Origin of the sequence: Streptomyces sp. NPDC088254, from assembly GCF_044740925.1 — a bacterium.
Lineage (GTDB): Bacteria > Actinomycetota > Actinomycetes > Streptomycetales > Streptomycetaceae > Streptomyces.
In genome coordinates this window covers 169,996-226,173 of the sequence record NZ_JBIURQ010000016.1, presented here as the reverse complement: position 1 = coordinate 226,173, position 56,178 = coordinate 169,996, and the positions used below count along the sequence as shown (strand labels likewise).

Annotated in this window: 50 protein-coding genes, 3 pseudogenes and 1 riboswitch (2 of these 54 cut by a window edge); of the genes and pseudogenes, 21 read left to right on the top strand and 32 right to left on the bottom strand. The window is 72.5% G+C overall.

Translation table 11 applies throughout. The annotated features are described in order from the left end of the window. Positions 1–760, top strand: the 3' portion of a protein-coding gene (locus ACIOC0_RS37710; protein WP_402161104.1) for an FAD-binding oxidoreductase. Its footprint begins 758 nt before the window's first position; the window shows 760 of its 1,518 coding nt (coding positions 759–1,518); its start codon lies off the left edge, out of view; the stop codon is at positions 758–760. 163 nt (positions 761–923) lie between these two features. On the opposite strand, the gene ACIOC0_RS37705 is transcribed toward ACIOC0_RS37710, so the two are convergent. Beyond that, the gene (locus ACIOC0_RS37705) at positions 924–1,535 is read right to left on the bottom strand and encodes a TIGR03086 family metal-binding protein (RefSeq protein WP_402161101.1); all 612 of its coding nucleotides are present in this window, start codon (positions 1,533–1,535) and stop codon (positions 924–926) included. A 65-nt stretch (positions 1,536–1,600) separates the two neighbouring features. On the opposite strand from ACIOC0_RS37705, the gene ACIOC0_RS37700 reads away from it, so the two are divergent. From ACIOC0_RS37700 to ACIOC0_RS37685, 4 genes are all read left to right on the top strand, one after another. Then, positions 1,601–2,566 carry a helix-turn-helix transcriptional regulator gene (locus ACIOC0_RS37700; protein ID WP_402161099.1) on the top strand — a complete coding sequence of 322 codons (966 nt, stop codon included), beginning with the start codon at positions 1,601–1,603 and terminating at the stop codon, positions 2,564–2,566. Positions 2,567–2,663: 97 nt separating this feature from the next. After that, complete coding sequence (locus ACIOC0_RS37695; RefSeq protein ID WP_402161097.1) at positions 2,664–3,509, top strand: SDR family oxidoreductase; 846 nt, start codon at positions 2,664–2,666, stop codon at positions 3,507–3,509. A 229-nt stretch (positions 3,510–3,738) separates the two neighbouring features. Then, positions 3,739–4,506, top strand: coding sequence for a hypothetical protein (locus ACIOC0_RS37690; protein WP_402161095.1), 768 nt, complete (start codon positions 3,739–3,741; stop codon positions 4,504–4,506). 99 nt (positions 4,507–4,605) lie between these two features. Beyond that, positions 4,606–5,142 (top strand): ATP-binding protein, encoded by a 537-nt coding sequence (locus ACIOC0_RS37685; RefSeq protein ID WP_402161092.1) that lies wholly within the window; start codon positions 4,606–4,608, stop codon positions 5,140–5,142. 31 nt (positions 5,143–5,173) lie between these two features. Here ACIOC0_RS37685 and ACIOC0_RS37680 read toward each other — a convergent pair whose 3' ends face one another. After that, positions 5,174–6,022, bottom strand: a complete 849-nt coding sequence (locus ACIOC0_RS37680) for a LysR family transcriptional regulator (RefSeq protein WP_402161090.1) — start codon at positions 6,020–6,022, stop codon at positions 5,174–5,176. A 104-nt stretch (positions 6,023–6,126) separates the two neighbouring features. Between ACIOC0_RS37680 and ACIOC0_RS37675 the strand changes: the two genes are divergently transcribed. From ACIOC0_RS37675 to ACIOC0_RS37665, 3 genes and pseudogenes are all read left to right on the top strand, one after another. After that, positions 6,127–6,870 carry an SDR family oxidoreductase gene (locus tag ACIOC0_RS37675; RefSeq protein WP_402161088.1) on the top strand — a complete coding sequence of 248 codons (744 nt, stop codon included), beginning with the start codon at positions 6,127–6,129 and terminating at the stop codon, positions 6,868–6,870. Between the two features lie 194 nt (positions 6,871–7,064). Continuing rightward, positions 7,065–7,268, top strand: a pseudogene (locus tag ACIOC0_RS37670) (hypothetical protein); the annotation flags it as partial. Positions 7,269–7,367: 99 nt separating this feature from the next. Beyond that, a complete protein-coding gene (locus ACIOC0_RS37665) occupies positions 7,368–7,655 on the top strand; it encodes a hypothetical protein (RefSeq protein WP_402161085.1) in 288 nt (95 codons plus the stop codon). 92 nt (positions 7,656–7,747) lie between these two features. Here the strand turns inward: ACIOC0_RS37665 and ACIOC0_RS37660 are convergent. After that, a pseudogene (locus ACIOC0_RS37660) lies at positions 7,748–7,939 on the bottom strand (GNAT family N-acetyltransferase); the annotation flags it as partial. Positions 7,940–8,048: 109 nt separating this feature from the next. On the opposite strand from ACIOC0_RS37660, the gene ACIOC0_RS37655 reads away from it, so the two are divergent. The 3 genes from ACIOC0_RS37655 to ACIOC0_RS37645 all read left to right on the top strand — a co-directional run bounded on the left by ACIOC0_RS37655 (position 8,049) and on the right by ACIOC0_RS37645 (position 10,109). Continuing rightward, a complete protein-coding gene (locus tag ACIOC0_RS37655) occupies positions 8,049–8,357 on the top strand; it encodes a YciI family protein (protein ID WP_402161082.1) in 309 nt (102 codons plus the stop codon). A gap of 316 nt (positions 8,358–8,673) precedes the next feature. Continuing rightward, positions 8,674–9,465, top strand: coding sequence for a hypothetical protein (locus ACIOC0_RS37650; RefSeq protein ID WP_402161079.1), 792 nt, complete (start codon positions 8,674–8,676; stop codon positions 9,463–9,465). Positions 9,466–9,833: 368 nt separating this feature from the next. Continuing rightward, positions 9,834–10,109 carry a TerD family protein gene (locus tag ACIOC0_RS37645; protein WP_402161076.1) on the top strand — a complete coding sequence of 92 codons (276 nt, stop codon included), beginning with the start codon at positions 9,834–9,836 and terminating at the stop codon, positions 10,107–10,109. A gap of 255 nt (positions 10,110–10,364) precedes the next feature. Here the strand turns inward: ACIOC0_RS37645 and ACIOC0_RS37640 are convergent, their stop codons facing one another. Together ACIOC0_RS37640 and ACIOC0_RS37635 are read right to left on the bottom strand one after the other, a co-directional pair. Beyond that, positions 10,365–11,918 (bottom strand): alpha/beta hydrolase, encoded by a 1,554-nt coding sequence (locus ACIOC0_RS37640; RefSeq protein ID WP_402161075.1) that lies wholly within the window; start codon positions 11,916–11,918, stop codon positions 10,365–10,367. A gap of 254 nt (positions 11,919–12,172) precedes the next feature. Further along, positions 12,173–13,366 (bottom strand): MBL fold metallo-hydrolase, encoded by a 1,194-nt coding sequence (locus ACIOC0_RS37635; protein ID WP_402161073.1) that lies wholly within the window; start codon positions 13,364–13,366, stop codon positions 12,173–12,175. Positions 13,367–13,576: 210 nt separating this feature from the next. Here ACIOC0_RS37635 and ACIOC0_RS37630 point away from each other — a divergent pair, with 210 nt between their 5' ends. Both ACIOC0_RS37630 and ACIOC0_RS37625 read left to right on the top strand, forming a co-directional pair. After that, positions 13,577–14,755 carry a Glu/Leu/Phe/Val dehydrogenase dimerization domain-containing protein gene (locus ACIOC0_RS37630; RefSeq protein WP_402161071.1) on the top strand — a complete coding sequence of 393 codons (1,179 nt, stop codon included), beginning with the start codon at positions 13,577–13,579 and terminating at the stop codon, positions 14,753–14,755. Positions 14,756–14,845: 90 nt separating this feature from the next. Beyond that, positions 14,846–15,448, top strand: a complete 603-nt coding sequence (locus ACIOC0_RS37625; protein WP_402161069.1) for a TetR/AcrR family transcriptional regulator — start codon at positions 14,846–14,848, stop codon at positions 15,446–15,448. A gap of 94 nt (positions 15,449–15,542) precedes the next feature. Here ACIOC0_RS37625 and ACIOC0_RS37620 read toward each other — a convergent pair whose 3' ends face one another. From ACIOC0_RS37620 to ACIOC0_RS37605, 4 genes and pseudogenes are all read right to left on the bottom strand, one after another. Further along, entirely contained in the window at positions 15,543–16,328 is a 786-nt protein-coding gene (locus ACIOC0_RS37620) for an SGNH/GDSL hydrolase family protein (RefSeq protein WP_351097232.1), read from the bottom strand. 126 nt (positions 16,329–16,454) lie between these two features. Beyond that, positions 16,455–16,730, bottom strand: a pseudogene (locus tag ACIOC0_RS37615) (DUF6250 domain-containing protein); the annotation flags it as partial. Between the two features lie 183 nt (positions 16,731–16,913). Next, entirely contained in the window at positions 16,914–17,918 is a 1,005-nt protein-coding gene (locus tag ACIOC0_RS37610; RefSeq protein WP_402161066.1) for a peptidoglycan DD-metalloendopeptidase family protein, read from the bottom strand. 4 nt (positions 17,919–17,922) lie between these two features. After that, a riboswitch (cyclic di-AMP (ydaO/yuaA leader) is annotated at positions 17,923–18,081 on the bottom strand. A gap of 305 nt (positions 18,082–18,386) precedes the next feature. After that, positions 18,387–20,480, bottom strand: coding sequence for an alpha-galactosidase (locus ACIOC0_RS37605; RefSeq protein WP_402161063.1), 2,094 nt, complete (start codon positions 20,478–20,480; stop codon positions 18,387–18,389). 904 nt (positions 20,481–21,384) lie between these two features. On the opposite strand from ACIOC0_RS37605, the gene ACIOC0_RS37600 reads away from it, so the two are divergent. Further along, the gene (locus ACIOC0_RS37600; RefSeq protein WP_402161061.1) at positions 21,385–22,182 is read left to right on the top strand and encodes a tyrosine-protein phosphatase; all 798 of its coding nucleotides are present in this window, start codon (positions 21,385–21,387) and stop codon (positions 22,180–22,182) included. Between the two features lie 33 nt (positions 22,183–22,215). Here the strand turns inward: ACIOC0_RS37600 and ACIOC0_RS37595 are convergent, their stop codons facing one another. The 19 genes from ACIOC0_RS37595 to ACIOC0_RS37505 form a co-directional block, all read right to left on the bottom strand. Then, positions 22,216–22,335, bottom strand: a complete 120-nt coding sequence (locus ACIOC0_RS37595; RefSeq protein ID WP_402161058.1) for a DUF6126 family protein — start codon at positions 22,333–22,335, stop codon at positions 22,216–22,218. Then, a complete protein-coding gene (locus ACIOC0_RS37590; RefSeq protein WP_402161056.1) occupies positions 22,332–22,955 on the bottom strand; it encodes a helix-turn-helix domain-containing protein in 624 nt (207 codons plus the stop codon). The genes ACIOC0_RS37595 and ACIOC0_RS37590 overlap by 4 nt, the downstream gene beginning before the upstream one ends. 59 nt (positions 22,956–23,014) lie before the next feature. Beyond that, entirely contained in the window at positions 23,015–24,400 is a 1,386-nt protein-coding gene (locus ACIOC0_RS37585; RefSeq protein ID WP_402161053.1) for an aspartate aminotransferase family protein, read from the bottom strand. Further along, positions 24,397–26,295 carry a 1-deoxy-D-xylulose-5-phosphate synthase gene (gene dxs / locus ACIOC0_RS37580; RefSeq protein WP_402161051.1) on the bottom strand — a complete coding sequence of 633 codons (1,899 nt, stop codon included), beginning with the start codon at positions 26,293–26,295 and terminating at the stop codon, positions 24,397–24,399. Before dxs ends, ACIOC0_RS37585 begins: the two co-directional genes overlap by 4 nt. A gap of 56 nt (positions 26,296–26,351) precedes the next feature. Further along, on the bottom strand, positions 26,352–27,374 hold the full coding sequence (gene hpnH, locus ACIOC0_RS37575; RefSeq protein ID WP_402161048.1) for an adenosyl-hopene transferase HpnH: 1,023 nt from the start codon (positions 27,372–27,374) through the stop codon (positions 26,352–26,354). Between the two features lie 5 nt (positions 27,375–27,379). Further along, positions 27,380–28,021, bottom strand: a complete 642-nt coding sequence (locus ACIOC0_RS37570) for a 1-hydroxy-2-methyl-2-butenyl 4-diphosphate reductase (protein WP_402161046.1) — start codon at positions 28,019–28,021, stop codon at positions 27,380–27,382. Then, complete coding sequence (gene shc, locus ACIOC0_RS37565; protein WP_402161043.1) at positions 28,021–30,063, bottom strand: squalene--hopene cyclase; 2,043 nt, start codon at positions 30,061–30,063, stop codon at positions 28,021–28,023. Before shc ends, ACIOC0_RS37570 begins: the two co-directional genes overlap by 1 nt. A 119-nt stretch (positions 30,064–30,182) precedes the next feature. Continuing rightward, on the bottom strand, positions 30,183–31,247 hold the full coding sequence (locus ACIOC0_RS37560; protein WP_402161172.1) for a polyprenyl synthetase family protein: 1,065 nt from the start codon (positions 31,245–31,247) through the stop codon (positions 30,183–30,185). An 80-nt stretch (positions 31,248–31,327) separates the two neighbouring features. After that, the gene (gene hpnE / locus ACIOC0_RS37555; RefSeq protein WP_402161040.1) at positions 31,328–32,740 is read right to left on the bottom strand and encodes a hydroxysqualene dehydroxylase HpnE; all 1,413 of its coding nucleotides are present in this window, start codon (positions 32,738–32,740) and stop codon (positions 31,328–31,330) included. After that, a complete protein-coding gene (locus ACIOC0_RS37550) occupies positions 32,737–32,880 on the bottom strand; it encodes a DUF6380 family protein (RefSeq protein WP_402161037.1) in 144 nt (47 codons plus the stop codon). The genes hpnE and ACIOC0_RS37550 overlap by 4 nt, the downstream gene beginning before the upstream one ends. Then, entirely contained in the window at positions 32,877–33,827 is a 951-nt protein-coding gene (gene hpnD, locus ACIOC0_RS37545; RefSeq protein WP_402161034.1) for a presqualene diphosphate synthase HpnD, read from the bottom strand. Before hpnD ends, ACIOC0_RS37550 begins: the two co-directional genes overlap by 4 nt. Further along, complete coding sequence (gene hpnC, locus ACIOC0_RS37540; protein WP_402161031.1) at positions 33,824–34,711, bottom strand: squalene synthase HpnC; 888 nt, start codon at positions 34,709–34,711, stop codon at positions 33,824–33,826. The genes hpnD and hpnC overlap by 4 nt, the downstream gene beginning before the upstream one ends. A 541-nt stretch (positions 34,712–35,252) precedes the next feature. After that, on the bottom strand, positions 35,253–36,038 hold the full coding sequence (locus ACIOC0_RS37535) for an ABC transporter ATP-binding protein (RefSeq protein WP_388483091.1): 786 nt from the start codon (positions 36,036–36,038) through the stop codon (positions 35,253–35,255). Beyond that, positions 36,025–36,954 carry an ABC transporter permease gene (locus ACIOC0_RS37530; RefSeq protein ID WP_130437613.1) on the bottom strand — a complete coding sequence of 310 codons (930 nt, stop codon included), beginning with the start codon at positions 36,952–36,954 and terminating at the stop codon, positions 36,025–36,027. Before ACIOC0_RS37530 ends, ACIOC0_RS37535 begins: the two co-directional genes overlap by 14 nt. 196 nt (positions 36,955–37,150) lie before the next feature. Next, entirely contained in the window at positions 37,151–38,035 is an 885-nt protein-coding gene (locus ACIOC0_RS37525; RefSeq protein ID WP_130437614.1) for a glycosyltransferase family 2 protein, read from the bottom strand. Continuing rightward, positions 38,032–38,811 (bottom strand): CDP-alcohol phosphatidyltransferase family protein, encoded by a 780-nt coding sequence (locus tag ACIOC0_RS37520; RefSeq protein WP_402161028.1) that lies wholly within the window; start codon positions 38,809–38,811, stop codon positions 38,032–38,034. The genes ACIOC0_RS37525 and ACIOC0_RS37520 overlap by 4 nt, the downstream gene beginning before the upstream one ends. Next, positions 38,789–39,850, bottom strand: a complete 1,062-nt coding sequence (locus tag ACIOC0_RS37515) for an iron-containing alcohol dehydrogenase family protein (protein ID WP_402161025.1) — start codon at positions 39,848–39,850, stop codon at positions 38,789–38,791. Before ACIOC0_RS37515 ends, ACIOC0_RS37520 begins: the two co-directional genes overlap by 23 nt. Further along, the gene (locus ACIOC0_RS37510; RefSeq protein ID WP_130437617.1) at positions 39,838–40,590 is read right to left on the bottom strand and encodes a sugar phosphate nucleotidyltransferase; all 753 of its coding nucleotides are present in this window, start codon (positions 40,588–40,590) and stop codon (positions 39,838–39,840) included. Before ACIOC0_RS37510 ends, ACIOC0_RS37515 begins: the two co-directional genes overlap by 13 nt. Then, entirely contained in the window at positions 40,587–42,452 is a 1,866-nt protein-coding gene (locus tag ACIOC0_RS37505) for a DUF5941 domain-containing protein (RefSeq protein WP_402161023.1), read from the bottom strand. Before ACIOC0_RS37505 ends, ACIOC0_RS37510 begins: the two co-directional genes overlap by 4 nt. 374 nt (positions 42,453–42,826) lie before the next feature. On the opposite strand from ACIOC0_RS37505, the gene galE reads away from it, so the two are divergent. From galE to idi, 3 genes are all read left to right on the top strand, one after another. Further along, positions 42,827–43,804, top strand: coding sequence for a UDP-glucose 4-epimerase GalE (gene galE, locus ACIOC0_RS37500; RefSeq protein ID WP_402161021.1), 978 nt, complete (start codon positions 42,827–42,829; stop codon positions 43,802–43,804). Positions 43,805–43,984: 180 nt separating this feature from the next. Beyond that, positions 43,985–44,920, top strand: coding sequence for a cation diffusion facilitator family transporter (locus ACIOC0_RS37495; protein WP_402161018.1), 936 nt, complete (start codon positions 43,985–43,987; stop codon positions 44,918–44,920). Positions 44,921–45,122: 202 nt separating this feature from the next. After that, complete coding sequence (gene idi, locus ACIOC0_RS37490; RefSeq protein WP_402161016.1) at positions 45,123–45,716, top strand: isopentenyl-diphosphate Delta-isomerase; 594 nt, start codon at positions 45,123–45,125, stop codon at positions 45,714–45,716. Positions 45,717–45,740: 24 nt separating this feature from the next. Here the strand turns inward: idi and ACIOC0_RS37485 are convergent, their stop codons facing one another. Continuing rightward, complete coding sequence (locus ACIOC0_RS37485) at positions 45,741–46,259, bottom strand: ATP-binding protein (RefSeq protein WP_402161169.1); 519 nt, start codon at positions 46,257–46,259, stop codon at positions 45,741–45,743. A gap of 230 nt (positions 46,260–46,489) precedes the next feature. Between ACIOC0_RS37485 and ACIOC0_RS37480 the strand changes: the two genes are divergently transcribed. From ACIOC0_RS37480 to ACIOC0_RS37470, 3 genes are all read left to right on the top strand, one after another. Then, positions 46,490–47,239 carry an enoyl-CoA hydratase/isomerase family protein gene (locus ACIOC0_RS37480; protein ID WP_402161014.1) on the top strand — a complete coding sequence of 250 codons (750 nt, stop codon included), beginning with the start codon at positions 46,490–46,492 and terminating at the stop codon, positions 47,237–47,239. Positions 47,240–47,330: 91 nt separating this feature from the next. Next, positions 47,331–47,462 carry an LPFR motif small protein gene (locus ACIOC0_RS37475; RefSeq protein ID WP_278044736.1) on the top strand — a complete coding sequence of 44 codons (132 nt, stop codon included), beginning with the start codon at positions 47,331–47,333 and terminating at the stop codon, positions 47,460–47,462. 93 nt (positions 47,463–47,555) lie between these two features. Next, positions 47,556–49,916 (top strand): Tex family protein, encoded by a 2,361-nt coding sequence (locus ACIOC0_RS37470; RefSeq protein WP_402161012.1) that lies wholly within the window; start codon positions 47,556–47,558, stop codon positions 49,914–49,916. A 76-nt stretch (positions 49,917–49,992) separates the two neighbouring features. Here the strand turns inward: ACIOC0_RS37470 and ACIOC0_RS37465 are convergent, their stop codons facing one another. Further along, positions 49,993–51,633 (bottom strand): ABC-F family ATP-binding cassette domain-containing protein, encoded by a 1,641-nt coding sequence (locus tag ACIOC0_RS37465; protein ID WP_402161010.1) that lies wholly within the window; start codon positions 51,631–51,633, stop codon positions 49,993–49,995. Between the two features lie 48 nt (positions 51,634–51,681). Continuing rightward, the gene (locus tag ACIOC0_RS37460; RefSeq protein WP_402161007.1) at positions 51,682–53,649 is read right to left on the bottom strand and encodes a Xaa-Pro dipeptidyl-peptidase; all 1,968 of its coding nucleotides are present in this window, start codon (positions 53,647–53,649) and stop codon (positions 51,682–51,684) included. Between the two features lie 200 nt (positions 53,650–53,849). Between ACIOC0_RS37460 and ACIOC0_RS37455 the strand changes: the two genes are divergently transcribed. Beyond that, a complete protein-coding gene (locus ACIOC0_RS37455; protein ID WP_402161004.1) occupies positions 53,850–55,361 on the top strand; it encodes a M1 family metallopeptidase in 1,512 nt (503 codons plus the stop codon). Between the two features lie 16 nt (positions 55,362–55,377). On the opposite strand, the gene ACIOC0_RS37450 is transcribed toward ACIOC0_RS37455, so the two are convergent. Then, a protein-coding gene (locus ACIOC0_RS37450) for a PfkB family carbohydrate kinase (RefSeq protein WP_402161167.1) crosses the window boundary here: on the bottom strand, positions 55,378–56,178 show its 3' portion. The gene runs 117 nt beyond the window's last position; 801 of the gene's 918 nt are visible here — the last part of the coding sequence; its start codon lies off the right edge, out of view; the stop codon is at positions 55,378–55,380.

Below are 56,178 nucleotides of genomic sequence, written 5' to 3'. Positions count from 1 at the left end.
CGGTGTGGCCCGGTGGCTGGTGGACGCCCCGCGCACGATCGGCGGCGGCGCCTACGTGGTGCAGCCCGACGCCGCGCCCGGCTCGGTGCCGCAGGCCAACGTCTTCCTCGCCTCCCGCGGCACACCCACCGAACTCGCCGGTGAGACGGCCCGGTTGCTCGCGCTGACCGGCGCCCCGCTGCAGCGTCAGGACGGTGTCATGACGTACCAGCAGCTGATGATGATGATCTTCGGCTGTGCCACTCTCACCGAGGCCCAGTGCCAGCGCTCCGGGAAGACCCCCGAGGGCACCCTCTCCCGCCCGGCCTACGGCCTGGAGCGCACCCGCATGGGCAGCGAGCCCTACTCCGCCGCCGGCTGGGCGGACGTGATGACCGCCTTCGACGCCAACCGCAGGGCGGGCCAGGCGCGTTACCTGGACTTCCACTTCTTCGGCGGCGCCGCCAACGACATCTCGCGCACCGCGACGGCGTACGTGCACCGGGACTCGCTCTTCTCGGTCAACTACCGGGTCCTGATCAACGACCCGGCCCAGGTGACCGACGAGGCCAAGGCGGTGGCGAACTCCTGGATCGACAACGGCTTCGCCACGATCGACCCGCTGTCGAACGGCGAGACCTACCAGAACTGGATGGACCCGTCGCTGACCGACTGGAAGACGTCGTACTACGCCGAGAACTACGCGCGGCTGACCCGCGTCAAGGCCAAGTACGACCCGAACCGGTTCTTCCGCTTCCCGCAGTCCATCGGCACCGCCTGACGGCCCTCGTCCGACGATGCCGCACCGACCGCCCGCCCGATCCCGGGCGCCCCTCCCCCAGGCCTCCGCGAGAACGGGCGGGCACACGCGCGAGGCCGCCGGACAACGGGGTCCGGCGGCCTCGCGGGGCGTCCCTCCCGCGGGAGGGACGGAGGCGACGGGCTCAGGGCTTCCGGCCGTACCAGCCGACCAGGCGGTCGATGGCCGGGGCGTCCTCCGGAACGTCCACGACGGGGCCGAACGGCACCTGGCCGCCGCGTGGTTCGCGGGGCACGGCACGGTGCATCGCGGCCAGCGGGCCGGCCAGGACGCTCTCGTCCCACTCCGGGCTCTGGCCGGTCGCCTTGGCCAGGTCCCAGGTGTGCAGCACGAACTCGTTGGTGTAGATGACCGCGGCGACGGCGCCGGGGACGGGGCCCCACGGCAGGCCGATCTCCCGGCCCAGGATCGCCGGGTCGCTCCAGACGGACGTCAGCTCCTTCGCACCGGCCGCCCAGGCCTCGTCCCAGGCGCCGTCGGCGACGTCCTCGGCGAAGTGCGGGACGCTGAAGAACTGCCCGCCGGCGCCGATGACGGCGACCCTGCGGAGCACCGAGACAAGGTGGTTGGAGAGCTGGCGCACCGAGTAGTCCGGACAGGGCGTGGCGTTGTCGTAGTGCTCCGGCCGCACGGCGGCGAGCACCTCACCCGCCAGGTCGACGGCCTTCAGCAGACCGGTGCGGGGGTCAGCGGGGGCCGGCGTGGCAGGGGTGTCCATCGGGTTCGGGTTCGTCATGCCATCGAGTCTTCCGACCAAACAGGCCATCCCCCGGCCACTTTCCACGAAAGGCTGCATCACTGATGCGAGCTGACCGGTTGGTGGCGGCTCTGTTGTTCCTCCAGGCGCGCGGCCTGGTGACCGCCGCGGAGCTCGCCGCGGAGCTGGAGGTCTCCGAGCGCACCGCACGACGCGACCTGGAGGCGCTGACCGCCTCCGGCGTCCCGGTCTACGCGCAGCGCGGCCGGGGCGGCGGCTGGCGGCTGGTCGGCGGAGCGCGCACGGACCTGACCGGACTCACCTCACCGGAGGTGCAGGCACTGTTCCTGGCCGCGGGCTCGTCGGGGGCCTCCCCTGAACTGCGTGCCGCCTTGCGGAAGTTACTGCGCGCGGTGCCGGAACCGCTGCGCCCGCAGGCCGAGGCGGCGTCCCGGGCGCGGATCGTCGACGAGCTGGACTGGTCGGGCACCGCCATGACAGCGGTCGGCCCGCACCGCACGGTCCTGGAGCGCGCGGTGCTGGACGGCGTACGGGTCCGGCTCGGCTACGCCCGCCCCGGCGACGAGCCGCACGAGCGCGTCGTGGACCCGCTCGGGCTGGTCCTCAAGGCGGGCCACTGGCACATGGTGGCGGGCACCGCGGACGGCCTGCGCTCCTTCCGGCTGGGCCGGGTGACCTCCGCCGAGCCGACGGACGAGCCGGTCCGCCGCCCCGCCGACTTCGACCTGGCCGCCGCCTGGCGCTCGCTCGCCGCCCGCCCGGAGGACCGCCTGCTCGCGGCGACGGTCACGGCACACGCCGACCAGGACACCCTGCCCGTGCTCCAGCGGCTGTTCGGCGGGCGGCTGAGCATCGGCCGGCTGCTGGCGGACGGCAGGCGGGAGATCGAGGCCGCGGGGCCGTCGCTGGAAGTGCTGGCCGCACAGCTGGCGGGTCTCGGGACCCAGGTCGAGGTGGTGGGCCCGCCCCGGGCACGGGCGCACCTGGCCCGCCTCGGTCAGGCACTCATGGCGAACTACGGAGCGGCCCATGAGGCGGTGATCCGGTAGTCACTTTCCTCTAGGTACCTACTATACGGAAGATGCTAACGTCGCAGACACAGCACCGGGCCCAACCACCCCTCTTCTCAACACCTTTGGAGTTGTCATGATCGTTGTCACCGGAGCCTCCGGAAACGTCGGCCGTCCGCTCGTCGAGGCGCTCACCGCGGCGGGCGAGAAGGTCACCGCCGTGTCCCGCAGCCCCCTCTCCTACGACCTTCCGGAGGGAGCGCGGCACGTCCGCGCCGACCTCGCCGATCCCGTCACCCTGGCCCCCGCCCTGGACGGCGCGGACGCCCTGTTCATCCTGCTGGCCGGCGAACTGCTCGGCGGCGGCGCACCCGCCGTCGAGGTCCTGGCCGCGGCGGCGCAGGCCGGCGTGCGGCGCGTGGTGCTGCTCTCCTCGCAGATCAACGGCACCCGCCCGGACGCCCTCTCGCACGGCCGGCTCCGGGAGTTCGAGGAGGCCGTACGCTCCTCGGGCCTGGACTGGACGATCCTGCGCCCGGGCGGCTTCGCCTCCAACGCCTACGCCTGGATCGAGACCGTCCGCACCCAGCGCGCGGTGGTCGCCCCGTTCGCCGACGTGGCCCTGCCGGTCGTGGACCCGGCGGACATCTCCGCGGTCGCCGCCGTGGTCCTGCGCGACGAGGGCCACTCCGGACAGACGTACGAGCTGACCGGCCCGGCCGCCGTGACCCCGCGCGAGCAGGCTGCGGCGCTCGCCGAGGCCCTCGGCGAGCAGGTGGGCTTCGTGGAGCTGACCCGCGAGCAGGCCCGCGAGCACATGGCGCAGTTCATGCCCGAGCCGGTGATCGACGGCACCCTCGACATCCTCGGCGCGCCGCTCCCCGCCGAGCAGCGGGTCAGCCCCGACGTCGAGCGGATCCTCGGCCGCCCGGCCGGCTCCTTCGCCGGATGGGCCGAGCGCAACGTCCACGCCTTCAAGTGACGACGACGCCCTGACCGGCGCCGACGCCTTCGGGCAGCGCCGGCGGGCCCCAGCACCGCCCCGGATCCGCACGTCCCCCGCACGGATCCGGGGCGGACCATCCGTACGGACGCAGGTGCCGCACGGTGCGAGGGCATGCGGGAGGTGGCTGATTCCGCGGGAAGAGAGCGGGGCTGCGTGATGAGGTGTGGGCCTCCGATCACTCCGACAGCAGGGAGCGCTTCCTCCGATGACCGCACAGCCCGCACGCCCTGAGCGCACCGGTCCCGAGACCGCCTCGGCCATGGATGTCGCGCCGTTCGCACCTTCTCTCGTCAAAGCGGTGTTCAGGGACGTGACCCCGATGCACGTCTCCCGGTCGGCCGCGTGGGCCGCCGCGTCGGTGACGCGGACAGTGCTGACGGAGATGATCGCCGGCGCGAGGAGAGCGGCGGCGGAGGAGGCCCGGAAGAAGCTGATCCCCGGGGACCTTCTCTCGGCGATCGGCCGGAACGTCGAGATCGATGTGGCGGACACGTGGTACGGCCACAGCCCGACGTTCAAGGACGGGACCGGTGCCCTGTACGACGCCGAAGGTGTCATCGTGCCTTCTCCCGAGCGAAGCAGGTCCCGCAAACCGAGTGCGGTGGTCGGCGCCCACAGGTTCGAGGCGGGGATCAAGAGGTTGCTGCGGAGCCAGGGGGCGACGGCTGTCCCGGTGATGCTCCGCGACCTGGACGGAATCGCGAGCGTGTTCCTGACGCACCTCGCCCGGGACGCGGCCATGGTCGTCCGCGAGGGCGGGATCAAGCGTTTCGGTACGGTCACCCTGGGGACGCCGGGCGAACCTCCGTCTTTCGCGAGTCCCGTCCAGGACCCGCCCCTCCGCAGCGGGGACAGGCGGACCATCGGCAGGGACGACGTCCTGGCCGCCACCACGATCCAGCTGTTCGGCGACATCAGGCAGCGAGCCCTCACCGAAGCACGCGAGGCGACACGGAACACACCGGCCGGCTGAGCGGGTGGCCGCGCCCTTCCGGACGGAGCCGATACGGCTCAAGCCATCCGTCAGGCGAACACCCGACATCGCCCGATCCAGTTGCGTAGCGTGAAGCCCGTGATCGTATGGCTCAACGGCACCCACGGCGCGGGCAAGACGACGACCAGTGCACTCGTGCAGCAACTGATCCCGGACTCAAGGGTGTTCGACGCCGAGAAAGTCGGCGAGACACTCATGGACATCACACCGGGCCTGCCCACGACGGACAACTTCCAGCACTGGCCGCCGTGGCGGCCACTCGTGGTGGAGACCGCCCGGCGCGTCCTCGAGTACACCGGAGGCACCCTGATCATGCCCATGACGGTCCTGGTCGAGCAGTACTGGCGCGAGATCAGCTCGGGCCTCGCCCGACATGCCGTAGATGTTCGGCACTTCGTCCTCCACGCCGACCAGGACACCCTTCGCGGGCGCATCGCGGGCGACACCGTAGTCGGCCCCGACTCCCCGTTCCGCCTCCAGTACCTCAAGCCCTACGCCGAGGCGGCCCGCACGTGGCTGCACGCCGAGGCCGAAGTCGTCGACACCACACACCTCACCCCCGTCCAGGCCGCCCGGCAGATCGCAGCGGCCGTGAAGAGCGGACGTCACGACTGACGCACGGTTTCCCGGCGTTCACCGCCGTCGGTCACAGGGCAGTGGCGGCGCGGACCAGTCCCGCGACCGCCGTCGAGCGGCTGTGCGGGGGCCAGGCGATGACCGTGGTGACGTGCGGGGCGTCGGGGACCGGTACGGCGGTGAGGTCCTCGCGCAGTCCGGTGCGGCCCGACTCCGGCACGACCGCGCAGGCGCGTCCGAGGGCGATGAGCTGGGTGAGTTGCGTGTGGTCGCGCACCTGCGGTCCGGGGCCGTCCGGGAAGGTGCCGTCGGAGCGGGGCCAGCGGGGCAGGGGCAGGTCGGGGATGTCCGTGATCTCGGCAAGCTGCACATGGGGGCGGGCGCTGAGAGGGTGGCCCGCAGGGAGGATCGCGACCTGCCCCTCGGAGTGCAGGTCCTCGGTGTCGAAACCGGCCGTGTCGTCGAACGGCCGATGCAGCAGGGCCACGTCGGCCCGGCCGTCGTGCAGCAGCCGTGCCTGCTCGCCCGGCCCGCACAGCACGACGTCCACGGCGACGGCGCCGGGCTCGGCGGCGTAGGCGTCGAGGAGTTTCGCCAGCAGTTCGCTGGAGGCGCCCGCTTTCGCGGCCAGGACCACGGCGGGGCGGCCGGTCGCCGCGAGGGCGGCCCGGCGGGTGCGCCGTTCGGCGGCCTCGACGGCGTCCAGCGCCGCCCGCGCCTCCCGCAGCAGCACCGCCCCTGCCCCGGTCAGGGCGACACCCCGGCTGCCGCGCTCCAACAGGAGGGTGCCCAGGCGCCGTTCGAGCCCGCCGATCGCCCGCGACAGCGGGGGCTGGGCGATCCCGAGCCGCTGCGCGGCCCGGCCGAAGTGCAGCTCCTCGGCGACGGCGACGAAGTACCGCAGCTCACGTGTCTCCACCCCGCCAGCCTAACCGGGCCGGCCAGGAGCGATACCCGGGCGGTATCGCCGCACACCCGGTCGGTCTTGGACGCCCTGCCCGGCGAGGGAGAAGTATCGATGTCATGAGTGAGACGAACACTGTGAACCACCACACGGTCGCGCTGGTGACCGGGGCCAACAAGGGCATCGGGTACGAGATCGCCGCCGGGCTCGGCGCCCTCGGCTGGTCCGTCGGAATCGGCGCGCGGAACGAGGAGCGGCGCGAGGCCGCTGTGGAAAAGCTGCGTGCGGCCGGAGCCGACGCGTTCGGCGTGCCGCTGGACGTGACCGACGACGACAGCGTGACAGCGGCGGCTCGGCTGATGGAGGAGCGAGTCGGGCGGCTCGACGCGCTCGTCAACAACGCGGGGATCACCGGCGGCGGACCGCAGGAGCCCACCACGGTCGACGTGAACCGGGTACGGGCGGCCGTGGAGACCAACGTGATCGGCGTCATCCGCGTCACCAACGCCCTGCTCCCCCTGCTGCGCCGCTCGCCGTCGCCGCGGATCGTGAACGTCTCCAGCAGCGTCGGCTCCCTCACGCTCCAGACCACGCCCGGCGCCGAGGTGGGCCCCATCTCGGTCGCCTACGCTCCCTCGAAGACGTTCCTCAACGCCGTCACGGTGCAGTACGCCAAGGAGCTGGCCGACACCCCCATCCTGATCAACGCCGTCTGCCCCGGCTACACGGCGACCGACCTCAACGCCTTCCAGGGAGTGCGCACCCCCCAGCAGGGCGCAGCCGCCGCGATCCGCCTGGCCACCGCACCGACCGACGGACCGACGGGCCGCTTCTTCGACGACGAGGGAGAGGTGCCGTGGTGACGCGGTTCCGCTAGCGGGTGCGCGCGGCGGTGTCTGCCGGAGTCGTCCGGTGTGTCACCGACCACCGCGCACGGCCGGTTCACCGCCTGGGCCCCGGCTGGGCGGCCTGAGATGTCCCGCAATGGCCTGCCCGCTGCCTGGCATGATCGACGCGTGACCACTGAACCTGGGCGGCCGGGCCGCAGCCTGGTTTCGAGGACGCCCCGTCCGGAGTGCGGTCCGGGCTGCGGGCCGGGAGGACGGTGTGGGGTGTGAACGCCACCGTCGCGGTGGAGGGCGTGCATCGCCACTTCGTCAGCCTTCGCGAGGCGGTCCCTCACATCCGGGCCCTCGCATCCGGCGCCACGCCTCTGCCGCAGCCTGAGCCAGTACGCCGGCGCCGGGCATCACTGGGATGATTTCCCCCACCGGTGCCCGGCATCGCCCGTCTGCTCAAATCGCCTGCTGCATAAGCCGGTTGCGACCGCCTGCGTCGACCCGCGTGAAATCATCCGTCCATGAGCAGCGATCTGGAAGTAAGTGCTCTGGCGATCAATGTCGTGATCCCGCAGGCGCTCCGCTGGACGGACACTCGACGCGGTGAAGCGTTCACGCTGACCACACTCAACGTCCGGCTCCTCCCCGACGGCCACCTCGCCGTGAAGGCCTATGGCAGGCCAGTCGGGGGTGGTCGGGGTGCATACGTCTCGTTCCCTGTCCCCGACAAACCCGAACTGGCGGCCCTGGTCTCCGACGCAGCCAGCCATGCCGGGGCGCTGTGGGCCGCCCATCGTGGACTCGGCTGATCTTGGGGCGCATATCACTCCCCTACATCACTTGACGGAACAAGCACCCCCCGACGAACGCACGGGTCTCGGTCCTGGCGGTCGGCCGTCGGCGTGGCCGTCGGGTGCCACTCGCGGCGCAGGAGGCCGGAGACCCAGGAGTCGGAGACGTCGCCGTTGACGACGCAGTCCTCGCGGAGAGTGCCTTCGCGGACGAAGCCGAGCTCCTCCAGGACGCGGGCGGACGCCACGTGGCGGGTGTCGGTCTCGGCCTGGACGCGGTTCAGGTCCAGGGTGTCGAACGCCGACGACTCCTTGGCCGGTCGCAGCGGCCACGGTGCCAGGCCCGCCGGTCAGCGCGGGTGCCATGATGCCACCGCGCGAACCACGCCCGACGACACGAGGGAGGACACCATGCTGCACCTGCTCCAACTCCACTACACCGCGGCCGAACAGGACGCCGGCCCCTTCATCCCCGCTCACGTCGCCTACCTGGAGCGCCATCACGCAACCGGAACGTTCCTGGTCTCCGGCCAGAGCGTCCCCACGGAGGATGGCGGCGCGATCGTCGCGCACGGCGTCGACCGTGCCACGATCGAGCAGATCGCCGCCCAGGACCCGTTCGTCACGAACGGCGTCGCGAAGTACACCGTCACCACCATCACCCCGGGCAGGGTCCACCCCGCCCTCGCGGACGTCCTGACAGAAGGTCACGACCGCTGACCCGTTCGACGGGTCGATGCGGACATCGGCGAAGAAGGCGGCAGTCAGCGGAGGAAGGCCGCGCAGGTGACGGCCTTCTCATCCGGGTGCTCCAGCAGTGGGCCGGGCGGGAGTGGTCGACGACGGAGCAGACGACATCGACACATGCCGTCCGGGAACGGCATGGTCGTCCTGCAGGCGGACTCAGGCCGAAGCACAGAGAGCCGCACGATGTTCACCCCGTCATCACAATTCAGTCACTTCCCTCTCATGGTCGCCCTGTCGACACCTCGCACCCCTTATGTTCATCTTGCAACAATCGCTTCATGGGGGACGCATGTCGTACAACCAGACGCCGCCTGCAGGGCCGAAGTTCGTCGGGCCACCGTTCGGGCCGCCGCCCGTACAGCCCGGCGGCAAGCCGAAGTGGGCGCGAAAGCGCATCGCGATTCCGGTCAAGCTTCTCGTCTTCTTCTTCGGGGTCGGCGTCGGGTCCTCCGGCAACGCCGAGGCCGAAAAGACGAGCGTCAGCAGTAAGGGCGAGCCACAGCCCACCGTCACCGTGACAAAGACCGCTCCTGCCGAGCCCGCACAGAGCGGAGCTGCCAAGACCGCCGGCGACAGCAAGCCGGCTGCGGACAAGCCCAAGAAGGCGATCGTCCCCGACTTCGTGGGTATGGGCCTGCAGTCGGCGCAGGACAAGGCGCAGGAAGCCGGTTTCCACGGGCTCACTTCGCACGACGCACTGGGCCGGGAACGTATGCAGGCGTTCGACCGCAACTGGAAGGTATGCAGTCAGAACGTGGCGGCCGGCACCTCCAGGACGACCGACACCGACCTCGACTTCGGGGCGGTGAAGCTTGCGGAGGACTGCCCGGCGAAGGACGAGAAGCCTCCGACCGTCGAAGGCGGCAAGATGCCGAACTTCGCCGGCAAGTCGGTGAAGGCCGCGCGTTCCGCCCTGGACTCCGGTGTCTCCCTCACGGTGGAGGATGCCCTGCCGGACGACCGTTGGGTGCTGGTCGAATCGAATTGGCAGGTGTGTACGCAGGAGCCGGCCGCCGGCGCATCGCTCAACGGGCAGCCGGTCAAGCTCAAGGCGGTCAAGTTCGATGAGTCCTGTCCCTGACCGTCAGTCGCACTGCGGCAGGAACACCGGGCCGCGTACGCCACCGGGTTGATCGGGCAACCACGCGATGAGTCTCGTCCCTGCCGGCCCGGACATGCCGACCGTCGGTGACTACGCCCACGACTGGGCGCTGATCGACGTGGAAACCTCAGGACTCATACCCCGGCGGGACCGAGTGCTGTCCGTCGCAGTGGTTGCGCCCTGGCCCTCAATGGCCAGGTCGACCCCCCGACCGACGACCTGAAGCTCGGCACGCCCGCCGCCCATTACGGCGTTCCCCGACAGCGTGCTCACGACGCACTGGACGGCACCCCTGTACTGGCCGGAATCCTGCGGGCTTCCTTGCGCCGTCCGGAGCACCCTTCCCCGTGTGGCACATCACCGCCGGCTGGACCCCACAATCCCGCTTCGACGTCGACGTCGTCGCCTTCCTCGTCGACGAGGACGAACAGGTCGACTTCGACGAGGACTTCATCTTCTACGGGGCCCCGGAAAGCCCCGCCGGAACAGTACGTCTGCTCACCGGTGGCCCAGCCGAGCAGACGATCACCCTCGATCTGGCCTCACTGCCCCCCACAACCCGCAAAGTCGTCGTAGCGCCGCCACCACCGAACGCACGATGCTCCTCGCGGAGATCTACCTAAGGGGCCCGGTCTGGCGCCTATGGGCAGTCGGCCAGAGCTACCCAGCCGACGCTCTGGAGGCGTGGCTGCGCGGGCATCCGGGCGGCGAGGTCGTCTGTCGTGACGGCTCCGCGACCTGCGCCGAGGCCATCCGCCGCACCGTGCCCGACGCGGTGCAGGTCGCGACGCCTACGGCGTCGGGTGGCACGCGGCGGCAGCGTCAGTTCGCCTGCCCGTCAGAGCCAGTCGCGGCCACCCGGCGGGTCCGCTCGGGTCTCAGGACATGCTGCCTCGGCACACCTTCCCCGGGGCCGGGGTGCGGCCTGTGCGGAGGTATCGGTCGACCGTTTCCGTGACGCAGCGGTTGTGCGGGTATGTGCCGTGGCCCTCCTCCTCGGCCGTCAGGAGGACGCCGACTCCGTCGCCCAGGGCGTGGGCCATGCGGCGGGCGCCGGGGTACGGGGTGATCGGGTCGCCTGTGCCGCCGACGACCAGCACGGGGGCCGCGCCGTCGGCGCTCACCTGGGGTGTGGGGCGCTCGCCGTCGAACGGCCAGCCGTAACAGAGGTAGACGCCGGTGGACCAGGCCGCGCCGAAGACGGGTGAGGCGGCTTCGACGCGGGCCTCGTCCCTGTCGAGGCGTTCGAAGTCGGGGCGCAGGCTGGAGTCCGCGCAGGTGATCGCGGTCCGGGCGGCGCGGCTGCTGCCGTGCGGGGTCTCCGCGCGGTCGGCGGAGCCGACGTCCTCCACGCCCTCGCTCAGCGGACGGCCGTCGTTGTGGTCGATCAGCGCGGAGAGGGCCTTGGCCAGCGGCGACCAGCCGTCCGTGCCGAGGACGAGATGATCGCTGACGGTGTTCGCGAGGTCGTCGGCGTCCAGGTTTCTTCCGTCGCCGGCCGGGGCGGGCTTCTTCTTCAGGCGGTCGGCGAGGCGCGCCATGCGTCGCGCGGCCTCCTCGGGCCCGTCGCCGGTGGGGCAGTTGCGGATGCGGGCCGCGCAGTGCGCGGCGAACCGGTCGAACGCCGCCTGGACCGCCTTGACCTGCGACACCTGCCCCTCGTTGAGGTTCTCGGTCGGATCGACGGGCGCTTCGAGGACGAGCCGTCCGACGTGCGACGGATGCAGGTGGGCGTAGACCGCGCCGAGCGTCGTTCCGTACGAGACGCCGAAGTAGTGCAGCCGCTCGTCGCCGAGGAGGTAGCGCATCAGGTCGAGGTCGCGCGCGGTGTGCGAGGTGCCGATGTACGGGAGGAGCGCCCCGGAGTGCTCGGCGCAGGCGTCGGCCCCGTCGTAGCCGGTGTCGTCCGCGGTTTTGCCGCAGCGCACGGGGATGGTCGCGCCGACGCCGCGCGGGTCGAAGGAGACCAGGTCGTAGCGGTCGAGGAGCGGCGCGTACTGGTCGAGGTGTTCGGGCAGTCCGCTCACGCCGGAGACGCCGGGGCCGCCGAAGTTGAGGACGAGTGAGCCGATGCGCCGGCTGTTCGGGCCCGTGGCCTTGCGGCGGATCAGGGCGACGTCGATCGTCCTGCCGTCCGGTTTCCGGTAGTCGAGGGGGGCCTTCATGGCGGCGCAGTCGTAGCCCGTGCGCGCGGACGGCGGCGAGGTGCAGCGGGACCAGTTGAGGTGCTGGCCGGTGGTGAGCGCGGGGGGCAGACCGGCGGGCGGGTTGTTCGCGGTGAACTCCGTACGCGGTTCCGCATTCCGGCCGGGAGCGTCGTGCTGGAACCAGGCGCCGATGGCCCCGATCACGGCGAGGACGACCCCGGCGATGATGAGCGCACCCGCCGGGAGGCCCGGTCTGCGGCTTCGTAACGGATGTGCGTCACGCATCGGAATCCCCCCGCTCCCGCCCCTGGCCGCCCAGACCCCGTGCCCGCATGCCCGTCCCCGTGATCGTCCGGTCGTCGAATGAGTGCAGGGTACTAGCCGCCTCCGACAGCTCGGCTCGCGGGAAGGCCCGGGCCTTTCGACCACCCCGCGCTCACGCGACTCCCCCTGCGGTCCGGGCCGCCGCGTGGGCTGGACGCCGGCCTGCTGGGTGAGCCAAGGGGCGCGAGGCCGTCACCGGGGCGAGCTGTGGCCGTTCACCGCTCACCCGCGAGGTCAAGATCACCGCTGCCTGTTTCGGCCGCGTCCTCGGTGCGTCGGGGGTGGCGCCATGGGCGGGTGATCGGGCCGGACACCGTCTGCCACCATGCCTCCGCGGGCACCTTGCCCGCCGGTTCGAACGGCTCGCCCGGGCGGGGGAGCGCCACCGCCTGGCCGGCCTCCTCGGCCGCGTCCTTCGTCCACTCCCCCGGCTCCGCCCAGGCGTGCATCGCCAGGTTGAAGGTGGCCCAGTGGATCGGCAGGAGTACGCCCGTCGGCTCGCCGCCCTGGAGGTCGAGGTGGGCGCGGAGGCCCTCCTCGGGGGTCATGTGGATGTCGGGCCAGAATTCGGAGTACGCGCCGATCTGGATCATCGTGGCGTCGAACGGGCCGTGCTCCGCGCCGATCTCGCGGAAGCCGTCGAAGTAGCCCGTGTCGCCGCTGTGGTAGATGCGGTGCTCCTCGCCCGTGACGACCCAGGAGGCCCACAGGGTGTGCTGCGTGTTGCGCAGGCCCCGGCCGCAGAAGTGGCGGGCCGGGGTGGCGGTGAGGGTGAGTCCGCCGACCTTCGTCGCCTCGTGCCAGTCCAGCTCGCGCACCCGGTCCGCCGAGACGCCCCAGTGTTCGAGGTGGGCGCCCACTCCGAGCGGCGCCGCGAACAGGGTGTCGGTGCCGGCCAGGGCCTTGATCGTGGGCAGGTCCAGGTGGTCGTAGTGGTCGTGCGAGATGACGACGACGTCGACCGGGCCCAGGGCCGCGAGCGGCAGCGGGGCGGGGTGGAGCCGCTTCGGGCCCGCGAAGGGGAAGGGGGAGCAGCGCTCGCCCCACACCGGGTCGAAGAGCACCCGGTGTCCGTCGATCTCCGCCAGCACGCTGGAGTGGCCGAGCCAGGTCAGCCGCAGGCCCGTCGCGGCCGGCTTGGCCAGGTCGGCGACGGTGGTGGCGTGCACGGGGAGCGTGCCGGCCGGGGCGCGGCGGGTGCGGGTGTCCTTGTCGAGGAACGCCTTGGCCAGGTCGAGTGCGGAGCCCGAGGGGCGGGTGCGCGCCGGGCCGCCGGGGTTCTGGAAGACGCCGTCGGCGAAGTGGGGCGATCTGCGGATGCGCGCCAGGCGCTCGCCGCTCGGATCCGCGCCGAAGGCCTCGGGCCGGAGCGCGCGAAGCCCTGAGCGCGGGGAACGGGAACCGGCCACGGTACCTCCAGGGTGGAATCGCTGAGGGTTCCATTATGGTCGGCCCCTGTGACAACGCGGGGCCGACCCCGGCGCGGGCGCCGCCCTCGCATCGACCATGAACGTCCGGCCCCGCGCCGACACCGGCGCCCCGCCCCGCGTTGACACCGCTGTCCGCCACTCCCGATACTGACCTGCCGTTCAGTGATGGCCCCAGGTCGAGGAGCCCGTATGACCGCCCCCCTGCTGTCCCTCACCTGGACCGACGACGTCACCGGCCGGCAGGGCTTCCTGGTCGTCGACCGGCTGGTGCGCGGCGTGTGCAGCGGGGGCCTGCGGATGCGGGCGGGCTGCACCCTGGAGGAGGTGACCGGCCTCGCCCGCGGCATGAGCTTCAAGGAGGCGCTCCACTACGACCCCGAGGCCCGTTACGTCCCCCTCGGCGGCGCCAAGGGCGGCATCGACTGCGATCCGCGGGACCCTGGGGCATACGGGCTGCTGGTGCGGTACCTGCGGGCGGTGCGGCCGTACGTCGAGAGCTGCTGGACCACGGGTGAGGACCTGGGGCTCACGCAGGACGTCGTCGACCGGGCCGCCGCCGAGGCGGGTCTGGTGTCGTCGGTGCAGGCCGTCTATCCGCTGCTCGACGACGAGGAGGCGGCCCGGAGGCGGCTCGCCGACGCCTTCGCCGTCGAGGTGGACGGCATCGGTCTGGACGAGCTGGCCGGCGGCTGCGGGGTCGCCGAGTCGGTGCTCACGGCGCTGGACCGGGCGGGAGTGCCGTACGCCGGGACGCGGGTCGCCCTCCAGGGGCTGGGCACCATGGGCGGGGCCACCGCCCGCTTCCTCACGCGCGCGGGGCTGACGGTGGTGGCCGTCGCCGACGTCAAGGGGACGATCGCCAACCCCGAGGGCCTGGACGTGGAGGCGCTGCTGGCCGCGCGGGACGCGTACGGCACCGTCGACCGCGCCGCCCTGCGCCCCGGCGACCGTGAGCTGCCGGGCGACGCCTGGCTCTCGGCGGACGTGGAGGTGCTGGTGCCGGCGGCGGTGTCGTACGCGATCGGGGTCGAGGAGCAGGGGCGGATCACCGCCCGGTGGATCGCCGAGGCCGCCAACATGCCCGTCCTCTCGGCGGCGGAGGAGCTGCTCCACGCGCGCGGGGTGTGCGTGCTGCCGGACGTCGTGGTCAACTCCGGTACCAACGCCTGGTGGTGGTGGACGCTCTTCGGCGACATCGGCGCGGACGCGGACGAGGCGTTCGCGCACATCCGACGCTCGATGCGGGCGCTGGTCGAAGGCGTCCTCGCGCGCGCGGAGAGCGACGGCACGACCCCTCGCGCCGCCGCCCACGCCCTCGCCGCCCAGCGCCTGCCGGCGATCACGCGACGGTTCGGCGATCACCGCTGAGGCGGGGCGCACCGGGTGACGGCGCGGGCGTGTGCAAAGAGGGCTGTGAGCACGTCGGTGCAGGTCGCGGGGGGTGTGTAGGGTTGCCGCGTGGCGAGAGTCCGGTTGAGCGTGGCCGAGCGGCGTGAGGAGCTGCTGCGGGCGGCCATCGAGCAGATCGAGGCGCGGGGCGTCGCGGCGGTCAGGATCGCCGATGTGGCCGCGTCGCTCGGGGTGAGCAACGCGCTGGTGCTCTACCACTTCGAGACCAAGGAGAAGCTGGTCGCCGCCGCCTTCGCGCACGCCGCCCAGGACGATCTGGCCCGGCTGCGCAAGCTGCTGGGCCGACGGGCCCCGGCCCTGGCCCGGCTGCGGTCGGCCGTGCGCTGGTACGCGCCCACGGGCCAGGCCAAGGGCTGGCGGCTGTGGATCGAGGGCTGGGCGGTGTCGCTGCGCGAGCCCGCGCTGCGGGAGGTCGCGCGTGATCTCGACCGGCAATGGAAGGCGGCGCTGGCCGAGGTGATCGCCGAGGGGGTGGCCGCGGGCGAGTTCCGCTGCCCCGACCCGGCCGGCGCCGCCCTGCGCCTGACGGCCCTGCTCGACGGTCTCGCGGTACAGCTGACGTCCTACCAGGGCGGGGTGTCCCGGGCGAAGGCCCACGACTGGGTCGAGGAGACGCTCACCCGGGAACTCGGTCTGCCGACGGGGAGTTGAGCAGCAGGCAGCGTCCGGGTGGACGCGCCCGCGCACGGCCGGCCGCGCGGAGGGGCCGCTCGCGCCGACGCGGTCCCTCCGCGCGGACGGCCTCTCACGCCACCGACTGGATCCACATCTTGATGTCGTCCGGCGACAACGCGCCCTTGGCCGTGACGTGGTCCCCGGAGGACTCCCCGCGCAGCCTGCGGCCGATCCACGGCACGAGGTACTCGCGCGCCCAGTGCACGTCGTCGCGGCGGACGTCGAGGGCGCCGCGCGGCGGCAGCGGCGGCCAGGGCTGCTCCGGGTCGGCCGGGATCTCCAGGCCGAGCACCTGGCCGGCGCGCAGCGCCACGCGCGTGTGCCCCTCCGGGGAGAGGTGGAGCCGGTCGTGGTCCCAGGCCCGCCGGTCCTGCACGGACTTCAGCGACCACAGGTCCAGCACCGGACAGCCGTAGCGGTCGGCGATGGCGCGGACGTGCCCGTTGTAGGTGGCGATCTTGCCGCGCAGGTGCTTGAGGACGGGGACGCCTCGGGTGTCGAACCCGGTCGTCACCATGACCGTGCCGCACACCGCGGTGAGTTGGGCGATCGCCCGCTCGAACCGCTCGGCGACCTCGTCGGGGTCGGTGCCGGGACGGAGGATGTCGTTGCCGCCCGCGCAGAAGGAGACGAGGTCGGGCGCGAGTTCGACGGCCCTCGGCAACTGGTCGGCCATGATCTGGTCGAGCAGCTTGCCGCGCACCGCGAGGTTCGCGTACCGGAAGTCGCCCTCCGGCCGCCGGTCCGCGAGCAGTACCGCGAACCGGTCGGCCCAGCCGACGAACGCCCCGTCGGGCCCGGGGTCGCCGACGCCCTCGGTGAAGCTGTCCCCCACCGCCACGTACGACCCGATCACTGATCTGCTGTCACTCTTCGAATCGTCTGCCACAGCAGTGCATGATTCACCGTCGAATGTGACCTACGCGACCGTAGGCAAGGGTTGACTGGCGGTGAGAAAGGACACCCTTAAAGAATTTGCCAATCAAGGAATAAGGGACCACACGCGGAAGTCGTTGATGCGGAAGCGGCTCCACGTGGTGCGGAACGCGAAGTGCCCGCTGATGCAGGGCTCGGGGTCGGTGTGGTCGAACACGAGCGGTCCGTTGTTCCGCCACCGGACGGTGGAGCCGTCGGACACGATGCGGACGTGGTTCGGCTCGCCCGCGACGAGCAGCGGCTCGGTGCAGTCGTGCAGCAGCGGCCGCTCCCCCGGCCGGCCGACGTAACGGCGCATCCGGGTCGTGGTGTTGGAGTTGGAGGCCGTCTTGGGGAACGGCTCCTTCGTGACGCGCGGAGTACGGCGGACGGCACGGAAAGCGCTTGCCGGGCGAGAGGCGGAGCTCGCCGTGCCCTCGCCCCGCCACCGCTGTCGACACCCCGGGAGCCCCGCCACGAGACCGCAACACGACGATCACGGACTCGTGGCGGCCACGGGGGCCCGTCAGCCGACGGAGACGCCGCGCGCGCGGAGGTAGGCGACCGGGTCGACGTCGGAGCCGTAGTCCGGCGTGGTGCGGATCTCGAAGTGCAGGTGCGGTCCGGTCACGTTGCCGGTCGAGCCGGAGAGGCCGACCTGCTGGCCGGGGAAGACGCTCTGGCCGGCCGAGACGGAGAGCGCGGAGAGGTGGGCGTACTGGGCGTAGTAGCCGTCGGCGAGCCGGATGACGACCTGGTTGCCGTACGCGCCGCCCCAGCCCGCGGAGACGACCGTACCCGCGCCGACGGCCTTGAGCGAGGTGCCGGTCGGGACGACGAAGTCGACGCCGGTGTGGTAGCCGCTGGACCACATGCTGCCGGACATCCGGTACGGGGTGCCGACGGATGCGTTGGACACGGGGAGGCTGAAGCCGGAGACGTTGCCGCCGCCGCGGGTGGTCTGCCCGGCCGACGTCTTCGTGGCGGACCTCGAAGAGTGCGAGGACTTCGAGGAGTGCGAGGACTTCGAAGAGTGGGAGGACTTGGGGGCGGACGACTTGGAGGAGTGCGCGGAGCGCGAGCCCTTCGACGCCGTGTCACCGGAACCGGCGGCGCCCGCGGAACCGGCCGCCGCCCGCTTGCCGATCGACAGCTTCAGGCCGGGGTGGATGAGCGAGGGGTCCTCGCCGACGGCCTCGCGGTTGTCGGCGTACAGCTTCTGCCAGCCGCCGCGCACGTGCTGCTCGTCCGCGATCCTGGAGAGGTAGTCGCCGGACCGGACCGTGTAGGTCGTGGTGTTCGCCGCGGCCGGGGCCTCGGCCGCGGCGGAGCGCTGCGCGACCGGGACGGTCTGCACGGGCTTGTCCGAGACGGAGGAGACGGACTGGGCCGCCGACTGGGCGGGAGCCGCGTGGGCGCCGGCGGCGCCGATGAGCGGGAGGGCGAGAGCCGCGCCGCCGGTGCCGGCGGCGGCGATGGAACGGCTGAAGCGCGGAGCCTTGGGACGGCGGTGCTTACCCTTCGCGGGCATGGCGGGTTCCTCTCCGGCGCCTGCGAGGTGAGCTGTCGGGTGCGGGCTGGAGATGCCCGGCCGCGCCGGAGCGCGGCTTTACCCCAAGCCTGTTCCGGAGACCGGAACAGGCGGTCTTGCCTGTGGGTCCCCCGCTCCTGCCGTGGACGGGTGAGTGTCTGCGGGTTCCGGTCGGCGGCAGGATTCGGCGTCCGTCCGGATTGGCGTGAAACCTAAGCGACCCGGACACGCGACGACAAGCGACACGTGCCCCGGTGACGTCCGCGTCGTGATCCGCTGCGCCGTGCTCCCGTCACACTCCGTGCACCAGGTGACGCATTCTGCGGGAAACACTCATGAAAACTCCACGAATTACGTGAACATGGCTAATGACGCACGGTCACGAATATGACGCTGCTCACGCCGCACCGCTCAGCGGCCCTTATTCCAGACCGAGTTGAATGAAGGGCATCAATTCGGGCAGAGCGCTCAGATACGGCACAGACGGACAACCGTCGCATCGAGGTCACCGCGCAGTCCCGTGCGCAACCCGTGATGCAACAGCACCGCCCCCCGGTGCACTTCGCCCGTTTCGAGGCATTCGTACGACGCCTTCGGGTCGAGGCTGCGCAACCGTACCGCCGGCGCCGGCTCGCCGTAGCGCTGCGACTGGAGCCAGGCGAGGACGACGCTCTCGCCCCCGCGCACGTACTGCACCGCGCTCAGGCCGCCCTCGGGGGCGCGCAGCCGATGGAGGTCGCCGTGCTGGACGAGGGGCCGGATCTCCTTGTAGAGATCCACCCAGCGCCGGGCCTCGGCGAGTTCCTCCTCGGTCCACTCGGACAGGTCGCCGCCGACGCCGAGCACTCCCGCCATCGCGCTGACGAACCGGAACCGCAGCGAGCTGACGCGGCCGTTGAGCTGGGTGTTGGGACTGTCGGTGACCCAGGCGGCCATCACCCGCGCGGGGTGGATCTGACTGAAACCGTGCTGGATGGCGAGTCGGTCCAGCGGGTCGGTGTTGTCGGAGGTCCACACCTGGTCGGTACGGCTCATGATCCCGAGGTCGATCCGCCCGCCACCGCCCGAGCAGGACTCGAAGGCGACACCGGGGTGCGCCTCCCGCAACCGGTCCAACAGAGCGTACAGGCCGCGCACATGGTCCACCCAGAGCCGCTGCGGATACGGGTCGTCCGGCCAGCCGGCATCGGTGAAGCAGCGGTTGAAGTCCCACTTGACGTAGTCGATCGGGGCACTGGACAGCAGGGTGTCGAGCCGCTGCCAGAGGTACTCCCGGACGTCCTCGCGGGCGAGGTTGAGGACCAGTTGGTTGCGCAGTTCCGTGCGCCTGCGTCCCGGCTGGAACTGCACCCAGTCGGGGTGCGCCCGGTACAGGTCGCTGTCCGGGTTGACCATCTCGGGCTCGACCCAGATGCCGAACTGCATGCCGAGCGCGTGCACGTACTCGGCGAGCGGCTTCAGGCCCTTGGGGAAGCGGTCGGGGTTGGGCGTCCAGTCACCGAGCCCCGCGTGGTCGCCGGTGCGCGCGCCGAACCAGCCGTCGTCGACCACGAACAGCTCGACGCCGACGGCCGCGGCGCGGCGGGCGAGGGTGGCCTGCTGCTCCTCGGAGATGTCGAAGTAGGTGGCCTCCCAGGAGTTGAACAGCACCGGCCGGTCGCGCTCGGCGTCGGGGATCACGTGGGCGCGCTGGTAGGCGTGCCAGGCGCGGCTGGCGCCCCCGAAACCCTCGTCGGTCCACAAGCCGGCGAAGACGGGCGTGGTGAAGTCCTCGCCTGGCGCGAGCAGCGTCAGGCCCGAGTCGTCGTGGCCGGCGCCGCCGGTGATCTGCACGCGGGCGTCGGGCAGTTGGGCGACGGAGATCCGCCAGGACCCGGACCAGCCCAGGGCGCAGCCGTAGACCTCGCCGCGCTCCTCGGTGGCGTCGGCGTCCAGGGCGACCCAGGGCAGGTGCTGGTGGCTGGTGTGGCCGCGACGGCTGCCGATGACCTTCTCGCCGTAGGTGAGGGGCGCGCGGGTGAGGCGGGACTCCGCGGCCCAGCGGCCGTGCAGCTGGGACAGCCGCCAGCCGTCGCGGTCGGGGATCGTCCAGACGGCGGAGTCGGCGCGCAGCAGCTCCAGTGGCTCGTCGCCCTGCCCGCCCTCGTGGCGAAGGGTCGTCCAGCGCTCCACGACGTCGCCGCGCATCCGGTAGTGCAGGGTGACGGCCAGTCGGCCGTCGCGGAAGCGCAGCCGCAGCTCGTCGCCCTCCTCGCCGCCGTCCGTCTCATGGCCGACGAAGGACCACTCGGTGCCGCGCCGTCCGGGGGTGCGCACCGACAGGGCGGGCCGCACGAAGCGGGCCCCGCCCTCCACGGGGTACTCCTCGCGGCCGTCGAGGGGGGACTCGAAGGCCCAGTAGTCCGGCAGCGGGCGCACGGCGAGCGCCTGCGCGTCGGCCAGCTCGATCCGGGGGCCCCAGTGCAGGTGCACGAGCTCGTCGGTCTCGGTGACATGGACGGCGTAGCTGCTGGCAGGCCCGGAGAGGAGCCAGGTACGGCCGTCGGCGTCGGACTCGGGCATCAAACCCCCACTGATTCGAACAGGTGCGATCAATCGCCGACATCATCCGACGTCGACGTTCACTGAGCAAACGTCAGGGGGGTGCGCTTCGCGCGGAACGGGGGCGACGGCGGGTGAGCGGGCCTCAGGCGGACCGGGGGGGACGTCGGGTGAGCCGGGGCTTGTACGGGGCTCGGCAGAGGCCGGGGGGCCTCGGGCGTATCCGGGGAGGGTGAGCCAGGGCTGGTACGGGGCTCGGCGGACGCCGGGTGAGCGGACCGCGGGCGGACCTAGGGGACGTCGGGTCTGCTGGGCCTTGTACGGAGCTCGGCGGACGCCGGGACAGCAGCGGCAGCACTCCGTGGAGGGCGCGGATTCGTCGCCGGGTGCGGGGTGCGTTGTGGCTCGTCGCGCAGTTCCCCGCGCCCCTGAGACCCGCCTCGCAGGAGGCGGGCAGGCGCGCTCGTGAGCGGCCTCATGGCCTGGCCCCGCGGCGCGCGAGCCGGGCTCACATGTAGCTGGCAGGACCCGCGCGGGCGGGTGTCGCGCGGGGGCAGGAAGGACCCGGCGTGACGCCCGGCCTCCGTGCCCGGGGCGGCCGGGGGGTGAGCCGGGCTCACATGGATCTCACCTGTGGGGGTGCGCGTGCCTCGTACGGGGGTGGGCAGGCCCTGCGTGAGCGGCGTCGGGCCGCCCGGCGGGTGCGCCGAGTTCACATGCACCGGCTGGCGGCGCGTGAGCCGAGCCTCGTGCGGGGCTGTTCGGGCCCTGGAGGGTGCGGGTACGGGCCGTGGGAAGCGGTGGGCTTCGGCTGTGGTGGTGGGTGGTGGACGGCTGCCGGGGGTGTGAATCGATGTCGTATCGTCAAGGAAGTTCCGTCGGGCACCGAGCCGCGCCGGCGGGGACCGACCGGGAGGGAGCCCCCGTGACGCAGCAGATCCCGTCGACCGAGCCCGAGCTGGCCGGTGTGCGCAACTTCCGCGACGTGGGCGGTCTGCCGACCGGCGACGGCCGCAAGGTGCGGCACGGCGTGCTGTTCCGCAGCGGCCACCTCGCGCACGCGACCGGCGAGGACGCCGCGTTCCTGGCCACCCTCGGCCTGCACACCATCTTCGACTTCCGCAACGCGGCGGACCTCAGGCTGGAGGGCCCGGACGTCGAGCTGCCGGGTGTGCGCAACGTGAACCTGCCGCTGTCCGACCCGGCGGACGGCGCGGAGTTCTGGAAGATGGTCCGCGACGGCGACATCGAACAGCTGCGCCAGATCCTCGGCGACGGCAAGGCCGCCGGCCGGATGATCGCCTCCTACCGCTCGATCATCACGCAGCGCACGGCCGAGCACTCCCGGGTGCTGCACGCGCTGGCCGAGGACAGCGTGCCCGTGCTGATGCACTGCGCGGCGGGCAAGGACCGCGCCGGACTGTCCGTCGCGGTGACGCTGCTCGCGGTGGGCGTGGAGCGCGACGCGATCCTCACCGACTACCTGGAGTCCAACGCCAAGCACCGCCGCTACAAGGTGCGCCGCAGCGGCACCTCCGCGGACGCCTACTCCCCCGAGGTCATGGAGCTGCTCGGCCCCCTGTTCGACGCCCGCGCGGAGTACCTCTCGGCGGCGCTGGAGACCATCGAGACGACCTGGGGCGGCGTCGACCCCTACCTGGAGCAGGGGCTCGGGCTCACGGAGCAGACCCGGGAGCGGCTCCGGGAGCGGCTCCTCGACTGAGGGGCCCTCGCGCCGCCCCTCCGGTCGGCCCCGCTACTTCGCCCCGACCTCGAACAGCAGCCAGATGAACGCGGCGAGGACGTGCCCCACAGCGATGTAGATGATCAGACGGACCCAGAGTCCGCGCGGGAACCTTTCCTCGATGTCACTCATGACGTCTCTCCAGGGGTGGGGCCGAGGCACAGGGCGGCCGTCGGGCTCTGCAGCAGGGTGTGGACGAAGAGCAGGTCGACCCCGTCGGGGTCGCCGGCCGCGATGCGGTGCGGGGTCAGCGAGTCGAAGTGGGCGCTGTCACCGGGCCCGAGACGGTGGGTGGCGTCACCGAGCCGGAGCACCAGCCGGCCGCGCAGGACGTGCAGCCACTCCTCCCCGGGGTGGACGCGCACGATGTCGCCCTGGGAGCCGTGGGGGACGTGGACGCGCAGGGCCTGCATGCCCCGCCCGGACGCGCCGGCCTGCCAGTACGTCCAGCCGCCCGCGCGGGTCGGTTCCATGTCGTCGGCGCGCACCACGGCGTCCCGGTCGGCGGCCGTCTCGCCCAGCAGGTCGGAAACCGTCGTACCGTAGACACGGGCGAGTGCGAGCAGCATCGGCAGCGAGGGCTGCCGCCGCCCGGTCTCCAGGCGGGAGAGATGGGCGGGCGAGAGCCCGGCGGCGCGGGCTGCGGCCTCCAGGGTGAGACCGGCCAGGCGGCGCAGGGAGCGCAGCCGGGGCGCGACGGCCGGCAGGACGTCGCCCTCGCCCTCGTCGGGTTCGGCGTCGGAGGGTGTCATGCCTCCATTGAGCCCGAAGTTTGCCCCCGGGGCAAACTTCTTGCCTCATAGGCAAAGTCTCATCGCTCGGTGACCGCCTGCTTGACGAGGGTCTTGCCGAAGTCCCACATCAGCCCGCCCCCGTTGTGCGCGTCGTCCATCACCTCGGTGAACGCGGCGACGAACCGGTCGACCTCCCGCTCCCCGATGACGAGCGGCGGGATCAGCTTGATCACCTCCAGGTGATCACCGGAGACCTGGGTGAGGATCCGGTGCCGCTGGAGCAGCGGTACGACCACCATCTGCGCGAACAGTCCCTTGCGGGCGGCCTGGAGCATGGCCCACCGGCTCCGCAGCTTCAGCGACTTCGGCCGGCCGAACTCGATGCCGATCATCAGCCCCCGGCCGCGGACGTCGGCGAGCAGCTCGTACTCGCCGGTGAGCGCCGCCAGCCGTGACTTCAGCAGCTCGCCGGTGGCGCGGGCGTTGGCGACGATCTGCTCGTTCTCCATGACCGACAGCACGGCGAGGCCGGCGGCCATGGCCTGGGCGTTGGACCCGAAGCTCGCCGAGTGGACCAGCACCCGGTCCATGGAGGAGTAGACCTTCTTGAAGATCCAGTCCTTGCCGAGGGTGGCTCCGACCGGCACATAGCCGCCGGAGAGGGCCTTCGCCACGCACACCAGGTCGGGTTCGACGCCGTCCTCGTGCTGGTGTGCGTAGAAGTCGCCGGTGCGGCCCAGGCCCGTCTGCACCTCGTCGGCGACGAGAAGCGCCTTGTGCCGGTGCAGGAGTTCCTGGGCGGCGCGCAGATAGCCGGGCGGGGCCTCGTGCACGCCCTTGCCCTGGATCGGCTCGACGATCAGTGCGGCGACGTCGCCCTTGGCCAACTCGCGGGCGAGGGCGTCGAGATCGCCGAGGGGCACGGCCGTGTCGGGCAGCAGCGGGGCGAAGCCGTCGCGGAAGCCGGACTCCCCGTTGACGGACAGGGAGCCCGTGGTCAGTCCGTGGAAGGCGTGGTCGCAGTAGAGGACGCGGGGTCTGCCGGTCGCGTACCGGGCGAACTTCAGCGCGGTCTCGACGGCCTCCGTGCCGCTGTTGCCGAAGAACACCCGGTCCAGGTGCGGGCTGTGGGTGAGGAGTCTCTCCGCGAGCAGTCCCGGCAACGGCTGGCAGTCGAAGCGGGTGAGGTCGGCGAGTTGCGCGTCGAGCACGTCGTGCAGCGCCCGGCGGACGACGGGATGGTGCCGGCCCAGGCCCATCACGCCGAACCCGGCGAGCATGTCGAGGTAGTCGTGGCCGTCGGCGTCCCAGAAGTAGGCGCCCTCGGCGCGCTCGTAGACCTTGTCGAAGCCGATGGTGTGCAGCATGCGCGGCAGTTGGTGGTTGAGGTACCTGCCGTGCAGTGCGTAGCGTTCGGCTCCGCGCTCGGCCAGGAGCGCGCCGAGGTCGAACTCCTTGCTCATGGGCTCTCCTTGACCGGGCCTGTGAGGTCCCTGACGGCCGCGCTCGCGCCGATCCGTCCGGCGATCTCGACGGGCGTGAGGCCGATGTCGGCCAGCACTTCCGAGCGTTTGGCGTGGGCGAGGAACTGCTCGGGGATGCCGAACCGCCGTACCGGCACGTCGACTTCGGCGTCGCTCAACGCCAGGGCCACGGCCGAACCGACGCCCGCGGAGCGGCTGTTGTCCTCGACGACGGCGACGAGCCGGTGTGCGGCGGCGAGTTCGGGCAGCGCCGGGTCGACGGGTTTGACCCACCGCGGGTCGACCACCGTGCAGTGGACGCCGCGTGCCGCGAGCAGTTCGGCGGCCCGCAGGCACACCGGCGCCATGACGCCGACCGCGACCAGCAGCACGTCGGGGCGTTCGCCCCGGCGCAGCACGTCCATGCCGCCGACCCGGTCGACGGCGGGGACGGACGGGCCGACGGACTCCTTCGGGAAGCGCACCAGGGTCGGCGCGTCGTCGACGGCGACGGCCTCCCGCAGCTGGGCGCGGAGCTGGTCGGCGTCGCGGGGCGCGGCGATCCTGAGGCCGGGGACGACCTGGAGGACGGACATGTCCCACATGCCGTTGTGGGAGGCCCCGTCGACACCGGTCACCCCGGCCCGGTCGAGGACGAACGTGACCCCGCAGCGGTGCAGGGCGACGTCCATCAGCAGCTGGTCGAAGGCGCGGTTGAGGAAGGTGGCGTAGACGGCGACGACGGGGTGCAGGCCGCCGGTGGCGAGGCCGGCGGCGCTCACGGCGGCGTGCTGTTCGGCGATGCCGACGTCCCAGACCCGGTCCGGGAAGCGCTCGGCGAACGGGCCGAGGCCCACCGGGTGCAGCATGGCCGCGGTGATCGCCACGACGTCGTCGCGTTCCTCGCCGATGCGTACGATCTCCTCGCCGAACACGGACGTCCAGGACGGCCCGCCGGCCGGTACGAGCGGCGCGCAGGTCAGGGGGTCCATCACGCCGACGGTGTGGAAGCGGTCCTCCTCGTGGGCGAGGGCGGGTTCGCAGCCGCGGCCCTTCTCGGTGAGGCAGTGCACCAGCACCGGGCCGTGGAAGCGCTTGGCGCGCCGCAGCGCGGACTCGACGGCCCTGATGTCGTGCCCGTCGATCGGGCCGACGTACTTCAGGCCGAGGTCCTCGAACATGCCCTGCGGGGCGAACGCGTCCTTGAAGCCCTTCTTCGCGCCGTGCAGGGACTCGTAGAGCGTGGGGCCGACGACAGGGGTCCGCTGCAGGACGTCCTTGCCCCAGGCGAGCACTTTCTCGTAGCCGTCGGTGGTGCGCAGGGCGGCCAGGTGGTTGGCGAGGCCGCCGATGGTCGGCGCGTAGGAGCGTTCATTGTCGTTGACGACGATGATCAGCGGCCGGTCCCTGGCGGCGGCGATGTTGTTGAGCGCCTCCCAGGCCATGCCGCCGGTGAGCGCGCCGTCCCCGACGACCGCGACGACGTGCCCCGTCTCCCCCAGCACCTGGCGGGCCTTGGCCAGTCCGTCGGCCCAGCCGAGTGCGGTGGAGGCGTGACTGTTCTCGATGACGTCGTGCTCGGACTCCTCGCGGGAGGGGTAGCCGGACAGACCGCCCTTGCCGCGCAGCTTGGAAAAGTCCTGACGGCCCGTCAGGAGCTTGTGGACGTAGCTCTGGTGGCCGGTGTCCCACAGGATGCGGTCCGCCGGCGACTCGAAGACGCGGTGGAGCGCGACGGTCAGCTCCACCACGCCCAGGTTGGGGCCGAGGTGCCCGCCGGTGCGGGCGACCGCGTGCACCAGGAAGTCCCTGATCTCGTCGGACAGTTCACCGAGTTCCGCCTCGGACAGCGCCTTCAGGTCACGTGGTTGCCGGATGTTCTCCAGGATGGTCACGCTCGGGCCCCCTCTCGTTGCGTACGGCTGCTCTCACGGCGCCGGCCGGCCCGCCCTCACTCCCGGTTGCCGGAGACGGTCTCGCGCATCGCGCGCAGCGACTCCTTCAGCGAGCCCATGGTGGCGAGGACGGCGGTGGGCTCGTAGCCGCAGTGGGCCATGCAGTTGGCGCAGCGCGGGTCCTTGCCGCGGCCGTAGCGGTCCCAGTCGGTGTCCTCGACGAGCTCCCGGTAGGTGGGCACGTATCCGTCGCTCATCAGGTAGCAGGGTCTCTGCCAGCCGAACAGGGAGTAGTTGGGGATGGCCCAGGCGGTGCAGGGGAAGTCGACCCTGCCTTCGAGGAAGTCCAGGAAGAGCGGTGAGTGGTTGAGCCGCCAGCGGCGCCGGTTGCCGCCCGCGAAGGCCTTCCTGAACAGCTCACGGGTCTGTTCCACGCCGAGGAAGTGCTCCTGGTCGGGGGCCTTCTCGTAGGCGTAGGCGGGCGAGATCATCATCTCGTCGACCTTGAGGTCGTCGTTGAGGAAGTTGAGCACCTCGACGACGGTCTGCGGGGTGTCGGTGTTGAAGAACGTGGAGTTGGTGGTGACCCGGAAGCCGCGCCGCTTGGCCTCCTTGATCGCCGCCACGGCCTCGTCGAAGACGCCCTCCTTCGCCACCGACTCGTCGTGGCGTTCGCGCAGCCCGTCGATGTGCACGGCGAAGGCGAAGTAGGGGGACGGGGTGAACCGGTCCATCTTCTTGCGCAGCAGCATCGCGTTGGTGCAGAGGAAGACGTACTTCCGTCTCGCCACCAACTGCCGCACGATCTCGTCGATCTGAGGGTGCATCAGCGGTTCGCCGCCGGCGATGGAGACCATCGGGGCGCCGGATTCGAGCACCGCTCCGACGGCCTGGGCGACCGGCATGCGCTGCTTGAGCACGCCCGCCGGGTGCTGGATCTTCCCGCAGCCCTCGCACTTGAGGTTGCAGGCGAAGAGGGGCTCCAGCTCGACGATGAGCGGGAACTTGTCGCGTTTGCGGAGCTTTTGTTCAGCCAAGTATGTAGCGACCTTGATGGACTGGCGCAGCGGCATGGCCATCTGGCTCACCTCCGGGGGAGCAGCACGTTTCGGTGCCATTCGAAGAATGCAGGCAGGACGGAGCGAAGGACGCGGAAAGCCGATATTCCACCGCGCACCGTGCCGATCCGGACGAGTTCATGTTCAGGAGCGTCCACGACCACCCGGACGGCCGCAACCGGGCGCATCGAAGCGCGGAGGGCGCTCAGGAGCGTGGACGCGGACTCCATGTCGGCGGCGATCGCGCCGGTGCCGAGCAGGTCGGAGCGCTCCGGGCCGCGCACCACGTGGTCGGAGCCGGTCAGCGGGCCGGTGTGGACGGTGCGGCCGGGCAGGGTGCGGGTGAGTTCCTTGACGAGCAGTTCGGTCCCCACGCACGCCACGGTGCCGCGCGGGTCGCGGGTCTCCTCGGCGACGACCAGGTCGCCGGGGTGCATTCCGGGGGCGAGTCCGGCACAGAAGCCGGTGGCGATGACCGCAGCCCCGCCGAGCGGCGCGCCCGACAGGGCATGGGTGACGGAGCGTTCGGCCGCCTTCGGTCCCATCCCGGTGCGCAGGACGGTGACCGGCCCGCCGGCCCCGCCGCGGTCGCCCATGCGCAGGGCGAGGTGCTCGATGCCGAGGGCACAGGCGATCAGCAGCGGGGCGGAGGCGGTCCGTTCGTTCATCAGCGTCCCTCGGCCTTCGCGGCCACCGTGCCGGCCGTGCCCTCGGCGGCCGCCCGGGCCGTCTTCTCGGCGAAGGGCTCTCCGTGGACGTAGCGGCCGAGCGCCGTCAGCGGGAACACCTGCCGGTAGAGGTGGTAGTTGATGGAGAAGTCCCAGGGGAAGCCGGTCCCGGTGAACTGCGGCTCGTCCCAGGAGCCGTCCTCCCGCTGGGTCGCGGCGAGCCAGTCCACACCCCGCCGGACGGCCTCGGACTCGCGCTCCCCCGCCGCGAGCAGCGCCATCAGCGCCCAGGCGGTCTGGGAGGCGGTGGAGGCGCCCCGGCCGCTCCAGCGGGCCGGGTCCTCATAGGAGCGCAGGTCCTCGCCCCAGCCGCCGTCGTCGTTCTGCACCCGCTCCAGCCAGGCCACCGCCCGCCGGATCGCCGGGTGCTGGGCGGGCATCCCGGCGGCGGTCAGCGCAGGCACCACCGAGCCGGTGCCGTAGATGTAGTTGACGCCCCAGCGCCCGAACCACGAGCCGTCCGTCTCCTGTTCGGCGAGCAGCCAGTCGATGCCGCGCCGGGTGCGCGGGTCGCCGGCGAGCCCCTCGACGGCCAGCATCTCCACGACGTGCGCGGTGACGTCCGCCGAGGGCGGGTCGATGACCTCGCCGAAGTCGCAGAACGGCAGCCGGTTGGGGAAGGGGCTGGTGTTGTCGACGTCGAAGGCGCCCCAACCGCCGTCGCGGGACTGCATCCCGAGGTTCCAGCGCACTCCGCGCTCGACGGCCTTCTCCAGCCGCTGCGGGTCGTGGTGGCGGACCCGGCGCAGCGCGAGGACCACCTCGGCGGTGTCGTCCATGTCGGGGTAGTTGTCGTTGTGGAACTCGAACGCCCAGCCGCCCGGCGCGAGTTGGGGCCTGCGTACGGACCAGTCGCCGGGCCGTACGACCTGTTCGCCGAGCATCCAGTCGGCTGCCTTGACCAGTTGGGGGTGGTCGGCGGGCACCCCCGCGTCGGCCAGCGCGATCGTGGCGAGGCAGGTGTCCCACACGGGCGACTGGCAGGCCTCGATCATCCGGGCCCCGTCCTCGCGCCGGACCGCGTACCGGTCGAGGGACTCGAGGCCCGCCCGCATCACCGGGTGCTGGAGGTCGTAGCCGAGCAGGTGCAGGGCGATCACGGAGTACACGGCGGGCGGCTGGATGCCGCCCCAGCATCCGTCGTTCTCCTGCCGTTCGATGATCCAGCGCGCGGCGGAGTTCAGGGCGGCGCGGCGCAGCCGGCGCACGGCGACCGTGCGGTAGGCGCGCACCACCTTGTCGAGCCGCTGGAAGAGGCCGTCCCAGGTGTGCAGCGGCGCCGGCGGCCTGGGCGGGTTGGGCCGGGCGGGGTCGGTGTGCAGCTCGTCGAGCGGGAAGGGCGCCGGGCGCACCGGACGCTTGGCCGAGACGACGGTGAGCGGGACGATCGTCTGCCGTGCCCAGCAGCCGAAGTTGTAGATGCTGAGCGGGAACCACTTGGGGAAGTAGAGGAGCTCCGGGGGGAGTTCGGGCAGGTCCTCCCACTTCCACCAGCCGAACAGGGCGAGCCAGATCCGGGTGAAGACGCGGGCGGCGGCGATGCCGCCGTGCTCGCGGACCCAGGCGGAGGCTCTCGCCATGTGGGGCGCGTCGGGCGGGTCTCCGGCCAGGCGCAGGGCGACGTAGGCCTCGACGGTGGCGGAGAGTTCGCCGGGGCCGCCGTGGAAGGTGGCCCACGTCCCGTCCTCGCGTTGCTCGCCGCGGATGAAGAGGGCGGCGGCCCGGGTCGTCGACTCGTCGCGGATGCCCAGGAACTGACGGAGAAGCAGGTCCTCGGCGTCCATGCTGACGTTGGTCTCGAGGTCGCCCTTCCACCAGCCTTCGGCGTCCTGCCGGGCGAGCAGGAAGTCTCTGGCGCGCCGCATGGCGCGCTCGGCGGTCTGCTGTGCCCCGGCCGCCTCGGGGGTGTCGCTGTCGGTGTCGCTGGCCGCCGCGGCCCGGGGCGGCAGGGCCCCGGGGCTCGGGTCGGTCGTCGCTGTCATGGCTTCCCCTTCGTGCAGTGTGCATGGCGTTGCGTCTGCTGTGGGTCCGCCGTCGGCCGGTGCGTCTCTTCCCTCGACACCGGCCGGCGACTACGCGAGGGCTATTCGACCGACGGGGATCATCTCTTGCGCACGACGACGAAGTCGGCGAGCGCCGTGAACCGGTCCCGCACCTGCTCGGGCATGTCGACGGCGTTCAGCGCGTCGACGGCGATCGTGTGCTGACGGCGTGCCTCCTCGGCGGTCCAGGCGCGTCCGCCGGCCTCCTCGATGAGGGCGGCGCGGGCCGCGAACTCCTCCTCGGAGAAGTCCTCGACGTCGCTGCTCTTGGCGTCGGCGGCGAGCATCTCGCCGAGCCGCTCGGAGGCGGGTCCGCCCGCCGCGAGCGCCGCCACGACCGGCAGGGACTTCTTGCGCTGGCGCAGGTCGCTCCAGGTCTGCTTGCCGGTGGAGACCGGGTCGCCCCAGATGCCGAGGAGGTCGTCGATGGCCTGGAAGGCGAGGCCGAGGTGGTAGCCGTAGCGCTCCAGGGCGTCGGCGGTGGGGTCGTCGGCGCCGCCGAGCACGGCGCCGACCGAGCTGGCGCAGGCCAGCAGTGCGCCGGTCTTGTTGCCCTCCATCTCCAGGCACTCCTCGACGCTGACCCGGTCGCGGTGCTCGTAGGAGATGTCCTGCGCCTGACCGTCGATCAGGGCGCGGGTGGCGGTGGTCAGCCGCCGGGTGGCCCGTGCCGCCTCGGCCGTGCCGAGCTCCAGCAGGACCTCGCCGGCGAGGGCGAACAGGGCGTCGCCGACCAGGATGGCCTGGGCGGGGCCGTGCACCTTCCAGACGGTGTCGCGGTGCCGGCGCTGCTCGTCGCCGTCCATCAGGTCGTCGTGCAGGAGCGAGAAGTTGTGGACCAGCTCCACGGCGACGGCGCCGGGCACGCCCACCTCGGGCCGGGCGCCGGCGACCTCCGCGGAGAGCACCGCGAGCGCGGGACGCACGGCCTTGCCGCCGTCGCCTTCGGCCGGGTTGCCCTGGGCGTCGATCCAGCCGAAGTGGTAGGCGGCGACGGTGTCCATGGGGGGCGCCAGACGGTCGACGGCCGCCCGCAGCACCGGTGTCGCCAGGGTCCGGCCGCGCTCGAGGAGCGCGGCGACGTCCACCGCGGTCTTACGAGCGGCCGTCGTGGCCGTGGGCACAGGGGGCACGGTTTCTCCTCTTGTCGCGGTACCGGAGGGGGTGCGGGAATGTGCCGAGCCGTGCTGATCTCGTTCGAGCGTCATGCGGCCTCCTCGATGGCGAAGAGGTGGCGGGGGCGGGACCGGCCGAGGGCGCCGAGCGCGGCGTCCGCCGCGCCGACACCGCTGCGGACCGCACTCTCCATGGTCGCGGGCCACCCTGTGGCGGTCCACGCTCCGGCCAGGTACAGGCCGGACGCCTTGGTGCGGGCGCCGGGCCGCAGACGCCCGACGCCGGGGGCGGGAGCGAACGTGGCCGTGCGCTCCCGGGTCACGAAGAAGTCGTTCACGCGTGCGCCGCGGGCACGCGGCAGCAGCCGCTCCAGCTCGGGCAGATAGCGCTCGCGCAAGGCGGCGACGGGCTCGTCGATCTCCTCCTGCGCGGCCGACTGCGACAGCGCGAGGTACTGCCCCTCGCGCAGGCCGGAGGCTTCGGTGCGGTCGAAGACCCACTGCACGGGTGTGCCGAGCGCGGCGAGGAACGGCGCGGCGAGGACCTGGCGGTCGTAGACGACGTGCACGTTGAGGATCGGGGCGACACCGATGTCCAGGAGCCGCTCGGGGGCGTCGAGCGCCCCGTCCGGCAGCAGGTCGTAGGTCTCGCGCTGCGGTACGGCGAGGACGACGGCGTCGGCGCTCAGCGTGCCGTCGGCCGTCCGCACGGTCCAGCCGCCCTGGCCGGCCGGGGAGACGGAGGTGACGCGGGCGCGGACCTCGGTGCGCACGCCGGCCGCGGCGAGCGCCTCGCGGGCCAGCCCGTCGTGCAGGTCGCCCAGCGGGACGCGCGCCCAGCCGATGTCGGCGGCGCCCGGTTCGGACAGCAGGCCGGTCTTGAAGACCATCGCGGCGAGCTGGAGGGAGGCGTCGTGGGCGAGGGCGTTGAGGGTGGCGACGCCGACCAGGTCCCACAGGGCCTCGACGGCGCGCGGGGACTGGCCGTGCGCGGCGAGCCAGCCGCCGAAGTCCTGGTCGTCGAGGGCGGGATCGGCGAGGTCGAGCCGCTTGAGGGCGAGCGCGGCCCGGCCGACGCGGGCGCGTTCGGCGAGCGAGAGGTGCGGGTAGGCGGCGAGGCCGCGGCCCAGGTGGAGGGGGACGGGCAGGGCGTCGCGGCGCAGCCTGCCGAGCCGTCGCCCCTCGGGCCGCGCCAGGTCGAGAACGGGCACGTCGAGACGTTCCTGCAGGGGCGCGAGGGCCGTCGCGCCGATGCGGTCGAGGAACCAGCGGTAGGCGGTGCAGCAGCGCAGGTAGACGTGCTGGCCGTTGTCGACGGTGAGGTCGCCGCGCCGGAAGGAGAAGGCGAGGCCGCCCAGCCGGGGCCGGCCTTCGAGCAGGGTGACGCGGACGCCGGCGTCGGCGAGCGCGAGCGCGGCGGTCACCCCGGCGAGCCCGCCGCCGACCACGACCGCCTCGTGCGGCGCGTCCGGACGGGGACGGCGCAGCGGATCGTCGCTCATCGTGCACCCTCCCCCGCACGTCCGCCGTGACGTGTCCGCCCGCGGCGGGCCGTCGCAGTCAGGGACGCCGCGGCGCGCCGGAGGGTTGCGCGCCGCCGCTTCCTGGTCGCCTCGCCGCGGCGCGGCGCGCCGCCCGTCACAGTGGCCTCCTGACGGTCAGCCGGGACACGTGGCGGGCGTCCAGACCGGACAGTCCGCGCACGGCGACGTACGCCTTCTCGCGGCCGGGCAGCGAGACCCGGCCGCGCAGCACCGCCTCGGGGTCGCGTTCGATGCGGTCCAGCAGGCGGCGGTAGATGCCGGCCATCGCCGCGACGCACGCGCCGCTGCGCCGGTCGAGCAGGGGCAGCAGGCGGTAGCCCTCCGCGAAGAGGGCGCGGGCGCGCCGTACTTCGAAGTGCACGAGGCCCGCGAAGTCGGAGCCCTCCGGCGGCGTCGGCCCGTCGAACCCGGCCGAGCAGCCGAACTTGGCGAGGTCGTCGGAGGGCAGGTAGATCCGGCCGCCCGCGGCGTCCTCGCGGACGTCCCTGAGGATGTTGGTGAGCTGGAGGGCGAGCCCGAGGGTGTCGGCGTACTCCGGCGCGCGTTCGGCGCCGCGTGCCCCCGGTTCGGTGCCGAACACGCCGAGCGAGAGGCGTCCGATGGCGCCCGCGACGCACCGGCAGTACGCCTTGAGGTCGTCCCAGGTCTCGTAGGTCTCGCCGCGGACGTCCATCAGGACGCCGTCGATCAGCTCGTCCAGACCGCCGAGCGGGATCGGGAAGACCCGCGCGGCGTGCGCCAGGGCGACCGCCACGGGGTCGGTGTCATCCTCCTCCACCTCGCCCTCGCGGACGCGGGTGAGCAGCGCGCGGGTGTCCTCCAGCCGGGCGGCCTTGACGTCGTCGTCGAGCGGGCCGTCGCCGATGTCGTCGACCCGGCGGGAGAACGCGTACAGCGCCGACATCGCGCGCCGCTTCGGCGTGGGCAGCAGCCGGATGCCGTAGGCGAAGTTGCGGGCCTGCTGCCCGGTGACCGCCTCGCAGTAGCCGTAGGCGGCGAGTACCGGTGCCGACGCGTGTGGCGCGGAGTCCACGGCCTGGCTCACCCCTCTCCTCGCAGGGTCGCGCCCGTCTCGCGCAGCAGCCGGAGTCGGCCGGGGCGGGGCGGGCCGGGAAGGACGTCGTACTGGGCGGCGGCGATCGCGTGGAGCGCCGCCCTCCCCCCGGCCACGAACCCGGCGAGCAGCAGCCTGAGCCTGCCGTGGACGCTGTGCACCAGCGGGGCGCCGTCGACGAGGAGGTCGTGGGCGCGCTGGGCCTCGAAGGCGATCAGGGCGCGCACCGAGGCGCCGGCGGTGGGCGCGGCGAGGTCGGCCTCCTGGACGTGGAAGCGCTTCATGTCGGCGGCGGGCAGGTAGACGCGGTCGCGGTCGAGGTCCTCGGCCACGTCCTGGAGGTGCTCGACGATCTGCAGCGCCGTGCAGATCGCGTCGGAGCGGCGGATCCGCTCGGGGGTCGCGGTGCCGGTGACGGCGAGGACGAGCCGGCCCACGGGGTTGGCGGACAGCTCGCAGTAGGCGAGGAGGTCGTCGTAGGTCTCGTAGCGCGTGACGAGCTGGTCGCGGCGGTTGGCGGCGATCAGGCCGAGGAAGGGCTCGGGGGTGAGCTGTCGGCGGCGGACGACGGGCTGGAGGCGGCGCAGCAGCGGGTGGTGCGGGACGTCGTCGAAGACGCGGCGCAGGTCGGCCTCGAAGGCGTCCAGCAGGACCAGCCGGTCGTCGGCGTCCGCGTCGTCGACGCCGAGCAGGCGGGCGTCGGCACCGCCCGGGGCCAGGTCGCCGTCGCCGATGTCGTCGACGAGACGGGCGAAGCCGTAGACGGCCATGAGGTCGTCGCGCCAGGCGCGCGGAAGGAAGAAGGGGGCCACGGGGAAGTTCTCGTCCGCTGCCTTGGCGAGGGTGTCGCGCTCCGGGTGCCCGGTGCGCGACACGGTCGGCGCCGTCACCGTCGGCTGCCCCGGACGGGAACGGCACGTGCTGCGCTGAGCTGGGGAGTTTCCGTAGCCATTGCCGTCACATCTCCCGTTCTACACCGACAACCCGATACCCACTATTTCGGACACGCCGCCCAGCCGCCGCACGGCGGCCCAGCCTGAGGATGTCGCGCCGCGGGGGTCCTTGCACCATGCCCGTCCGGGTCGCGCGGCCCGGCACCGCACCTCGCCGCGTTGCCGAAGCCCTCTGGTAGCTCCGCCACCAGAGACCTCCGGCGCCTTGCGATGCACGGCACCAGACCACGCGCCCTCATCGGACGCTCATAGTACAAGGACCCCTTATCACCACACTTGCACGTGTTTCGGGACCGGTACAGCTTACGTTGTACAACGCCGTACGGTTCGCGGGGGTCTCCCGCAGATCACAACAACACATCGATGGGCGTCAAGCATCCTGCGCCGCACCGGAGTTGACGCTTCCTTTGCAGACGCGGGGCCCCGCCGGACAGGTTTCGGCGGGGCCCTGACGGACCGGCGGCTATTTGGCCGTGAACTTCTCGTACTCCTTGAGCACCTCTTCGGTCGGACCGTCCAGGCGCAGTTCGCCGCGCTCCAGCCACAGCACGCGGTCGCAGGTGTCCCGGATCGACTTGTTGCTGTGGCTGACGAGGAACACCGTGCCAGCCTCCTTGCGCAGCTCCCGGATGCGTTCCTCGGAGCGCAGCTGGAACTTGCGGTCGCCGGTGGCCAGCGCCTCGTCGATCATGAGGACGTCGTGGTCCTTCGCGGCGGCGATGGAGAACCGCAGCCGGGCCTGCATGCCGGAGGAGTAGGTCCGCATCGGCAGCGTGATGAAGTCGCCCTTCTCGTTGATGCCGGAGAAGTCGACGATGCCCTGGTAGCGCTCCTTGATCTGCTCCCGGGACATGCCCATGGCCAGACCGCCGAGGATGACGTTGCGCTCGCCGGTGAGGTCGTTCATCAGGGCCGCGTTGACGCCGAGCAGCGAGGGCTGGCCGTCGGTGTAGACCTTGCCCCGCTCGGGCGGCAGCAGTCCGGCGATGGCCCGCAGCAGCGTGGACTTGCCGGAGCCGTTGGAGCCGATGAGGCCGATGGCCTCGCCCCGGTGCGCGACGAAGGAGACGCCCCGCACCGCGTGCACCTTGCGCACACCGCGTTCCTCACCTCGCCTGAGGATGCGGCTCAGCGCCGCGGTGGCACTGCCCTTGCCGGTCTTCGCGCCGTTGACGCGGTAGACGATGTGCACGTCGTCGGCGATGACGGTGGGGACCCTCTCGCCCGGAGCCCGCTCAGCCACGGCCATACCTCTCCTCCGCCTTCCAGAAGTACACGAAGCCGCCGACGGCGAACAGCACCGCCCAGCCGCACGCGATCGCCCACACGTGGTCCGGCAGGTACCGGGCGCCGTACTCGTCGATGAGCGCGAAGCGCATCAGGTCCATGTAGACGGCGGCCGGGTTCCACTGCAGCAGGGTCGACAGCCACTGCGGACGGTCGGCGAGGAAGACCGGGATGGAGAACATCACGCCGGACGCGTACATCCACGTCCGCATCACGAACGGCATGAGCTGCGCGAGGTCGGGGGTCTTCGCGCCGGCCCGGGCGAAGATCAGCGCCAGGCCGGTGTTGAAGCAGAACTGCAGCAGGAGCGTGGGCACGATCAGCGCCCAGGACGCGGACGGGTAGCTGCCGAAGGCGATCGCCACCAGGAACAGCACGACCATCGAGTACAGCAGCTGCTGGAGCTGCTGGAGGGCGAAGGAGACGGGCAGGGAGGCGCGCGGGAAGTGCAGGGCGCGCACCAGGCCGAGGTTGCCGGAGATCGCGCGCACGCCGCTCATGACCGAGCTCTGCGTGAAGGTGAAGACGAAGACGCCCGTGACCAGGAACGGGATGTAGACGTCGCGGGGCATGCCTCTGCCGGCGTCGAGGATCACGCCGAAGATGAAGAAGTAGACGCCCGCGTTGAGCAGCGGGGTGGCGACCTGCCACAGCTGCCCCAGCTTGGCCTGGCTGTACTGGGCGGTCAGCTTCGCCTGGGAGAAGGCCAGGATGAAGTGCCGTCGCCCCCACAGCTGCCGGACGTACTCCCGCAGCCGGGGCCGCGCACCGCTCACGGCCAGCCCGTACTTGGCGGCCAGTTGCGCCGCCGTGAGGCCCTCGTCGGGCGACGGGGGCGCGCTCACCGCGACTCCGCCGTCATGCGTTGTCTCACTCACAGGTCGGAAACTTTCGTCTTCGGGGCGCCCGGCCGGAAGGGGGCCGGGCAACAGCCGGGGGGCCGCGGCAGGCTCCGAGGCCCTCGGATGGAGCTTGTCAGATGACCGGGAGGACGGCCCAGCCCGCCTGGTCGGACGGCGGCAGGACGGCTCGGCCGGCCTGGTCGGACCACGGGGGCCTGGCCGGCCGGCCAGGTCAGATGACGGGGGGCCGGCCCAGCCGGGTCAGCCGCCACACCGTACGCCACTTCATCGGCCGGCGCGGTCCGCACGGGGTGGCCCAGCCTTCGCGGAAGCCGCCGAACCAGGCCTTGAGCGCGGGCCCCGAGGGGCGGCGCAGCAGGGTCAGCAGCAGCCACACCCCGAGGTACACCGGGACCAGCGGCGCGGGCAGGTTGCGGCGGGCCAGCCAGACGCGGTTGCGGGCGACCATGCGGTGGTAGACCGCGTGCCGCGAGGGCGCGGTCGTCGGGTGGTACAGCACCATGTCGGACCGGTAGTCGATCATCCAGCCCGCGTCGAGGGCCCGCCATGCCAGGTCGGTTTCCTCGTGCGCGTAGAAGAACTCGTCCGGGAGCACGCCGGCTTCGGCGAAGACCCGGGTGCGTACGGCGTTGGCGCCGCCGAGGAAGGTGGTGACCCGGGAGGAGCGCATCGGGTCCGAGGCGCGCAGCCGGGGCACGTGGCGGCGCTGGGTGACGCCGGTCTCCGGGTCGGCGATGCGGAAGCTGACGATGCCGAGCTTCGGGTCGGCGGCGAAGGCCTGCCGGCACAGCTCGGCGGTGTCGCGCCGGGCCAGCAGTCCGTCGTCGTCCAGGAAGAGGAGGATGTCGACGTCGCGGCCGCTGGGCCCGAAGGCCTCGATGCCGACGTTGCGCCCGCCGGGGATGCCGAGGTTCTCCGGCAGCTCGACGGTGCGCACGCCCTCGGGGACCTCCGGGACGGGCGAGCCGTTGCCCACCACGACCACCTCGACCCGGTCGCCGTCCTGCCCCGCGACCGAGTCGATCAGCGCGCGCAGCTCCTCGGGGCGGTTGCCCATCGTGATGACAACCGCGCCGACCTTCAGTGGCGCGCTCACTTCAGCCTGCTCGACGCGAGGATGGACACCAGGTGCAGCACCGTCTGGAGCAGCGCGATGCCGGCCAGCACGGCGACGCCGAGCCGGGAGAAGAACAGGTCGCCGCGGATCTGGTCCACGATCGCGAGGACCAGGATCAGCAGGGACGCCTCGATGCCCAGGATCAGCCGGTGGAACTTGAGCGCGGCGGCGGCCTTGCGGGCCAGCGCCATGCCGGAGGAGCGCGGCTCGGACGCCGCCTCCTTGACCGGCGGCAGCCCGCCCTGGTGCCGGGCGACGCCGACCAGGTCCGTCTCGGCCTTGATCAGGATCGCGCCGAGCGCGGCCAGGGTGCCGAGGAACGCCCACAGCCAGTCGATACGCCCGCTGCCCCACAGGTCGGCGGCGCGCAGCCCGAATCCGACGAGCACGGCGGCGTCGGTGAGGTAGGCCCCGACCCGGTCCAGGTAGACGCCGGCGAGCGAGTACTGCTTCTTCCAGCGCGCGACCTCGCCGTCGACGCAGTCCAGCAGCAGGTACATCTGGACGCACACCACGCCGAGCACGGCGCCCCAGATCCCCGGCACCAGCAGTGCCGGGGCGGCGAGGACGCCGAAGACGGTCATCAGGTACGTGAGCTGGTTGGGCGTGACCCTGGTGTTGACCAGGTAGCGGTCGACCCGCAGGGACACCTCGCGCATGTAGAGGCGTCCCATCCAGTGCTCACCGCTGCGCCGGTCCTTCACCCCCGGAGGGTGGACGACCGGTCTGAGTTCAGCTACCGATGGCCTTGACATAGTCGGCGTAGGTGTCCTTGATCTGTTCGGGGGTCAGGGCGAGGTGTTCGAGGATGGTGTAGCGGCCGGGCCGGGTCTCCGGGGCGTACTCGACCGCGCGGACGAACTCCTCCACGGTGAAGCCGATCTCCTGCGCGAGCACCGGCAGCCCGTGCCGGCGCAGCACCCACGCCATGTGGGCGGACTCCTCGTGCGCGCCGCGCAGGTACATCGCGAAGGCCGCGCCCAGTCCGCACTGCTCGCCGTGGGCCGCGGCCCGGGTGGGGAAGAGCAGGTCGAAGGCGTGGTTGATCTCGTGGCAGGCGCCCGAGGAGGGCCGCGAGTCACCCGAGACGGACATCGCGATGCCGCTGAGGACCAGCGCCTCGGCGAGCACCTGGAGGAAACCGGTGTCGCCGATCCCGCCCGGGTGCCGCAGCACCGCCTCGCCGGCCTGGCGGGCGATCGCCGCGGCCAGACCGTCGATCTTCTCGCCCTTGACCCGGTTGGCCAGCTCCCAGTCGGCGATCGCCGAGATGTTGGAGACCGCGTCGCCGATCCCGGCCCGCACGAACCTGGCCGGCGCCTGGGCGATCACGTCCAGGTCGATCACGACCGCGATCGGGTTGGGCACACCGTACGAACCGCGGCCGGCGTCGTTGTCCAGCGTCGCCACCGGCGAGCACAGTCCGTCGTGCGCGAGGTTGGTCGGCACCGCCACCAGGGGCAGCCCGACGCGCGCGGCGGCGAACTTCGCACAGTCGATGATCTTGCCGCCGCCCAGTCCGACGACCGCCTCGAACCGGCCGGCCCGCATCTCGGCGGCCAGCCGCACCGCGTCGTCCAGCGTGCCGCCGCCGACCTCGAACCATGTGGCGCCCGGCATCGAGCCGGCCAGCCGCTCCCGCAGCCGCGCGCCCGAACCGCCGCTGACCGCCACGGCCAGCCGGCCCGAGCGGGAGATCCGCTCGTCGGCCAGCACGCCCGCCAGGTCGTCCAGCGCGCCGGGACGGATGTCGACGACGACGGGCGAGGGAATCAACCGCGTCAGTACCGGCACGCGATCTCCCTGCCCCGTGCGAGGTCGTCGTGGTTGTCGATCTCGACCCACGACACGTCGCCGATCGGAGCCACGTCGATGCGGAAGCCCCGGTCCACCAGCTCCTGGTAGCCGTGCTCGTAGAACTGCTGCGGGTCGGCGTTCCACACGGTGTGCAGCGCGTCCGCCAGCTCGGCCGCCGCGTCGCCCTCGATGAGGGTCACGCCGATGTACTCGCCGCTCGCCTCCGCGGGGTCCATGAGCTTCGTGATCTTCGTCATACCCCGCTCGGGGTCGACGACGACCTTCATCTCCTCGTCCGCGAGCTTCTTCACGGTGTCGACGGCGAGGATGATCTTCTTGCCGTCGCCGCGGGCGGCCAGCAGCGTCTTCTCCACCGACACCGGGTGCACGGTGTCACCGTTGGCGAGGATCACACCGTCGCGCAGCGCGTCCCGGCCGCACCACAGCGAGTAGGCGTTGTTCCACTCCTCCGCCTTGTCGTTGTCGATCAGCGTGATCTTCAGCCCGTACTTGGCCTCCAGCGCGGCACGCCGCTCGTACACCGCCTCCTTGCGGTACCCCACGATGACGGCGACCTCGGTCAGGCCGATCTCCGCGAAGTTGCCCAGCGTCAGGTCCAGCACCGTGGGCCCGTCGGCTTCGCCCTCGGGTCCCACCGGCACCAGCGCCTTGGGCAGGGTGTCGGTATAGGGACGCAGACGCCGTCCGGCGCCGGCGGCCAGCACGAGGCCGATCATGCGGGTTCTCCTTCGTCGTGTACGGCGGGCGCGCCACCCAGATGAGCGGCCACCCAGAAGCGGATGCTCTCGGTGAGCACCAGCAGGGCCACGGCCACGGCGAGGGCCGTGAGCGCGACCGTGAACTGCGCGGCGGTGAGCAGCGCGGCCAGGACGGTGACGAGCAGCGTCCGTCCTTCGTGTCCCCCTGCGGCGCGCACCAGCCAGGCCGGTGGCGGCGCTCCGGTGTCTCCCCAGTTGCGGTACACCGTGTCGTAGTGATGGTAGGCGACGGCGGCCACCAGCCCGAAAGCCGCAGGCAGCACTCCGTCCACGTCCGACCTGGCGGCCAGGAGGAGGACGGCTCCGTACTCCGCCGCGCGGAAGACCGGGACTACCAGCCAGTCCAGGGAGCCCGTCAGGGGGCGGGCCACGGCGACGGCGGAGCACAGGACGTACACGCCGGCCGCCGGGACGACCCACCAGCCGGGCCCCTGGAGCCAGGCCACGGTGAGAAGGACCACGGCTCCGGCCAGGGCGCCGAGCGGCGCGAGGCGGGGGGCGGCGGGGACGCGTCCGTGCAGGCCGCGGGCGAGAAGTTCGGCGAGCGGTCCGCTGTCGGCGAGGGCGGCGAGCGAGCGCGCCTCCCGCTCGGTCGACGCCGTCCGGCGGCGGAGCGAGCGCAGCACCCGCCCGGCCGTGGTGTACAGGGCGGCGAGGGCGGAGCCGGCAAGCAGCGCGTAGAACGTGATGCGCGGGGTCGTCGCGGCGGTGAGGACGGCGATCATGGCCCAGCGTTCGCCGATGGGCAGCACGATGATCCGGCGCGCCCAGACGGTCCAGCCGACGCGGTCCAGCCGGTCGGTGGGGGCGGGGGCGTCGGTGCCGGCGCCGGTCGTGCCGGCGGTCTTCACGGCGGCGGTCGCGGCTGCGCGGGCGGCGTCGCGTTCGGCTTCGTGGAAGGCGAAGTCGACGACGTGCCGGCAGGTCTGGAGCACCATGGCGGCCAGCGCGAGCGCCCATACGTCGTCGCCGTCGCGGGCCGCGCCGAGAGCGAGGCCGGCGTAGAACGCGTACTCCTTGGCCCGGTCGAAGGTGGCGTCGAGCCAGGCGCCGAGGGTGGAGTACTGCAGCGAGTAGCGGGCGAGCTGGCCGTCCGTGCAGTCGAGGACGAAGGACAGGATCAGCAGCACGCCGGCTGCCACGAACCCGCCCCGGGTGCCGGTGGCCGCGCTGCCGGCCGCGATCAGCGCGGTGATCAGCGAGGCGGTGGTGACCTGGTTCGGGGTGAGGCCCCGGCGGGCGCACCAGCGGGCGATGTAGCGCGAGTAGGGGCTGACGAAGTAGGTGGTGAAGAAGCCGTCGCCGGCCTTCACGGCCGACTTCAGGCGTACGGCCTCGTCGTCGACGGCGCTGACGGCCTGCCGTGCCTCGTCGCGGGCCTGCGGGTCGGAGGGGACGGCGGCGACCAGGCTGCCCAGCTCGGGGCGGTGGACGGCGGCGCCGTCGGCGTCCAGCGCGGTGACGACACGGTCGGCCACGCCCGCGAGGCTGCCGACGGCGAGGGCGGCCCCGCCGGCGGCGGAGTGCTCCCGGGCCATCGCGCGGGTCAGGGCCTGGCGGCCGTCGGGCTGCGCGGTGAGGGCGCCCGGGATCGCCGCGAGCGGGTAGCGGGGGTCGGTCAGGCCGAGGCGCAACGCGTGCGCGTGGCCGACGAAGCGGCTGTCGACGAGGGCGACGCGCTGGTCACCGGGCACCTCGGCGAGGAGTGTCTCCGCCTCGGCGGCGTCGGCGGCGGTCCGGACGTCGAAGCCGAGGGACCGCAGGTCGCCCTCGATCGACGATCCCGGAACCGGCTGACCGGTGAGGATGGCGGTCGGCAACCGAACTCACTCCCTGGTTCCCGGCGCGCCCGCGCCGGTCGTGTGCATGGTGGGGGACGCCCCTTGGCTGCACCAGGCGGGCGGCATGTCGGCAGAGGCTATCGGATACCCGGAAAGCGGTGCTCACCGGCCGTTCAGCCGCACTGGACGCACCGAGATCATCTCGGATCATCTTGGGGGATCGACACCCCGCCCGACAAACCGCGCCCGGCTCCCGGCCGTTCGGCGCCCGAGGACCGGTTCGGTGCGAGCGGGACGACGAGGGCCGTGCGGCGCTCGACGACGGGCCCGTGCGGCCCATGGCGGCGGGCCGGTACCGCGCTCGACGGCGGGCCCGAGCGGCCCGTGCGGGCGCCCCCATAGAGTGGACCGCCATGACCTGGCTGATCACCGGCGGAGCCGGATACATAGGCGCCCACGTGGCACACACCATGACCGCCGCCGGCGAACCCGTCGCCGTCCTCGACGACCTCTCCTCGGGAGACCCCGCCCGCCTCCCGCCCCACGTCCCCCTCGTCACCGGCGACACCGCCGACCCGGCCCTGCTCAAGCGCGTCCTCGCCGACCACCGGGTCACCGGCGTGATCCACCTGGCGGCCCGCAAACAGGTCCCGGAGTCCGTGGCCCACCCCACCCGCTACTACCGCGAGAACGTGGGCGCGCTGGCCACCCTCCTGGAGGCGGCGGCCGAGGCCGGAGTACGGCGCTTCCTCTTCTCCTCCTCCGCGGCCGTCTACGGCACCCCCGACGTGGCCCTCATCACGGAGGACACCCCGTGCGCCCCGGTGAACCCGTACGGCGAGACCAAGCTCGCCGGGGAGTGGCTGGTGCGGGCCGCCGGCCGGGCGCACGGCATGGCGACGACCTGTCTGCGCTACTTCAACGTGGCCGGCGCGGCCGCCCCCGAACTGGCCGACACCGGGATCTTCAACATCGTCCCGATGGTCCTCGACCGGCTGACGCGCGGCGAGGCCCCGCGGATCTTCGGCGACGACTACCCGACCCAGGACGGCACCTGTGTGCGCGACTACATCCACGTGGCCGACCTGGCGGAGGCGCACCTCGCGGCGGCCCGGCGGCTGGCCGCGCCGGACACGGCCGGGGACCTGACGGTGAACATCGGCCGGGGCGAGGGCGTCTCGGTGCGGGAGCTGGTCACGCTGATCGGCGAGGTCACCGGGGACCGGCGGCCGGCCGTGGTCGAGGGGCGCCGGCCTGGGGACGCCCCGCGTGCGGTCGCATCGGCCGCGCTGGCCGGGCGGGAACTCGGCTGGACGGCGTCGCGCGGGGTGCGCGAGATGGTCGACTCGGCGTGGCGGGGCTGGCTGCTGCACCAGGGCGCGGCCCGCTGAGGCTGCCCTGACCTGCGGTTCGTTTGCGCAGGTCAGGGCACATGACAACGGTGTTCAGTGCCGCGTTGCCGGATACCCCCCGCCCGTAGTTGACTGTGCTTTCGGACCTGCTCCGACGGACCCCCGACCGACATCGGCGGGCACCGTCGGACACGGACGGACGGCAGGAAGGCATTCCCCATGGGGGCTGGGCACGACCACGGCCACGTGCACGGGCCGGTCACCGGCACCGCCGCGGCGGCGTACCGGGGGAGGCTGCGCGTCGCGTTGTCGATCACACTCACCGTGATGGTGGTCCAGGTCGTCGGCGGGCTCCTCGCGGACTCCCTCGCCCTGATCGTGGACGCGGCGCACATGGCGACGGACGCGCTCGGTCTCGGTATGGCGCTGCTCGCCATCCACTTCGCCGGCCGGCCCCCGAGCGAGAGCCGTACCTTCGGCCTCGCCCGCGCCGAGATCCTGGCCGCCCTCGCCAACTGCCTGCTGCTGCTCGGGGTGGGCGGCTATGTGCTGTACGAGGCGGTCGAGCGGTTCCTCACGCCGGCCTCCACCGAGGGCGGACTGATGCTCGTGTTCGGCGCGATCGGCCTGGTCGCCAACTCGGTCTCGCTGACGCTGCTGATGCGCGGCCAGGCGGAGAGCGTGAACGTGCGCGGGGCGTTCCTGGAGGTGGCGGCGGACGCGCTGGGCTCGGTCGCGGTGATGGTCTCGGCGGCGGTGATCCTCACCACCGGCTGGCAGGCCGCCGACCCGATCGCCTCGCTCGTCATCGGCGTGATGATCGTTCCGCGGACCGTGAAGCTGCTGCGGGAGACGCTGGACGTGCTGCTGGAGGCGGCGCCGAAGGACGTGGACATGGCGCAGGTGCGGGCGCACATCCTGGAGCTGGACGGGGTCGAGGACGTGCACGACCTGCACGCCTGGACGATCACCTCGGGGATGCCGGTGCTGTCGGCGCACGTCGTGGTCCGCTCGGACTGGTTGAACGCGAGCGGCCACGAGAAGATGCTGCACGAGCTCCAGGGCTGCCTCGGCGACCACTTCGACGTGGAGCACTGCACCTTCCAGCTGGAGCCGAGCGGGCACGCGGAGCACGAGGCGCGGTTGTGCCACTGACACCGCTCTCTCGCTGACCTGGACTTACCGCCGACGGGGGCCTCACCGGGAGGGCGTCCGCACATCCGTTCAGGGCGGTTCCGTGCCCGCACCGCAGGGCAAGATCACCTCTGCGCGGGACATGCGGGCGTTCGCGCGAAGTGCCGGAGGCGCCGGACGCGTACGGCAGACTGGGGCGCGAGGACCGATGCTAAGGATGGGTATGCCGATCACTTCTGCCACCACGACGAACGGTTCGTCGAACGGCGCCGCGGACGCGATTTTGCTGGAACTGGTCGACGCCGACGGCCTGACCGTCGGCACCGCGGAGAAGCTCGCCGCCCACCAGCCCCCCGGGCAGCTGCACCGGGCGTTCTCGGTCTTCCTCTTCGACGAGCGGGGCCGGCTGCTCCTCCAGCAGCGGGCGCTGGGCAAGTACCACTCCCCCGGCGTGTGGTCCAACACGTGCTGCGGGCACCCCTACCCCGGTGAGGCGCCGTTCGCGGCGGCGGCGCGGCGTACGTTCGAGGAGCTCGGGGTGTCGCCGTCGCTGATGGCGGAGGCGGGCACCGTGCGTTACAACCACCCGGACCCGGCGTCCGGGCTGGTGGAGCAGGAGTACAACCACCTCTTCGTGGGGCTGGTGCAGTCGCGGCTGCGGCCGGACCCGGAGGAGGTCGGCGACACGGCGTACGTGACGCCCTCCGAGCTGGCCGAGCGGCACGCGAAGGACACGTTCTCGGCCTGGTTCATGACGGTGCTGGACGCGGCCCGGCCGGCGGTCAGGGAGCTGACCGGCCCGTCGGCGGGCTGGTGACGCACGCCGCTGCCGTGCCGGATCTCACCTGAAACGGGCGTCCCGGAGCGGCAGGGAGGCCCAGATCACCTTCCCACCGCTCGCCGTGTGCTGGACGTCGCACGTCCCGCCGGCCTCCCTCGCGATCTCGCGGACGAGGAGGAGCCCCCGGCCGCCGGTACGGCCGTGGTCGGTCTCCAGGGCGGTCGGACGGTAGGGGTGCTCGTCCTCCACGGCGACCCGCACCCACCCGGCCCCGACCGCGACCTCCACCCCGAGCGTCGGGGACAGCACCGCCGCGTGCCGCACGGCGTTGGTCACCAGCTCGGAGACGATCAGCAGGAGTCCCTGCACCAGGTCGTCGTGGAGGGGCACCCCCTGGCGGAACAGCAGGTCCCGTACGGCGTGGCGGGCCTGCGGGACGGAGGCGTCCACGGCGGGCGCGGTGAACCGCCAGACCCCTTCGTACGGCAGTGGCCGGGGCCCGTCCTCGTCGGCGGGATCGTCCTGCGCGCCCGTGTCGCCGTCGGGGCGTGGGCCGGGTCCGCGCCCGTCGTCGTCCATCGTCCGGTCGCCGCCCTCGCGCTCGATTGTCGCCACACGTCGAGTGTTGGCACCGAGGTGCGCACCCCCCGATGACTGAACACAAGTCAGCGGATATCGAGCGTCCCTGACCGCCTCGGCGCGAGACGGCCGACGGCACGACCGCTTCTGTCCGCCTCGCGCCACCTTCGCGCATTGTTCGGGTTGTAGGGCTTCGGCGGGACGCCGGCCGGCCCGCTAGCATCCGGCGCATGGAGCCCGAACTGTTGCACGGTGTCATCGAAGAGGTGGCCACCGTCGTCCTGCACCACCCGGCCAAGCGCAACGCCATGACGGCCGCGATGTGGCGCGCGCTGCCGCCGCTGCTCGACGAACTGGCCGCACGCAAGGACGTGAGGGCCCTGGTGCTGACCGGGGCGGGCGGCACCTTCTGCGCGGGGGCCGACATCTCCACGCTGCGGGGCTCGCCGGCCGAGGCGCAGGAACTGGCGGTACGGGCCGAGGAGGCCCTCGCCGCGTTCCCCAAGCCGACGCTCGCGGTGGTGCGGGGCCACTGCGTGGGCGGCGGGGCGCAGCTGGCGGCCGCCTGCGACCTGCGCTTCGCCGAGGAGGGCGCCCTGTTCGGGGTGACCCCGGCGAAGCTCGGCATCGTCTACCCGTCCTCCGCGACCCGGCGCCTGGTCTCCCTGGTGGGCCCGGCGACCGCCAAGTACCTCCTCTTCTCCGGTGAGTTGATCGACACCGAACGGGCCCTGCGCACCGGCCTGATCGACGAGGTGCTCCCCTCCGCCGAACTCGACGCCCGCGTCGAGGAGTTCACGCGAACCCTGACGTCCCGCTCCCAACTGACCCAGGCCGCCGCGAAGGAGTTCGCAGGCGGCCGCACGGACCGGGACGCCCACTGGACCACCCAGTCCCGAACCGCCCCCGACTCCACCGAGGGAGTAACCGCCTTCCTGGACCGCAGGGAACCCCGCTTCACCTGGACTACTTCAGGATGAAGTTGTTGGGGCCAAGTGGGGCATGGTCCGGCGTCGAGGAGGTACACGAGGGGTTCCGGTCGTTGGGGCCGGGGGATGAAAGGAGTTGGTCGTGTTCCGTGCTATTGGTGATGTTCTGCGGCAGATCGGTGGGGCGATCGCCACTGTGGTGACGCTTCCCTTCCGGGCGCTGGCGCGGCTGTTCGGGGGCGCCTCCTCCTCGGCTCGGGGCAGCAGGGCCTGAGGACGCCTCGCAGGGCGTGCCCTGATCCGCCGGCGTCGGTGTCGCCTGCCACAATTGCCGCGCAACCTTAAGCGGAGAAGGCGGTACGGGATCGTGACGACACCCGGGTCCAGCGAGGCCATGGCAGCAGTGTCCATCGAAGGCAGGATCGCCGAGGAGCTCGGCGTACGGGAGCGGCAGGTGAAGGCCGCCGTGGAGCTGCTGGACGGCGGCTCGACGGTGCCCTTCATCGCCCGCTACCGCAAGGAAGCGACCGAGATGCTCGACGACGCGCAGCTGCGCACGCTCGAGGAGCGGCTGCGCTACCTGCGGGAGCTGGAGGAGCGCCGGGCGGCGATCCTCGAGTCGGTGCGTGAGCAGGGCAAGCTCACCGGCGAGCTGGAGGCGCGGATCCGGGGCGCCGAGACCAAGGCGCGCCTGGAGGACGTCTATTTGCCGTACAAGCCGAAGCGGCGGACGAAGGCGCAGATCGCCCGGGAGGCCGGTCTTGAGCCGCTGGCCGAGGGGCTGCTCGGGGACCCGGGGGTCGAGCCGCTCGCCGCGGCGGCCGCCTTCGTCGACGCCGGCAAGGGCGTCGCCGATCCGCAGGCCGCGCTGGACGGTGCGCGGGCGATCCTCACCGAGCGGTTCTCGGAGGACGCCGACCTGATCGGCGAGCTGCGCGAGCGCATGTGGGCGCGGGGGCGGCTGGCGGCGAAGGTGCGCGAGGGCAAGGAGGAGGCCGGCGCGAAGTTCGCCGACTACTTCGACTTCGCCGAGCCCTTCACCGACCTGCCCTCGCACCGGATCCTGGCGATGCTGCGCGGCGAGAAGGAGGAGGTCCTCGACCTCGTCCTGGAGCCGGAGGAGCCCACGGAGGGCCCCTCCTCGTACGAGGGGATCGTGGCCGGCAGGTTCGGCATCGCCGACCGGGGCCGGCCGGCCGACAAGTGGCTGACGGACACGGTCCGCTGGGCCTGGCGCACCCGCATCCTCGTCCACCTGGGCATCGACCTGCGGCTGAGGCTGCGCACCGCCGCCGAGGACGAGGCGGTCGGCGTGTTCGCGGCGAACCTGCGCGACCTGCTGCTGGCCGCCCCGGCCGGCACCCGCGCCACCCTCGGTCTGGACCCCGGCTTCCGCACAGGCGTGAAGGTGGCCGTGGTCGACGCTACCGGCAAGGTCGTCGCCACGGACGTGATCCATCCGCACGTCCCGGCCAACAAGTGGGACGAGGCGATCGCCAGACTCGCCCGGCTGGCGAGGGAGCACGCCGTCGAGCTGGTCGCGATCGGCAACGGCACCGCCTCCCGCGAGACCGACAAGCTCGCCGGCGAACTCATCGCCAAGCACCCCGAGTTGAAGCTGACCAAGGTGATGGTGTCGGAGGCCGGAGCCTCGGTGTACTCGGCGTCCGCGTTCGCCTCGCAGGAGCTGCCCGGCATGGACGTGTCGCTGCGCGGCGCGGTGTCCATCGCACGCCGCCTCCAGGACCCGCTGGCCGAGCTGGTGAAGATCGACCCGAAGTCGATCGGCGTCGGCCAGTACCAGCACGACCTGTCCGAGGTGAAGCTGTCGCGTTCACTGGACGCGGTGGTGGAGGACTGTGTGAACGGCGTCGGCGTCGACGTGAACACCGCGTCCGTCCCGCTGCTCGCCCGTGTCTCCGGCATCACCTCCGGGCTCGCGGAGAACATCGTGGCGCACCGCGACGCCAACGGGCCGTTCACCTCGCGCTCCGCGCTGAAGAAGGTGCCCAGGCTCGGCCCCAAGGCGTACGAGCAGTGCGCGGGCTTCCTGCGGATCCGGGGCGGCGACGACCCGCTGGACGCCTCCAGCGTGCACCCCGAGGCGTATCCGGTGGTCCGGCGGATGGTGAAGACCTCCGGGCAGGAGGTGGCCGCCCTCGTCGGCAACACCTCCGTCCTGCGCTCGCTGCGTCCCGCGGACTTCGTGGACGAGACGTTCGGTCTGCCGACCGTCACCGACATCCTGAAGGAACTGGAGAAGCCCGGGCGCGACCCGCGGCCCGCGTTCAAGACGGCCACCTTCAAGGAGGGCGTGGAGAAGATCTCCGACCTGGCGCCCGGGATGGTCCTGGAGGGGGTCGTGACGAACGTGGCCGCCTTCGGGGCGTTCATCGACGTCGGCGTCCACCAGGACGGTCTGGCGCATGTGTCCGCCTTGTCGCGGACGTTCGTCAAGGACCCGCGGGACGTGGTCAAGCCGGGTGACATCGTCAAGGTGAAGGTCCTGGACGTCGACATCCCGCGCAAGCGGATCTCGCTCACGCTCCGCCTGGACGACGAGGCGCAGGCCTCCGGCGGTGAGCGTCGCCAGCAGCGGAGCGGGCGTCCACCCCAGCAGCGGCAGCAGCGGCAGGGTGGCGGCTCGCGGCAGGCTCCGGCACCGGCGAACAGTGCGATGGCCGACGCGTTGCGCAAGGCGGGGCTGCTGGATCGCGGCAAGCGCTGAGGGTCGCGGGGAGCTGCGGGCCGGTTGTGGCTGGTCGCGCAGTTCCCCGCGCCCCTTTCGGAGCGCACATCGTTCTCTAGCGCTCGGTCACCTTGCCGTCCGCCACCTCCAGCCGGCGGGTGACGTGGACCGCGTCCAGCATGCGGCGGTCGTGGGTGACCAGCAGCAGGGTGCCCTCGTAGGCGTCGAGGGCGGACTCCAGCTGCTCGATGGCCGGGAGGTCGAGGTGGTTGGTCGGCTCGTCGAGGACGAGGAGGTTGACTCCCCGGCCCTGGAGGAGGGCGAGGGCGGCCCTCGTCCGCTCGCCCGGTGACAGCGTGGCCGCCGGGCGCAGCACATGGTCCGACTTCAGACCGAACTTGGCCAGCAGGGTGCGCACCTCGACCGGCTCGGTGTCCGGGACTGCCGCGCGGAACGCGTCGAGCAGCGCCTCGGACCCGTGGAACAGCTTCCGCGCCTGGTCGACCTCCCCGACCAGGACGCCCGAGCCGAGAGCGGCGTGACCGGCGTCCAACGGGATCCGGCCGAGGAGCGCGCCGAGCAGCGTCGACTTCCCCGCGCCGTTCGCGCCGGTGACCGCGACCCGGTCGGCCCAGTCGATCTGCAGGGTGACCGGGCCGAAGGCGAAGCCGCCGCGCCGCACCTCGGCGTCCCGCAGGGCGGCGACGACCGCGCCGGAGCGCGGGGCGGCCGCGATCTCCATGCGCAGCTCCCACTCCTTGCGCGGCTCCTCCACGGCGTCCAGGCGTTCGATCATGCGCTGGGTCTGGCGGGCTTTCGCGGCCTGCTTCTCGCTGGCCTCGCTGCGGAACTTGCGGCCGATCTTGTCGTTGTCGTTGCCCGCCTTGCGGCGCGCGTTCTTCACGCCCTTGTCCATCCAGGAGCGCTGGATCTGGGCCCGCTCCTGGAGGGCGGCCTTCTTGTCGGCGTACTCCTCGTAGTCGTCGCGGGCGTGCCGGCGGGCGATCTCGCGCTCCTCCAGATAGGCGTCGTAACCGCCGCCGTAGAGGTTGATCCGGCCCTGCGCGAGGTCGAGTTCGAGGACCTTGGTGACGGTGCGGGTGAGGAACTCGCGGTCGTGGCTGACGACGACGGCGCCGGCGCGCAGGCCGGCGACGAAGCGTTCGAGGCGCTCCAGACCGTCGAGGTCGAGGTCGTTGGTGGGCTCGTCGAGGAGGAAGACGTCGTAGCGGGACAGCAGGAGGGAGGCGAGGCCGGCCCGGGCGGCCTGGCCGCCGGACAGGGACGTCATCGGCTGGTCGAGGTCCACGCCGAGGCCCAGGGAGTCGGCGACCTCCTCCGCGCGCTCGTCGAGGTCGGCGCCGCCGAGGCCGAGCCAGCGCTCCAGGCTGACGGCGTAGGCGTCGTCGGCACCTGGGGCCCCGTCGACCAGGGCCTGGGTGGCCTCGTCCATGGCGTGCTGCGCCTCGGCGACCCCGGTGCGGCGGGCGAGGAACGCGCGCACGCTCTCGCCGGGGCGGCGCTCCGGTTCCTGGGGCAGGTGCCCGACGGTCGCGGTCGGCGGGGAGAGCCGCAGCTCGCCTGCCTCCGGCGCGGTGAGGCCGGCGAGGAGCCTGAGCAGGGTGGACTTCCCCGCGCCGTTGGCTCCGACCAGCCCGATCACGTCGCCGGGGGCGACGACGAGGTCGAGCCCGGAGAAGAGGGAGCGGTCGCCGTGCCCGGCGGCGAGGTTCTTGGCGACGAGGGTGGCGGTCACAGACGCCAGATCCTAGTCGGCCCGGAGCGCTCCCTCTTCTCCGGCCTGTCACGGGACGCGCGGTGCGGGCATTGGGGCGCGGACGCCGTCCGCCGGCGCGGGGCGGGCGGCGTCGGGCGCCGTCGTCGCGGCTCCTGAGGTGGCGACGGTGGAGGTGGCGGCGGCGAACGCCCTGGCGCCGCCGACGAGCGGGACCCGGGCCGACGTGCGGGACAGGTCCAGGGTGAGGGTCGGGGTGTCGGCGGGCGGGTCGATGAGATCCTTGTCGGTGCCCGCGACGATCAGCGCCAGCCGGTGGCCCGCGGGCACCACGTGGTCGGTGGCCGCCAGGTCGAGGGTGATCGAGTACGCGCGGCCCGGGGTGAGCGGGACGCCCCGCCCGGCGTCGGCGTAGGTGCCCAGGTCGGCCCAGCCGCGGCTGACGACGGTGTGGCCGACGTCGGCGGTGCGCGGCGCGGTCTCCTTGAAGCAGGCGCTGTCGCCGGCGCTGCTCTCGCCCCAGCAGGTGCGGTCGGCGAGGGTGGTGATGCCCTCGCCGCTCGCCGCGTAGTCCCGGATGGTGTCGGGGCCGAGGTCGACGAGGACGGCGGTCAGATGGGCCGTGGGGGTGGTGGGCGTGGCGGTGACGGTGACCTCGGAGGAGCCGGACAGGCGCAGGTCCCGGGTGAGGGGCGCGGTGACGAAGCCGGCCTTGTCGGGGGTCGCGGTGTCGATCCGCGCCGCCCAGTCGGTCTCGCCGAGCCGCGGGTCGTCGGTGAACGCCGCGGTGCCGCCTCCCTTGCGCAGGCCCAGGACGCCGACGCCGGGGTGGACGCCATGGGCGGGGCGCAGGGTGGTGGTCTGTGTGCCGCGCGGCGGCCAGGACCGCGAGGTGACCCACTGATCGGGGTGGCGTTCGACGTCGGCCATCGGCTCGCGGTCGATGCCGTTGTCGTAGCCGAGGAGTTCGTGGTCGAACCAACGGTGCAGGGTCTTCACCCAGTCAGCACGGCGGAAGTCGAAGGGGTCGACGTGCCCGGTCTGGGAGAGCCAGATCTTGCGTTCGACGCCGTGCTCGGCGAGCGCGTCCCACCACTGGCCTACGTGCTTCGTACGGACGTTGAGGTCCTGAAGGCCGTGGACGAGGAAGACGCTGGCCTTGACCCTGCTCGCGTGCCTGACGTAGTCGCGTTCTTTCCACAGGCCGGTCCGGTCACCCGTGCGGGGCGCCTGCTCGACGAGTCTGCGCTGCACGGCGGCGCACCTGGCGCGGGCGTCGGGGCTGTCGACGTAGTCCGAGAGCCAGTCGGGGCCGGAGTCGTAGAGCGGGGCGCCCTGCTGGAAGTAGTAGTCGTACCAGGAGGAGATGGCGCTGATCGGGACGATGGTCTTCAGGCCCTTCACACCGGTGGCGGCGACGCCGTTGGCGATCGTGCCGTCCCAGCTCTTGCCGATCATGCCGGTCGTGCCGTCGGTCCAGCCCGCCTCGACGGCGGTGGCGCCGGTGCGGGTGGTGTACGCGGTGCCGCGTCCGCCCAGCCAGTCGACGACGGCCTTCGCGGAGAGGACGTCGGAGCGGCCGCCGACGTCGACACAGCCGTCGGAGCGGTTGGTTCCGGCCAGGTCGACGGCGACGAACGCGTAGCCGCGGGGCACGAAGTAGTTGTCGTAGAACAGCGGGGTCTGGACGACGGCGCCGTTCGCGTCGTACGTCTTGCGCTGGCTCTCGTTGCCGCGGCCGCAGCACGAGTAGTAGGGGCTGGCGTCCATGATGACGGGCACCTTGCGGCCGCGGGCGGCGGGCTCGCGCGGGCGGACGATGTCGACGGCGACCCGGTCGGTCCTTCCGTCGCCGTCGCCGTCGAGCCGGGTGTCCACCCAGACGGCCTCGCGGACGGCGTCGTCGTAGGAGTACACCGGCAGGCTCTCGCGCGGGGCGGCATGGGCGGTCGCCGGGGTGAGGAAGGCGGCCGTCAGGAGGGTGACGGCCGCGGCCGCGAGCGGTCTCCAGATCGTGAAGCGCGTGCGTATCGGCATGCGCCTGGACGGTACAGCGGGCAACTCCCGTGCAGAAGAGGGCGATCGTGCGCAGGATGTGGCCGGAACGCGTCCCTGGGCAGGGTCGGTCATGACGGCCGAATGGCGATCGTGTGACAGCGGCGGCTGCGGGCAGGTCCCGGGCACAGGAGTCCATAGGCTCTCAACGGATCTCACGCCCCCACGACTTGGAGTTCTTCGTGCACCGCAGAATCATCGCGCCGGGCGCACTGGCCGCCGCGTCCGTGCTGCTGGCGATCCCGGCGTCGGCCGCGAGCGGCTCCCCCGGCGCGCCGGGCATCGGCGACCCCTACTACCCGGCCTACGGCAACGGCGGATACGACGTCTCCCACTACGACCTGAGGCTGAGGTACCAGCCCGTGACGGACCGTCTGGAGGGCACGGCGACGCTCCTCGCGAGGACGACGCAGGACCTGTCGCGCTTCGATCTGGACTTCCTCCTCGACGTGAGCGAGGTGCGTGTCAACGGCGTGCCGGCCGCGTTCACCGCCTCGGGGGAACACGAGCTGCAGATCACGCCGAGGACGCCCCTGGAGAAGGGCGCGGCGGTGACGGTGGTGGTCCGCTACAGCGGCGTGCCTTCCTCGAAGCAGGCGTACGGCTTCACCAGCTGGCACCGCACGCCGGACGGCGGGGTGGGCGCCAACGAGCCCGAGGCGGCCTGGTGGTGGTTCCCCAGCAACGACCACCCGCTCGACAAGGCGACCTACGACGTGTCGGTGCAGGTGCCCGACGGCACCCAGGCCATCTCCAACGGCACGCTCCAGTCGACGGTTTCACGGGCCGGATGGACCCGGTACAGCTGGCGGTCGGGCAAGCCGCAGGCGACGTATCTGGCCACGCTCGCGGTCGGGAAGTTCGACGTCACGACCGGCCGGACTCAGAGCGGCGTCCCGGTCGTGAACGCCTACAGCAAGGACCTGGGGGCCGACGCGGGCGCGGCGCGGGCGAGCCTCGAGCGGACCGGGGAGATCGCCGACTGGCTGGCCGAGTACTTCGGGCCGTACCCGTTCGACGCGCTCGGCGGATACGTGCCGAACGTGACCACGGGGTACGCGCTGGAGACGCAGACCCGGCCCTTCTACAGCCCGCGGCAGTTCGCGAACGGCTCGAACACCTCCGTGGTGGTCCACGAACTGGCCCACCAGTGGTACGGCGACCTGGTGTCCGTCGCCGGCTGGAAGGACATCTGGATCAACGAGGGCTTCGCCCGGTACGCGCAGTGGCTGTGGTCGGAGCACGAGGGTGAGGGCACGGCCCAGGAGATCGCGGACTACGTGTACGCCTCCCGCGCGGCCGACGATCCGTTCTGGACGGTGCGGCCGGGCGACCCGGGCCCGGAGAACCAGTTCCACGCGGCGGTGTACGACCGGGGCGCGCTGGCCCTTCAGGCGCTGCGCAACGAGATCGGCGACGAGGCGTTCTTCGCGCTCCTGAAGGGCTGGCCGCAGCGCCACGCCTACGGCAACGCCGCCGTCGCCGACTTCAGGCGGTACGCGGAGGAGGTGTCCGGCCGGCCGCTGGCCGCGCTCTTCGACACCTGGCTGTTCCAGCCGTCGAAGCCGGCGGCGCCGGCGGCCGCCGAGGCGTCCCTCTCGTCCCGGCCGCTCGGGACGCGGGGCGGGCCCGTGCGGCCGAAGTCGTGGCAGAAGATCGCCGCGACGAACGGTGTGCACGAGCACCGGCACTGAGTGACGTCCGGGCGACTCAGGGCGCGGAGTTCGCTGCGGCTCGCCGAGCCGCCCGGACGAGGAGTTCGTCCCGGTCGATGGCGTCCGTGGCCGTCGCCGGCACGGTGCAGGCGTGCGCGCCCGCCACCGCGCCGTACAGGGCGCAGCGCTGCGGCGGCTCGCCGGTGAGGCGGCCGTAGAGGAAGGCCGCTGCGAAGGCGTCGCCGGCGCCGTTGGAGTCCACCACCGGGCCGGTCGGCGGCACCGCCGGTATCCGGGTCAGCTCGCCGTCGGTCAGGAGATACGCGCCCTCGGCGCCGGCCGTGGCGACGACCGTGTCGGCCCGGCCCCGCTCGGCGACGCGGCGCAGGGTCGCCTCGGGGTCGGTGAGGTTGGACGCGGACAGGAACACGACGTCGGCCGCGTAGGCGAACGGCTCGTGGTACGGGTTCTCGCCGTCCCAGTCGTGCAGGTCGGTGGAGATGCTCAAGCCGGCCTCGCGCAGCGCGGGCAGGGCGTGCGCGCAGGGCTGGGTGATCGAGACGTGCGCGTGGCGACTCGCCCCGGCCAGGGCTCGGAGCGTGGACGGCGGGAACCGGTCGTCGGGGCCGGTGCGGCTCGTGTCGTACAGGGAGAGCCGCCGGCCGTCGGGGCCGACCAGGTTGACGGCGCGCTTGGTGCCGGCGGGCTGCGGGACAGCGGTCAGCCCGATGCCGCGGTCGCGGTGCAGGGCGCGGACCAGCGCGCCCTCGGGGTCGTCGCCGAGGAAGTCGAGATGGTGGGTGCGCAGGCCCAGGGCGGCCAGGCCGACGGCGACGAAGTCCCCCGTCTGTCCGGC

What these genes read in the sequence shown, in the direction of transcription:
- ACIOC0_RS37610 (WP_402161066.1), bottom strand. Translation starts at nt 17,918, where the DNA reads ATGCCCGCGAAGGGTAAGCACCGCCGTCCCAAGGCTCCGCGCTTCAGC.
- ACIOC0_RS37695 (WP_402161097.1), top strand. Translation starts at nt 2,664, where the DNA reads ATGATCGTTGTCACCGGAGCCTCCGGAAACGTCGGCCGTCCGCTCGTC.
- ACIOC0_RS37570 (WP_402161046.1), bottom strand. Translation starts at nt 28,021, where the DNA reads ATGAACGAACGGACCGCCTCCGCCCCGCTGCTGATCGCCTGTGCCCTC.
- ACIOC0_RS37630 (WP_402161071.1), top strand. Translation starts at nt 13,577, where the DNA reads ATGACCGCCCCCCTGCTGTCCCTCACCTGGACCGACGACGTCACCGGC.
- ACIOC0_RS37665 (WP_402161085.1), top strand. Translation starts at nt 7,368, where the DNA reads ATGAGCAGCGATCTGGAAGTAAGTGCTCTGGCGATCAATGTCGTGATC.
- ACIOC0_RS37700 (WP_402161099.1), top strand. Translation starts at nt 1,601, where the DNA reads ATGCGAGCTGACCGGTTGGTGGCGGCTCTGTTGTTCCTCCAGGCGCGC.
- ACIOC0_RS37650 (WP_402161079.1), top strand. Translation starts at nt 8,674, where the DNA reads ATGTCGTACAACCAGACGCCGCCTGCAGGGCCGAAGTTCGTCGGGCCA.
- ACIOC0_RS37585 (WP_402161053.1), bottom strand. Translation starts at nt 24,400, where the DNA reads ATGAGCAAGGAGTTCGACCTCGGCGCGCTCCTGGCCGAGCGCGGAGCC.
- galE (WP_402161021.1), top strand. Translation starts at nt 42,827, where the DNA reads ATGACCTGGCTGATCACCGGCGGAGCCGGATACATAGGCGCCCACGTG.
- ACIOC0_RS37675 (WP_402161088.1), top strand. Translation starts at nt 6,127, where the DNA reads ATGAGTGAGACGAACACTGTGAACCACCACACGGTCGCGCTGGTGACC.
- ACIOC0_RS37605 (WP_402161063.1), bottom strand. Translation starts at nt 20,480, where the DNA reads ATGCCCGAGTCCGACGCCGACGGCCGTACCTGGCTCCTCTCCGGGCCT.
- ACIOC0_RS37595 (WP_402161058.1), bottom strand. Translation starts at nt 22,335, where the DNA reads ATGAGTGACATCGAGGAAAGGTTCCCGCGCGGACTCTGGGTCCGTCTG.
- hpnH (WP_402161048.1), bottom strand. Translation starts at nt 27,374, where the DNA reads ATGGCCATGCCGCTGCGCCAGTCCATCAAGGTCGCTACATACTTGGCT.
- ACIOC0_RS37535 (WP_388483091.1), bottom strand. Translation starts at nt 36,038, where the DNA reads ATGGCCGTGGCTGAGCGGGCTCCGGGCGAGAGGGTCCCCACCGTCATC.
- ACIOC0_RS37640 (WP_402161075.1), bottom strand. Translation starts at nt 11,918, where the DNA reads ATGCGTGACGCACATCCGTTACGAAGCCGCAGACCGGGCCTCCCGGCG.
- hpnE (WP_402161040.1), bottom strand. Translation starts at nt 32,740, where the DNA reads ATGAGCGACGATCCGCTGCGCCGTCCCCGTCCGGACGCGCCGCACGAG.
- ACIOC0_RS37460 (WP_402161007.1), bottom strand. Translation starts at nt 53,649, where the DNA reads ATGCCGATACGCACGCGCTTCACGATCTGGAGACCGCTCGCGGCCGCG.
- idi (WP_402161016.1), top strand. Translation starts at nt 45,123, where the DNA reads ATGCCGATCACTTCTGCCACCACGACGAACGGTTCGTCGAACGGCGCC.
- ACIOC0_RS37690 (WP_402161095.1), top strand. Translation starts at nt 3,739, where the DNA reads ATGACCGCACAGCCCGCACGCCCTGAGCGCACCGGTCCCGAGACCGCC.
- ACIOC0_RS37705 (WP_402161101.1), bottom strand. Translation starts at nt 1,535, where the DNA reads ATGACGAACCCGAACCCGATGGACACCCCTGCCACGCCGGCCCCCGCT.
- ACIOC0_RS37510 (WP_130437617.1), bottom strand. Translation starts at nt 40,590, where the DNA reads ATGATCGGCCTCGTGCTGGCCGCCGGCGCCGGACGGCGTCTGCGTCCC.
- ACIOC0_RS37485 (WP_402161169.1), bottom strand. Translation starts at nt 46,259, where the DNA reads ATGGACGACGACGGGCGCGGACCCGGCCCACGCCCCGACGGCGACACG.
- ACIOC0_RS37590 (WP_402161056.1), bottom strand. Translation starts at nt 22,955, where the DNA reads ATGACACCCTCCGACGCCGAACCCGACGAGGGCGAGGGCGACGTCCTG.
- ACIOC0_RS37480 (WP_402161014.1), top strand. Translation starts at nt 46,490, where the DNA reads ATGGAGCCCGAACTGTTGCACGGTGTCATCGAAGAGGTGGCCACCGTC.
- ACIOC0_RS37520 (WP_402161028.1), bottom strand. Translation starts at nt 38,811, where the DNA reads ATGTCAAGGCCATCGGTAGCTGAACTCAGACCGGTCGTCCACCCTCCG.
- ACIOC0_RS37655 (WP_402161082.1), top strand. Translation starts at nt 8,049, where the DNA reads ATGCTGCACCTGCTCCAACTCCACTACACCGCGGCCGAACAGGACGCC.
- shc (WP_402161043.1), bottom strand. Translation starts at nt 30,063, where the DNA reads ATGACAGCGACGACCGACCCGAGCCCCGGGGCCCTGCCGCCCCGGGCC.
- ACIOC0_RS37495 (WP_402161018.1), top strand. Translation starts at nt 43,985, where the DNA reads ATGGGGGCTGGGCACGACCACGGCCACGTGCACGGGCCGGTCACCGGC.